This window comes from Salimicrobium album (assembly GCF_900107115.1).
GTDB lineage: Bacteria > Bacillota > Bacilli > Bacillales > Halobacillaceae > Salimicrobium > Salimicrobium album.
Genome location: NZ_FNOS01000007.1, coordinates 1 through 55,417, shown reverse-complemented (window position 1 = coordinate 55,417; position 55,417 = coordinate 1). Strand labels below are relative to the sequence as shown.

General features: G+C 47.6%; 71 protein-coding genes and 2 other annotated features (1 of these 73 cut by a window edge). Of the genes, 2 read left to right on the top strand and 69 right to left on the bottom strand.

Going from position 1 to position 55,417, the window contains the following annotated elements:
* A protein-coding gene (locus BLU03_RS12330; protein ID WP_008592758.1) for a fumarylacetoacetate hydrolase family protein crosses the window boundary here: on the bottom strand, positions 1-83 show its 5' portion. It extends 751 nt beyond the left edge of the window; only the first 83 of its 834 coding nucleotides appear in the window; the start codon lies at positions 81-83; its stop codon lies off the left edge, out of view.
* Between the two features lie 215 nt (positions 84-298).
* Between BLU03_RS12330 and BLU03_RS12325 the strand changes: the two genes are divergently transcribed.
* Together BLU03_RS12325 and BLU03_RS12320 are read left to right on the top strand one after the other, a co-directional pair.
* A complete protein-coding gene (locus BLU03_RS12325) occupies positions 299-1,903 on the top strand; it encodes an S-layer homology domain-containing protein (RefSeq protein WP_093108026.1) in 1,605 nt (534 codons plus the stop codon).
* A gap of 11 nt (positions 1,904-1,914) precedes the next feature.
* A complete protein-coding gene (locus tag BLU03_RS12320; protein ID WP_093108024.1) occupies positions 1,915-2,160 on the top strand; it encodes a DUF3006 domain-containing protein in 246 nt (81 codons plus the stop codon).
* 161 nt (positions 2,161-2,321) lie between these two features.
* Here BLU03_RS12320 and BLU03_RS12315 read toward each other — a convergent pair whose 3' ends face one another.
* The 68 genes from BLU03_RS12315 to BLU03_RS11980 all read right to left on the bottom strand — a co-directional run bounded on the left by BLU03_RS12315 (position 2,322) and on the right by BLU03_RS11980 (position 55,236).
* Positions 2,322-3,347: an alpha/beta hydrolase gene (locus tag BLU03_RS12315; protein ID WP_076572485.1), complete on the bottom strand. Its 1,026-nt coding sequence runs from the start codon at positions 3,345-3,347 to the stop codon at positions 2,322-2,324.
* Between the two features lie 332 nt (positions 3,348-3,679).
* Entirely contained in the window at positions 3,680-4,072 is a 393-nt protein-coding gene (gene rpsI / locus BLU03_RS12310; protein ID WP_008592590.1) for a 30S ribosomal protein S9, read from the bottom strand.
* Between the two features lie 31 nt (positions 4,073-4,103).
* Entirely contained in the window at positions 4,104-4,541 is a 438-nt protein-coding gene (rplM, locus tag BLU03_RS12305; RefSeq protein WP_008592588.1) for a 50S ribosomal protein L13, read from the bottom strand.
* Between the two features lie 181 nt (positions 4,542-4,722).
* The gene (truA, locus tag BLU03_RS12300) at positions 4,723-5,463 is read right to left on the bottom strand and encodes a tRNA pseudouridine(38-40) synthase TruA (RefSeq protein ID WP_008592586.1); all 741 of its coding nucleotides are present in this window, start codon (positions 5,461-5,463) and stop codon (positions 4,723-4,725) included.
* Positions 5,464-5,469: 6 nt separating this feature from the next.
* Complete coding sequence (locus tag BLU03_RS12295; RefSeq protein ID WP_093108022.1) at positions 5,470-6,267, bottom strand: energy-coupling factor transporter transmembrane component T family protein; 798 nt, start codon at positions 6,265-6,267, stop codon at positions 5,470-5,472.
* On the bottom strand, positions 6,260-7,132 hold the full coding sequence (locus BLU03_RS12290; protein WP_093108020.1) for an energy-coupling factor ABC transporter ATP-binding protein: 873 nt from the start codon (positions 7,130-7,132) through the stop codon (positions 6,260-6,262). Before BLU03_RS12290 ends, BLU03_RS12295 begins: the two co-directional genes overlap by 8 nt.
* A complete protein-coding gene (locus BLU03_RS12285; protein ID WP_008592580.1) occupies positions 7,108-7,944 on the bottom strand; it encodes an energy-coupling factor ABC transporter ATP-binding protein in 837 nt (278 codons plus the stop codon). Before BLU03_RS12285 ends, BLU03_RS12290 begins: the two co-directional genes overlap by 25 nt.
* Positions 7,945-8,071: 127 nt before the next feature.
* On the bottom strand, positions 8,072-8,428 hold the full coding sequence (gene rplQ / locus BLU03_RS12280; RefSeq protein ID WP_008592578.1) for a 50S ribosomal protein L17: 357 nt from the start codon (positions 8,426-8,428) through the stop codon (positions 8,072-8,074).
* A gap of 36 nt (positions 8,429-8,464) precedes the next feature.
* A complete protein-coding gene (locus BLU03_RS12275; protein WP_008592576.1) occupies positions 8,465-9,409 on the bottom strand; it encodes a DNA-directed RNA polymerase subunit alpha in 945 nt (314 codons plus the stop codon).
* A gap of 172 nt (positions 9,410-9,581) precedes the next feature.
* On the bottom strand, positions 9,582-9,977 hold the full coding sequence (gene rpsK, locus BLU03_RS12270) for a 30S ribosomal protein S11 (RefSeq protein WP_008592574.1): 396 nt from the start codon (positions 9,975-9,977) through the stop codon (positions 9,582-9,584).
* 24 nt (positions 9,978-10,001) lie between these two features.
* Entirely contained in the window at positions 10,002-10,367 is a 366-nt protein-coding gene (rpsM, locus tag BLU03_RS12265; RefSeq protein ID WP_008592572.1) for a 30S ribosomal protein S13, read from the bottom strand.
* A gap of 24 nt (positions 10,368-10,391) precedes the next feature.
* Entirely contained in the window at positions 10,392-10,505 is a 114-nt protein-coding gene (gene rpmJ / locus BLU03_RS12260; RefSeq protein ID WP_008592571.1) for a 50S ribosomal protein L36, read from the bottom strand.
* Positions 10,506-10,538: 33 nt separating this feature from the next.
* Positions 10,539-10,757 (bottom strand): translation initiation factor IF-1, encoded by a 219-nt coding sequence (infA, locus tag BLU03_RS12255; protein WP_008592569.1) that lies wholly within the window; start codon positions 10,755-10,757, stop codon positions 10,539-10,541.
* On the bottom strand, positions 10,735-11,070 hold the full coding sequence (locus BLU03_RS12250) for a KOW domain-containing RNA-binding protein (RefSeq protein WP_076572491.1): 336 nt from the start codon (positions 11,068-11,070) through the stop codon (positions 10,735-10,737). Before BLU03_RS12250 ends, infA begins: the two co-directional genes overlap by 23 nt.
* Positions 11,071-11,282: 212 nt before the next feature.
* Positions 11,283-11,933, bottom strand: a complete 651-nt coding sequence (locus tag BLU03_RS12245; protein WP_008592564.1) for an adenylate kinase — start codon at positions 11,931-11,933, stop codon at positions 11,283-11,285.
* Between the two features lie 37 nt (positions 11,934-11,970).
* Positions 11,971-13,263, bottom strand: coding sequence for a preprotein translocase subunit SecY (secY, locus tag BLU03_RS12240; RefSeq protein ID WP_093108018.1), 1,293 nt, complete (start codon positions 13,261-13,263; stop codon positions 11,971-11,973).
* Positions 13,263-13,703, bottom strand: a complete 441-nt coding sequence (gene rplO, locus BLU03_RS12235; protein ID WP_008592559.1) for a 50S ribosomal protein L15 — start codon at positions 13,701-13,703, stop codon at positions 13,263-13,265. Before rplO ends, secY begins: the two co-directional genes overlap by 1 nt.
* A gap of 27 nt (positions 13,704-13,730) precedes the next feature.
* Entirely contained in the window at positions 13,731-13,913 is a 183-nt protein-coding gene (rpmD, locus tag BLU03_RS12230) for a 50S ribosomal protein L30 (protein ID WP_008592558.1), read from the bottom strand.
* Positions 13,914-13,930: 17 nt separating this feature from the next.
* A complete protein-coding gene (gene rpsE / locus BLU03_RS12225) occupies positions 13,931-14,428 on the bottom strand; it encodes a 30S ribosomal protein S5 (protein ID WP_008592556.1) in 498 nt (165 codons plus the stop codon).
* Between the two features lie 20 nt (positions 14,429-14,448).
* Positions 14,449-14,811 carry a 50S ribosomal protein L18 gene (rplR, locus tag BLU03_RS12220; RefSeq protein WP_008592554.1) on the bottom strand — a complete coding sequence of 121 codons (363 nt, stop codon included), beginning with the start codon at positions 14,809-14,811 and terminating at the stop codon, positions 14,449-14,451.
* A 29-nt stretch (positions 14,812-14,840) separates the two neighbouring features.
* On the bottom strand, positions 14,841-15,377 hold the full coding sequence (rplF, locus tag BLU03_RS12215) for a 50S ribosomal protein L6 (protein WP_076572496.1): 537 nt from the start codon (positions 15,375-15,377) through the stop codon (positions 14,841-14,843).
* A gap of 30 nt (positions 15,378-15,407) precedes the next feature.
* Positions 15,408-15,806, bottom strand: coding sequence for a 30S ribosomal protein S8 (rpsH, locus tag BLU03_RS12210; protein ID WP_008592551.1), 399 nt, complete (start codon positions 15,804-15,806; stop codon positions 15,408-15,410).
* Positions 15,807-15,835: 29 nt separating this feature from the next.
* Entirely contained in the window at positions 15,836-16,021 is a 186-nt protein-coding gene (locus tag BLU03_RS12205) for a type Z 30S ribosomal protein S14 (protein ID WP_008592548.1), read from the bottom strand.
* Between the two features lie 25 nt (positions 16,022-16,046).
* On the bottom strand, positions 16,047-16,586 hold the full coding sequence (gene rplE, locus BLU03_RS12200) for a 50S ribosomal protein L5 (protein ID WP_076572498.1): 540 nt from the start codon (positions 16,584-16,586) through the stop codon (positions 16,047-16,049).
* Between the two features lie 27 nt (positions 16,587-16,613).
* Positions 16,614-16,925, bottom strand: a complete 312-nt coding sequence (rplX, locus tag BLU03_RS12195; RefSeq protein ID WP_008592543.1) for a 50S ribosomal protein L24 — start codon at positions 16,923-16,925, stop codon at positions 16,614-16,616.
* A gap of 37 nt (positions 16,926-16,962) precedes the next feature.
* Complete coding sequence (rplN, locus tag BLU03_RS12190; RefSeq protein ID WP_076572500.1) at positions 16,963-17,331, bottom strand: 50S ribosomal protein L14; 369 nt, start codon at positions 17,329-17,331, stop codon at positions 16,963-16,965.
* Positions 17,332-17,372: 41 nt separating this feature from the next.
* Positions 17,373-17,636 carry a 30S ribosomal protein S17 gene (gene rpsQ, locus BLU03_RS12185; RefSeq protein WP_008592540.1) on the bottom strand — a complete coding sequence of 88 codons (264 nt, stop codon included), beginning with the start codon at positions 17,634-17,636 and terminating at the stop codon, positions 17,373-17,375.
* A gap of 24 nt (positions 17,637-17,660) precedes the next feature.
* Positions 17,661-17,861 carry a 50S ribosomal protein L29 gene (rpmC, locus tag BLU03_RS12180; protein WP_008592538.1) on the bottom strand — a complete coding sequence of 67 codons (201 nt, stop codon included), beginning with the start codon at positions 17,859-17,861 and terminating at the stop codon, positions 17,661-17,663.
* Positions 17,851-18,285 carry a 50S ribosomal protein L16 gene (rplP, locus tag BLU03_RS12175; protein ID WP_008592536.1) on the bottom strand — a complete coding sequence of 145 codons (435 nt, stop codon included), beginning with the start codon at positions 18,283-18,285 and terminating at the stop codon, positions 17,851-17,853. Before rplP ends, rpmC begins: the two co-directional genes overlap by 11 nt.
* Before the next feature lie 18 nt (positions 18,286-18,303).
* Positions 18,304-18,945 carry a 30S ribosomal protein S3 gene (gene rpsC / locus BLU03_RS12170; protein WP_076572504.1) on the bottom strand — a complete coding sequence of 214 codons (642 nt, stop codon included), beginning with the start codon at positions 18,943-18,945 and terminating at the stop codon, positions 18,304-18,306.
* A gap of 3 nt (positions 18,946-18,948) precedes the next feature.
* A complete protein-coding gene (rplV, locus tag BLU03_RS12165; protein WP_076572506.1) occupies positions 18,949-19,290 on the bottom strand; it encodes a 50S ribosomal protein L22 in 342 nt (113 codons plus the stop codon).
* Between the two features lie 20 nt (positions 19,291-19,310).
* Entirely contained in the window at positions 19,311-19,589 is a 279-nt protein-coding gene (rpsS, locus tag BLU03_RS12160) for a 30S ribosomal protein S19 (RefSeq protein WP_008592531.1), read from the bottom strand.
* A 58-nt stretch (positions 19,590-19,647) separates the two neighbouring features.
* A complete protein-coding gene (rplB, locus tag BLU03_RS12155; RefSeq protein WP_076572508.1) occupies positions 19,648-20,481 on the bottom strand; it encodes a 50S ribosomal protein L2 in 834 nt (277 codons plus the stop codon).
* A gap of 25 nt (positions 20,482-20,506) precedes the next feature.
* Positions 20,507-20,794 carry a 50S ribosomal protein L23 gene (rplW, locus tag BLU03_RS12150; RefSeq protein ID WP_076572510.1) on the bottom strand — a complete coding sequence of 96 codons (288 nt, stop codon included), beginning with the start codon at positions 20,792-20,794 and terminating at the stop codon, positions 20,507-20,509.
* A complete protein-coding gene (gene rplD / locus BLU03_RS12145; RefSeq protein ID WP_093108016.1) occupies positions 20,794-21,417 on the bottom strand; it encodes a 50S ribosomal protein L4 in 624 nt (207 codons plus the stop codon). Before rplD ends, rplW begins: the two co-directional genes overlap by 1 nt.
* 24 nt (positions 21,418-21,441) lie before the next feature.
* Positions 21,442-22,071 (bottom strand): 50S ribosomal protein L3, encoded by a 630-nt coding sequence (gene rplC / locus BLU03_RS12140; RefSeq protein WP_076572514.1) that lies wholly within the window; start codon positions 22,069-22,071, stop codon positions 21,442-21,444.
* 29 nt (positions 22,072-22,100) lie between these two features.
* Positions 22,101-22,409 carry a 30S ribosomal protein S10 gene (gene rpsJ, locus BLU03_RS12135; protein ID WP_008592522.1) on the bottom strand — a complete coding sequence of 103 codons (309 nt, stop codon included), beginning with the start codon at positions 22,407-22,409 and terminating at the stop codon, positions 22,101-22,103.
* A 324-nt stretch (positions 22,410-22,733) separates the two neighbouring features.
* Positions 22,734-23,924 carry an elongation factor Tu gene (tuf, locus tag BLU03_RS12130; RefSeq protein WP_093108014.1) on the bottom strand — a complete coding sequence of 397 codons (1,191 nt, stop codon included), beginning with the start codon at positions 23,922-23,924 and terminating at the stop codon, positions 22,734-22,736.
* Between the two features lie 123 nt (positions 23,925-24,047).
* Entirely contained in the window at positions 24,048-26,126 is a 2,079-nt protein-coding gene (gene fusA, locus BLU03_RS12125) for an elongation factor G (protein WP_093108012.1), read from the bottom strand.
* A 42-nt stretch (positions 26,127-26,168) separates the two neighbouring features.
* On the bottom strand, positions 26,169-26,639 hold the full coding sequence (gene rpsG, locus BLU03_RS12120) for a 30S ribosomal protein S7 (protein ID WP_093108010.1): 471 nt from the start codon (positions 26,637-26,639) through the stop codon (positions 26,169-26,171).
* 38 nt (positions 26,640-26,677) lie between these two features.
* Positions 26,678-27,091 carry a 30S ribosomal protein S12 gene (gene rpsL / locus BLU03_RS12115; protein WP_008592513.1) on the bottom strand — a complete coding sequence of 138 codons (414 nt, stop codon included), beginning with the start codon at positions 27,089-27,091 and terminating at the stop codon, positions 26,678-26,680.
* Between the two features lie 95 nt (positions 27,092-27,186).
* Entirely contained in the window at positions 27,187-27,435 is a 249-nt protein-coding gene (locus tag BLU03_RS12110) for a ribosomal L7Ae/L30e/S12e/Gadd45 family protein (protein WP_008592510.1), read from the bottom strand.
* A gap of 123 nt (positions 27,436-27,558) precedes the next feature.
* Positions 27,559-31,167, bottom strand: a complete 3,609-nt coding sequence (rpoC, locus tag BLU03_RS12105; protein ID WP_093108008.1) for a DNA-directed RNA polymerase subunit beta' — start codon at positions 31,165-31,167, stop codon at positions 27,559-27,561.
* Positions 31,168-31,226: 59 nt separating this feature from the next.
* Entirely contained in the window at positions 31,227-34,754 is a 3,528-nt protein-coding gene (rpoB, locus tag BLU03_RS12100) for a DNA-directed RNA polymerase subunit beta (RefSeq protein WP_093108006.1), read from the bottom strand.
* 372 nt (positions 34,755-35,126) lie between these two features.
* Positions 35,127-35,729 carry a class I SAM-dependent methyltransferase gene (locus BLU03_RS12095; protein WP_093108032.1) on the bottom strand — a complete coding sequence of 201 codons (603 nt, stop codon included), beginning with the start codon at positions 35,727-35,729 and terminating at the stop codon, positions 35,127-35,129.
* 81 nt (positions 35,730-35,810) lie between these two features.
* On the bottom strand, positions 35,811-36,176 hold the full coding sequence (gene rplL, locus BLU03_RS12090) for a 50S ribosomal protein L7/L12 (protein ID WP_008592503.1): 366 nt from the start codon (positions 36,174-36,176) through the stop codon (positions 35,811-35,813).
* 33 nt (positions 36,177-36,209) lie between these two features.
* A complete protein-coding gene (rplJ, locus tag BLU03_RS12085) occupies positions 36,210-36,710 on the bottom strand; it encodes a 50S ribosomal protein L10 (RefSeq protein WP_076572524.1) in 501 nt (166 codons plus the stop codon).
* 35 nt (positions 36,711-36,745) lie between these two features.
* Positions 36,746-36,890, bottom strand: a sequence feature (ribosomal protein L10 leader region).
* Positions 36,891-36,938: 48 nt separating this feature from the next.
* Positions 36,939-37,634 carry a 50S ribosomal protein L1 gene (gene rplA, locus BLU03_RS12080; protein WP_008592498.1) on the bottom strand — a complete coding sequence of 232 codons (696 nt, stop codon included), beginning with the start codon at positions 37,632-37,634 and terminating at the stop codon, positions 36,939-36,941.
* A 189-nt stretch (positions 37,635-37,823) separates the two neighbouring features.
* Positions 37,824-38,249, bottom strand: coding sequence for a 50S ribosomal protein L11 (rplK, locus tag BLU03_RS12075; protein WP_143023837.1), 426 nt, complete (start codon positions 38,247-38,249; stop codon positions 37,824-37,826).
* Positions 38,250-38,390: 141 nt separating this feature from the next.
* Positions 38,391-38,933, bottom strand: coding sequence for a transcription termination/antitermination protein NusG (gene nusG, locus BLU03_RS12070; RefSeq protein ID WP_076572528.1), 543 nt, complete (start codon positions 38,931-38,933; stop codon positions 38,391-38,393).
* Between the two features lie 97 nt (positions 38,934-39,030).
* On the bottom strand, positions 39,031-39,204 hold the full coding sequence (secE, locus tag BLU03_RS12065) for a preprotein translocase subunit SecE (RefSeq protein ID WP_093108004.1): 174 nt from the start codon (positions 39,202-39,204) through the stop codon (positions 39,031-39,033).
* A gap of 24 nt (positions 39,205-39,228) precedes the next feature.
* A complete protein-coding gene (gene rpmG, locus BLU03_RS12060; RefSeq protein WP_008592489.1) occupies positions 39,229-39,378 on the bottom strand; it encodes a 50S ribosomal protein L33 in 150 nt (49 codons plus the stop codon).
* Positions 39,379-39,448: 70 nt separating this feature from the next.
* On the bottom strand, positions 39,449-40,084 hold the full coding sequence (sigH, locus tag BLU03_RS12055) for an RNA polymerase sporulation sigma factor SigH (protein ID WP_076572531.1): 636 nt from the start codon (positions 40,082-40,084) through the stop codon (positions 39,449-39,451).
* A 102-nt stretch (positions 40,085-40,186) separates the two neighbouring features.
* Complete coding sequence (locus BLU03_RS12050) at positions 40,187-40,696, bottom strand: NYN domain-containing protein (RefSeq protein WP_008592485.1); 510 nt, start codon at positions 40,694-40,696, stop codon at positions 40,187-40,189.
* A gap of 2 nt (positions 40,697-40,698) precedes the next feature.
* On the bottom strand, positions 40,699-41,442 hold the full coding sequence (gene rlmB, locus BLU03_RS12045; RefSeq protein WP_008592484.1) for a 23S rRNA (guanosine(2251)-2'-O)-methyltransferase RlmB: 744 nt from the start codon (positions 41,440-41,442) through the stop codon (positions 40,699-40,701).
* Complete coding sequence (locus tag BLU03_RS12040; RefSeq protein WP_008592482.1) at positions 41,443-41,850, bottom strand: Mini-ribonuclease 3; 408 nt, start codon at positions 41,848-41,850, stop codon at positions 41,443-41,445.
* Positions 41,847-43,247: a cysteine--tRNA ligase gene (gene cysS / locus BLU03_RS12035; RefSeq protein ID WP_093108002.1), complete on the bottom strand. Its 1,401-nt coding sequence runs from the start codon at positions 43,245-43,247 to the stop codon at positions 41,847-41,849. The genes BLU03_RS12040 and cysS overlap by 4 nt, the downstream gene beginning before the upstream one ends.
* Complete coding sequence (gene cysE / locus BLU03_RS12030) at positions 43,228-43,908, bottom strand: serine O-acetyltransferase (protein ID WP_008592478.1); 681 nt, start codon at positions 43,906-43,908, stop codon at positions 43,228-43,230. The genes cysS and cysE overlap by 20 nt, the downstream gene beginning before the upstream one ends.
* A 78-nt stretch (positions 43,909-43,986) precedes the next feature.
* Positions 43,987-44,204, bottom strand: a binding site (T-box leader).
* Position 44,205: 1 nt separating this feature from the next.
* Positions 44,206-45,672 (bottom strand): glutamate--tRNA ligase, encoded by a 1,467-nt coding sequence (gene gltX, locus BLU03_RS12025; protein WP_008592476.1) that lies wholly within the window; start codon positions 45,670-45,672, stop codon positions 44,206-44,208.
* A gap of 53 nt (positions 45,673-45,725) precedes the next feature.
* On the bottom strand, positions 45,726-46,211 hold the full coding sequence (ispF, locus tag BLU03_RS12020; RefSeq protein ID WP_008592474.1) for a 2-C-methyl-D-erythritol 2,4-cyclodiphosphate synthase: 486 nt from the start codon (positions 46,209-46,211) through the stop codon (positions 45,726-45,728).
* A 17-nt stretch (positions 46,212-46,228) separates the two neighbouring features.
* Complete coding sequence (ispD, locus tag BLU03_RS12015; protein WP_076572537.1) at positions 46,229-46,906, bottom strand: 2-C-methyl-D-erythritol 4-phosphate cytidylyltransferase; 678 nt, start codon at positions 46,904-46,906, stop codon at positions 46,229-46,231.
* An 85-nt stretch (positions 46,907-46,991) separates the two neighbouring features.
* A complete protein-coding gene (locus BLU03_RS12010; protein ID WP_076572539.1) occupies positions 46,992-48,098 on the bottom strand; it encodes a PIN/TRAM domain-containing protein in 1,107 nt (368 codons plus the stop codon).
* Positions 48,099-48,180: 82 nt separating this feature from the next.
* Positions 48,181-49,551, bottom strand: a complete 1,371-nt coding sequence (gene radA, locus BLU03_RS12005; RefSeq protein ID WP_093108000.1) for a DNA repair protein RadA — start codon at positions 49,549-49,551, stop codon at positions 48,181-48,183.
* Positions 49,552-49,767: 216 nt separating this feature from the next.
* On the bottom strand, positions 49,768-52,233 hold the full coding sequence (gene clpC, locus BLU03_RS12000) for an ATP-dependent protease ATP-binding subunit ClpC (protein WP_076572541.1): 2,466 nt from the start codon (positions 52,231-52,233) through the stop codon (positions 49,768-49,770).
* An 18-nt stretch (positions 52,234-52,251) separates the two neighbouring features.
* The gene (locus tag BLU03_RS11995; protein WP_076572543.1) at positions 52,252-53,322 is read right to left on the bottom strand and encodes a protein arginine kinase; all 1,071 of its coding nucleotides are present in this window, start codon (positions 53,320-53,322) and stop codon (positions 52,252-52,254) included.
* Positions 53,322-53,873 carry a UvrB/UvrC motif-containing protein gene (locus tag BLU03_RS11990; protein ID WP_093107998.1) on the bottom strand — a complete coding sequence of 184 codons (552 nt, stop codon included), beginning with the start codon at positions 53,871-53,873 and terminating at the stop codon, positions 53,322-53,324. The genes BLU03_RS11995 and BLU03_RS11990 overlap by 1 nt, the downstream gene beginning before the upstream one ends.
* Before the next feature lie 18 nt (positions 53,874-53,891).
* The gene (locus BLU03_RS11985; RefSeq protein WP_008592457.1) at positions 53,892-54,353 is read right to left on the bottom strand and encodes a CtsR family transcriptional regulator; all 462 of its coding nucleotides are present in this window, start codon (positions 54,351-54,353) and stop codon (positions 53,892-53,894) included.
* Positions 54,354-54,534: 181 nt separating this feature from the next.
* On the bottom strand, positions 54,535-55,236 hold the full coding sequence (locus BLU03_RS11980; RefSeq protein WP_008592455.1) for an MgtC/SapB family protein: 702 nt from the start codon (positions 55,234-55,236) through the stop codon (positions 54,535-54,537).
* Between the last annotated feature and the right edge of the window lie 181 nt (positions 55,237-55,417).

The window sequence follows — 55,417 nt, the reverse complement described above, 5'->3', positions numbered from 1 at the left end:
TTATCCGAGAAGTCACGTACTCCTTCATCGGTGTACACTCCCGGTGACCATGTATCTCTGTTCCAGAAAGTTACGATTTTCAACGGTTGCCCCTCCTTTTGCATTCTCCACCCTATCTTACCATAAAAGAGAAACATGGGCGGAACAGGACGCTCCCCGCTTTGCAAGTAGAAATTGATTTTTGACGTGTCATATACATCAGAAATTAAAAAATACGCAGTGAATTATATCTATTTCTAACAAATTTCTCCTATTTTATCTTATAATCGAGATAATCAAAAAGGAGGGTATTAAGCAAATGAAAAAAATCTCACCTGTGCTTTTTTTACTTGCTCTACTATTTTCACTTAACGCCCCCGCCGCAAGTGCCGGTTCGTTCAGTGACATCGAAGAGGTCAGCTGGGCCAAAAAAGAAATCCAGTACCTTTCTGGGGAAGGGGTCATCAACGGCTATCCCGGAAACGTATTTAAACCGGGGGAAAAGATAACGAGAGCCGACGTCGCCGTCATGCTTGTACGCGAGCTTTATCCGGAGGCGACTCCCGAGTCCGATCCTCCCTTCACAGATTTAAACAACCATAGATACTATTACGATGAAGTGGCGATAGCTTACGAAAAGAACATTTTAGAAGGGTACAATAACAAAGTTCGCCCTGAGGACAACATAAGCAGGGCGGAAGCCTCCGTCATGGTCGATCGCGCTTACAGCATCGACAGGAATGGGAAAAGAGGCGGCATAAGCGACGCCAAAGAAGTCTCCTGGGCCACGGAGAGCATACTGGACTTGTACACCCAAAATATTATAAACGGGTTTCCGGACGGTACTTTTAAACCCCGTAGCGATATTACTCGGGCACAATTCGCGAAAGTTCTTTCCGCTACCATAAATCCTGACTTCCGTGCCCTTGATGATTTCCAAGCACATTTCATCGACGTGGGGCAGGGAGACAGTATCCTGCTGGAATCCCCCTCCGGGAAAAACATCTTAATTGACGGCGGGAGAAAATCAGCCGGCGAAGAAGTGGTGGATTACTTAGCTAAAAAAGACGTCGGCACCATAGACTTGCTTGTCGCTACACATCCGGACGCCGATCATATTGGCGGTCTGATCGACGTTCTGAAACAGGTGAACGTGAAGAAAGTTCTGGACAGCGGGAAGACCCACACGACAGATACGTACATGGAATACCTGAATGTTATCGACCGGAAAGACATACCGTTTCAGGAAGCGAAAGAAGGCGAAATACTGAATTTCGATGACATACTCGATATTCAGGTACTGAATGCCAAAGACGGGTCTGGCGACAATAACGAATCTTCTATAGTCCTGAAAGTGTCCCACGGGAGTATCGATTATATGCTCACCGGGGATGCTTCCACGGAGATAGAACAGGAAATGATCGATCAATACGACGTAGAAGCAGAGATTTTAAAGCTCGGCCACCACGGGGCATCCACTTCCACGTCCCGGGCGTGGGCTCAGCAGGTTGATGCAGAGGTCGGCATTCTGTCATACGGCCCGAACCACTACGGCCATCCGGATGAAACCGTCGTGAATCGTATGCGTAATTTCGGAGCTGAACTTTACTCCACATGTGATACCGGAACGATTACAGTGACGACGGACGGTCAGAGTTTCGATGTGAACGGCTCCCCTTTCGACGGGACGGACAATTGTAGAACGGACGGAAACCAGAACGACGGTAGCACGGACACGGTCAACGTTAATACCGCCGATGCTGAAACACTTCAGTCGATTGACGGAGTCGGCCCTTCCATTGCCGGATATATCATCGACTACCGCAACGCCAACGGTCCTTTTCAAAGTATTGAGGAACTGGACAACGTAAAATATATAGGAGCGGCCACGCTTAATAAAATGAAGCCTTACATCACTTTATAGGAGCTGACATAATGAACAAGTACACCATCGACCGCTTCGAAGGAAACATAGCCGTCCTGTTGAAGAAAGGTGAGGAAACGGTGGAAAAAGATGTGCCCGTAAGTTCCTTCACCGAAGAAGTAAATGAGGGGGACATCGTTGAGGAAATTACCTCAGGAAACAAAAACACCTACCGGCCTTTAAGGGAAGAAACAAAAAGTCGCCGGCAGGAAGCAGAAGATTTATTGACCAGGATTAAAAATAAGAATGATCAATGAATAAAGGGGAAGCCCCTCTTTTCAAATCATTTTATATTCCGGATACACAATACCCCTTTTCCGACACTCTTCGGAAAAGGGGTATTGTTTGTTATACATCCTGGTTCTATTTGACATGAATCTCAGCCGGAGTTGTGTCTGTTCATTTAAAAAATCGTGAGTCAGGGACCATCATATTGTTCAAGCCACCCGGCAATCGTTTTGTGTGCAGCATTTCTTGTCACAACACCAAAATGGGAAGTGTCCTCCAAGAGGCTCACCTTTGTTTCCGGTGAATACTCGTTGAATAACGGTTTGAATGCCTCCGGTTTAGACACATGATCATCGGTTCCAATCATGACAAAGGATGGTTTCTCCAAACTTGCAATATCTTTTCCGTAATCATTGCGGGCGTGCATAGAAATTTGCAAAGCATAGTTATAGCGTAACGTTTCCGTGCCATCCCTGACGGCCTCCGGCATATTGAATGAAATCACATCTTTGTGATTTAACACCGTAATTCCAAACGTGTTTAAGATGCTCAAGCCGATCATACGCGGCATATTAACGTTGCTCCACTCACTGTCGGAGCGATAGGTCGGTGCTGTGTGATGAATGAAAGGGGATAACATCAGATAGCCATCGACCGGCTCATTCTCACCTCCGGCATACCGGATGACTGTTCCTCCACCGCTTGAATGCCCACCTAATAGAAGCGGACCTTCCTGCTGGCTCCGGATATACTTTACGAAATCATTGATATCGTCTTCAAGCTGACCGATATAGTCTGCCTCCCCCCTGTTTTCCGTCTGTGGCCCGTGCCCACGGAAGTCGGGAGTATAGACGTTTGCAACATCGTTTTCGGATAAGTGACTGGCCAGTGGTTGAAGATAGCTGCTGTGGTAGGCGGATCCGTGCAAGAGAATCAATGTTTTATCGGCTTCTCCCTCATAATAACGGTAGGACAATTTTTCCCCGTCTCGTGCGGTGTGTTGATGCAGTGGTGGCAGTTTGCTCTCCTCCGTTTGAAGCGTATCAAAACTTAAACCACCGTCGTTTCCCTCCGGAGCTTCCGTCTCGCTGAACAGCACCATACTAAATACCACACCAAGGAAAACGACTGCCGAAATGCCGAAGGAAAAACCGATTCGTCTGAAAATTTTTTTGCGTTGGGACTTGGAGCCTTTCGATACAGGTTGCGAAGTCATTAGTATTCTCCTAATGTTCATTTTATCGTTCTTCGCTGACAACCTTGTCCAAAATATCGTTCCACAATCCGACACAATCGTTGACTAATGCCATTTACCTACAGTATACCAACCATAGCGTAAAATTGTTAGTGGCTCTCAGTTGGATCCCCGATCAAATGCCGATAACTATCTACATCGGCTTGATGTATGAAGCGAAGAGGAAAAACAGATGAAATGTCTCAGGAGCAGATAAATTTTCAGCGAAAGGTAACGTGTTATATATTTAAACGCAAAAAAGCCCTCCCAGCTCAATAAGAGCAAGAAGGGCAATTTTTGGTGTACAAAACTTATTAACGCTTGGAGAACTGTGGAGCACGACGTGCTTTCTTAAGACCGTATTTCTTACGCTCTTTCATACGTGCATCACGAGTAAGGAATCCAGCGCGTTTCAGTGGAGTACGGTATTCAGGGTCCGCTTCGAGAAGCGCACGTGCTACACCGTGACGGATCGCACCTGCCTGACCTGTGAATCCACCACCGTCAACGTTTGCGTAAACGTCGTAGTTTCCTTGTGTTTCTGTAACGACAAGAGGCTGGTTCAAAATCTTACGAAGAGTTTCCAATGGGAAATAGTCCTGTGCATCAGTTTTATTTACGATTACCTGGCCGGTACCTGGGACTAGACGTACGCGTGCTGTAGACTTCTTACGACGTCCCGTGCCGGAGTATTGTACTTGTGCCACTCTTAATTACCTCCTTTGTTATTAGCTCTGATTAGCCGCGAAGTTCGTAAACTTCTGGTTGTTGTGCTTCGTGCTTATGATTTTCACCTGCGTAGACATGAAGTTTTTTGCTCATCTTACGTCCGAGACTTCCTTTTGGAAGCATGCCTTTGATGGATTTCTCCAGCATACGCTCAGGGAATTTCTCGCGCATTTCGTTAGCGGAACGGACTTTCAAACCACCTGGGTGATTGGAGTGACGATAATACTTCTTATCCTGCCACTTATTTCCTGAAAGTTCGATTTTCTCTGCATTAATAATGATTACGTGATCGCCAGTGTCAACGTGTGGAGTGTATGTCGCTTTGTGCTTTCCGCGAAGGATGGAAGCAACTTCAGTAGATAGACGACCAAGTGTCTGTCCAGCTGCATCCACAACATACCATTTGCGTTCCACGTTTGCTTCATTAGCCATGAATGTTGTACGCATGTCGGGTTCCCTCCTGATTTTTCATTAGATTTTTACTCTGATTCGATTTATATTTCAATACGATTAGTTTCCGGGGCTAATCGTGGTATAGAAATTAAATGCCACAAGATATCATATAACATTTTCATACCAAATGTCAATAGGCACACCAGGATTCGTTGCTTTTTTCCCGGAAAGAATATCAGTAACTCACTTCCCACAAAAACAGGCCGTGACCGGGGGTCGTGAAACCTGCGAGCCTGCGGTTGTGTTCCGCAAGAGCCCGGGGTATCGTGTCGATTTCTTTTTTCCCCTCCCCGATCTCAAGCAGGGTACCCATCATAATCCGGACCATATTGTACAAAAAGCCGTTTCCTCTTACGATGAACTCCAGTTCTTCCCCTGTTACGTTCAATTCTGCCCGGGATACCGTACGGATTTTGTTTCCTTTCAGCGTAGTCTTCGCCGAACAGAATGCAGTAAAATCGTGAGTGCCGAGAAACTGTTTTACGGCTTCCTGCATTTTTTCTATGTCAAGATTCCGGGGATGATGATAGACCGTTCTCCTACGGAACACGTCCCGGGAACGGACCGGTCTTACATAATAACGATACTCTTTCTCTTTGACGTCGAACTGGGCGTGGAAACTTTCTTCCACGTATTCTGCCTGTTTGACATAAATATCAGAAGGAAGCAGGGTCTCAAGCGCCCTCACCCAGCGATTTTCAGGCACTGCAAGAGAAGTGTCGAAATGGAAGACCTGACCTTTGGCATGGACGCCGGCATCCGTACGCCCGGAAGCGATGATGCGTACGTGTTCTCCTTTATGCATAGTTCGGAGCGCCTTCTCCAGCTCTTCCTGCACCGTTTTTCCGTTAGGCTGGATCTGAAATCCCGAATAGCCGGTGCCGTCGTATTCCACTGTACATTTTACCCGTTTCATTATATTTCACACCCTCGTTCCTATCGTGGCCGCCATAATGAGACAGAACAAGAAAAACACGATGTAATCTTTTTTCCGGAAAAGCAGGGCCCGGATCTTCGTCCGGCCCTCCCCGCCCTGGTACCCTCTTGCTTCCATCGCCATCGCGAGCTCTTCGGCACGCTTGAATGCACTGACAAACAGAGGGATAAGGAGCGGGATGACGGCGCTCACCCTGTCTTTCAGACTCCCGGTACGGAAATCCACGCCCCGGGAAGCCTGGGCTTTTGATATCTTCTCCGCTTCCTGCATAAGCGTCGGAATAAAACGCAGGGAGATTGACATCATCAGTGCCAGTTCGTGGACAGGGAAGCGCAGTTTTTTCAACGGATGAAGCAGATACTCGATAGCATCCGTAATTTCTATCGGAGACGTCGTCAACGTCAGTAACGACGTGAACAGAATAAGCAGGAAGAAACGCAAGGACAGCGTCCCGCCCTGGATCAGTGACTCTTCATAAAACGGAAAGCCGAGCACCGAGAATAGTATATCCCCCTGCCTTGAAACGAACAGGTGCAGGAGGAAAGTGAAAACGATCAGAAACCATACGGGTTTCAGGCCTTTCACAATAAACGACAGCGGGACTCTCGTGGCAAGGGCAGTCCCTATGGCGAAGGCGGTGAGAATACTGTAGCTCCACACGGAATTAGCAAAGAATACGATAATGACGAAAAAGAAAATAACGAGAATTTTCGTCCTCGGATCCAATCGATGAATGAGAGAAGTACCCGGGACATACTGCCCGATGATCATCGAATTATTCATAATCGTCTCTCCTTCCCAGCCGGGATGTGAGTTCCTTTGCTAATTCAGCAAGGGGCTGTTTGTTGTATTCGATCGAAACACCGAACTCTTTCTCAATCTTCTCCAGGAACTCGAGCACTTCCGGTATATCGAGCTGCACCTGACGCAGTTCTTCTTTTCTTTTGAACACATCGAGCGGTGCTCCCTGCATATATTTCCTGCCCTCATTCAAAATGACGACCTCGTCGGCATACGTCAGGGCATCCTCCATACTGTGAGTCACAAGTACGGTGGTAAGTTCCTCACTCTCATGGAGGGAATAGAACATATCCATCATTTCTTTTTGACCCCTCGGATCAAGACCCGCCGTAGGCTCGTCCAGAACGAGCACTTTCGGCTTCATGGCGAGCACGCCCGCGATGGCCACTCTTCTCATCTGTCCGCCGCTTAAATCAAACGGCGACTTCTCTTTCATATCTTCCGGAAGCTGCACGGCTTCAAGAGCTTTGTTTACCCGCTCCCTGATTTCTTCCTCATCCACACCGAAATTTTTCGGCCCGAAAGCGATGTCTTTCTCCACCGTCTCCTCAAATAATTGGTGTTCCGGGTACTGAAAAACGATGCCGGTTTTTTCACGCAGACTGCGTAAATTTTTATTTTTCCTTCCGGCTTCGATGACGAAATCTCCGACCTTCACACTTCCGGAAGTCGGCTGCAACAGCGCATTAATGTGCTGGATAAGCGTGGATTTCCCCGATCCGGTATGCCCGATGATTGCAGTATACGATCCCGAAGGCACATGAAGGGAGAGATTTTCGAGCGCTCTGAATTCAAACGGCGTCCCCGGGCTGTATGTATATGTTACTTCGTTGAATGTAAGTTCCATAGCTCCTCCACCATCTCCTCATGATTTAGCGGTTCCTTCCGAAAAGAAACGCCGTACTGTTTCATCTCCTCCGTCAGCTTTGCTACAAACGGCACATCAAGGCCGATGAAGGAAAGGGAGTCTTTATGGGCAAACACTTCCCGCGGGGTGCCTTCGAACCACACTTCCCCTTTGTTCATTACGATCACCCTGTCCGCTGCCACAATCTCCCGCAAGTCATGGGTAATGGTCACGAGAGACATATTCGACTTTTCCTGAACGTCCCGGACCGTTTTCAGTATTTCCTGACGACCTTTCGGATCGAGCATAGCTGTAGCCTCGTCGAGCAGCATATAATCAGGCGCAATCGCCAGTACTCCAGCAATGGCCACACGCTGCTTCTGGCCTCCGGAGAGCCGGTGAGGTTCGTGGTTCTCGTAGGTTTCCATCTGTACATCCCTCAGACTTCCGGCTACTTTCTCCACCATTTCTTCCCTTGGCACTCCCTGGTTTTCCATACCGAATGCAATGTCATCCCGGACAGTCGTGCCGACAAACTGGTTGTCGGGGTTCTGAAAAACCATCCCCACTTTTTTTCTGATTTCCCACACAGACTCCGGGTTCACACTCATACCGTCCACACTGACTTTCCCGTTTTCGGCAAAGAGGAGCCCATTCATCAATTTGGCAATCGTCGACTTGCCGGACCCGTTGTGACCGATAATCGCCACCCACTCGCCTTTCTCGATGAAAAAATCGACATCTTTCAACACGGGCGGGGCGTCTTCCTGGTAGCGGAACGTCACACCTTCAAATTCTATCCTGTCCTTCATTTCCTGGCCTCCTCTTTGCTATTTCCCGGGAAATAGGGTGGAAATCAACTAACTTCCTGCACAAAAAAAGGGCTGGAGTTAACCTCACGAATGAGATACCGTCCTGCCCTTTCGCTATTATCAGACTTTATACAAGTTCGATAATCGCCATTTTTGCGCCGTCACCTTTACGCGCATCAAGTTTCAATACACGAGTGTAACCGCCCTGACGGTCTGCATAACGCGGACCAACGTCAGAGAACAGCTTCTGAAGAGCAGTTTCGGCTCCTTCTTCGTCTGCATCCTGCTTGTAAAGGAACGACTCTGCCTGGCGGCGTGCATGCAAGTCGCCACGCTTACCAAGTGTAATCATTTTTTCTACAGAGGAACGAAGTTCTTTCGCTTTCGCTTCCGTTGTTTCCAGACGTTCATGGATAATCAGATCCGTGGTGAGATTGCGCATCATTGCCACACGGTGTTCTGTTTTACGACCTAGTTTTCTCATCGATAACCCTCCTTTTCAGATGTTTCCTCTTTATCGTCAGTCTTCTTTACGAAGGCCAAGGTTAAGTTCATTCAGTTTGTGCTTAACTTCTTCCAACGATTTTCTGCCGAGGTTACGGACTTTCATCATATCGTCTTCACTCTTATTAGCCAGCTCCTGAACCGTGTTGATACCAGCACGTTTCAGGCAGTTGTAAGAACGAACCGAGAGATCCAGTTCTTCGATCGTCATCTCAAGAACTTTTTCTTTCTGATCTTCTTCTTTTTCTACCATAATTTCGGCATTTTTCGCTTCATCCGTCAATCCGACGAAGATGTTCAAATGCTCCATATATACTTTAGCCCCTAAAGAGATCGCCTCTTCCGGACGGATGCTGCCATCCGTCGATACATCCAGTGTAAGTTTATCGTAGTTGGAGATGTGCCCGATACGGGTGTTCTCCACCTGATACGTTACACGGGAGACAGGGGTGAAGATAGAGTCAACCGGAATTACTCCTATTGGTAAATCTTCGTGGTTGTTCCCTTCAGCCGGGCGATATCCTCGACCGCTTTCAGCTGTAATACGCATACGCAGATTCGTATTACTATCAAGGGTAGCGATGTGAAGTTCCGGATTCAGTACTTCAACGTCACTATCATGAGTAATATCAGCAGCGGTGACTTTTCCTTCACCCTGGACATCGATTTCCAAAGTCTTCTCGTCATCAGAATAAATCTTCAGAGCAAGTTTCTTCAGATTCAAAACGACAGTGGTTACGTCTTCCATGACACCTTCGATCGTCGAAAATTCGTGAAGGACCCCGTCAATTTGTACAGATGTCACAGCGGCACCGGGAAGGGAGGATAATAGGATACGACGCAAGGAGTTACCTAGTGTTGTACCATACCCACGCTCAAGCGGCTCGACGACGAATTTACCAAAAGTAGAATCATCGCTGATCTCCACCGTTTCAATGTTTGGTTTCTCAATTTCGATCATTTACACAAAAACCTCCTTCAAAACGTCGAAACCCCGGTCAGACAGAAGTCCAACCGAAATTCCTCAGGCAGGCAGCCCCTCTACCAGTAAACTGCATCTCTAAGGTTAAACGCATGGCTGTTATTGGTGGTTATAACCCTTAAAGAGGGCGATAAAACAATTCAGACTATAATTACACGCGACGACGTTTCGGTGGACGGCAACCGTTGTGTGGAACCGGCGTTACATCTCTGATAGCTGTGATTTCGATACCTACTGCCTGGATGGAGCGGATAGCCGCTTCACGGCCGGCGCCAGGCCCTTTAACAGCTACTTCAAGATCTTTCATGCCGTTATCCATAGCTTCTTTTGCAGAAGTTTCTGCAGCCATTTGTGCTGCAAATGGAGTAGATTTACGGGAGCCTTTGAAACCGAGAGTTCCGGCACTGCTCCAGCTGATCACATTACCTTGCACATCTGTAATCGTGATAATCGTGTTGTTGAAAGTAGAGCGGATATGAGCAATACCACTCTCCACATTCTTTTTCACGCGACGTTTCCGGGTACGGGTGTTCTTACGTGCTACCATAACTATACCTCCTTTATCAATTGATTATTTACGTTTGTTTGCTACTGTACGACGAGGACCTTTACGGGTACGGGAGTTGTTTTTCGTCTTCTGGCCGCGACTTGGAAGACCACGACGGTGACGAAGCCCACGGTAAGAGCCGATTTCAATCAGACGCTTAACGTTAAGGGAGTTCTCACGACGAAGGTCACCTTCGACGTTGTAGTTGTTCAGTTCAGTACGAATTTTCGTAAGTTCATCTTCCGTAAGATCACGGACACGGGTAGATTCATCTACTCCGGCATCCTGTACAATTTGACTTGCCAGGGATTTACCGATTCCGTAAACATAAGTCAATGAGATAGAAATTCGCTTATCACGAGGGATATCAACACCTGCTATACGTGCCATAGGGAACGTGCACCTCCTTTTTTATTAACCTTGTTTCTGTTTGTGTTTCGGGTTATCACAGATTACCATTACTTTGCCATTACGACGAACGACTTTACATTTATCACAAATCTTCTTAACAGAAGCCCTTACCTTCATCATTCATACCTCCTTGTTATATCGGAGCTTATTCTATTTGTAACGGTACGTTATCCGTCCTTTAGTAAGATCATACGGGGACAGTTCCACTGTCACTTTATCACCTGGAAGAATACGGATGAAGTTCATGCGTATTTTACCGGAGACGTGAGCAAGTACCGTATGCTGATTCTCAAGTTCGACTTTGAACTGAGCGTTCGGCAATGTCTCCACTACGGTTCCTTCAATTTCAATTACATCTTCTTTCGCCATCGAGTTGCTCTCCCTTCTCTAAATCAGTCACCAGTTCATTGATATATTTACTAACAGCAAATCGAAGCTTGCCGTTTGTGACACGACCTGTTTCCAGAAGGCTGCTTTGGACTTCCGGAGAGATGAAGCTCGTGCAGGACACATGCTGCATGTTCTTCTTCTTCGGCCTGTCGTATTTCCTCTTCTCTCCGTCAGCAAGCATTACAGCGCCATCTTCAAGTTTATCAATGACTACCGCATATTGACCTGCTTCCCGTCCACGCTCAATACGAACAATTTGACCTATTCGCGGACTCGATTCCGATTCACTCACAGTACGATCACCTTCATTTAAAGTAATAAACACAGTAATCGCGTCGGAGAGGAACTACAAGCTCCTGCCGTTTCGCATTACCACTTTCGGACACTAACTTTGAACATAACAAGGAACACTTTCAATTTCAAGAAAAAAGTTTCGCTATTACGTGAAAGGTTACCGTGCCCATCCATGGCAACCCTCATTTACTCCGGGTTCTCTGTTTCACCTTAAGAAAGATGCTGAAGGCGTTCATCAATATCGTTGAATACTTCCTCGATATTTCTGTTGCCCTCTACCGTAACGAGATAGCCCTTCTCTTCGTAAAAGTCCAGAAGAGGCTGAGCCTGTTCCACGTTCACTTCGAGTCGGTTTTTCACTGTTTCCGGCTGATCGTCTTCCCTCTGGATAAGAACAGCACCGTCGTTATCGCATTTGCCTGGTGTTTTCGGAGGATTGAATTGAACGTGGTACGTAGCTCCACATTCAGGGCAGACTCTCCTGCCGGTCAACCGGTCCACAAGTATTGTTTGTGGAACATCTATGTGAAGCACATAGTCGAGAGATGTCTCCAGCTCTCCAAGCAGATTCTCAAGAGCTTCTGCCTGTTCAAGCGTGCGCGGGAAACCGTCAAGGAGGAATCCTTTCTGGCAGTCCGGCTTGCTGAGACGTTCACGGACGATTCCGATCGTGACCTCATCCGGAACCAGCGCCCCTTCATCCATATATGATTTAGCTTCTTTGCCTAGTTCTGTGCCTTCTTTGATAGCTGAGCGGAACATATCTCCGGTAGAGATATGAGGAATGTTATATTTTTCGACTATTTTCTCTGCCTGGGTGCCTTTTCCGGCTCCAGGGAGACCCATCAAAATTAAATTCAACTTTTTCCCTCTCTCCCGTATCTTAGTTTTACACTATTTATTTAATGAAGCCTTTATAATGTCGCTTCACCAGCTGACCTTCCAGTTGCTTCATCGTATTCAGTGCAACACCTACCACGATCAAGAGACCAGTTCCTCCGATCTGTATGCTTGGCGGAAGCCCTGCAAGGGAGCCAAGAATAATCGGAAGGACAGATACAGCCGCCAAAAAGAGTGATCCTACGAAAGTTAAACGGTACATAACCCGTGTCAAATACTTCTCCGTATTCGCACCGGGACGTATTCCCGGGATATACCCGCCTTGCTTCTTAAGGTTTTCAGCCATTTGTTCAGGGTTCACCTGTACAAACGTATAGAAGTATGTGAACGCTATGATAAGCGCTACATAAATAATCATACCCGGCCAATTCTCATAATTGAAAATGTACTCGATCGTTGAAGCGATCTCGCTATTTTCAAAGAATCCGGCTATCGTTCTTGGAGCGATAATGAAAGAAATCGCGAATATGACTGGAATAACTCCAGCAGCGTTCACCTTGATCGGCAAGTGGGTGGAATGTCCACCGACTGGAGATCTGTTTACCTGACGTTTTGCATATTGAATAGGGATTTTACGCAGCGCCTGCTGAATGAACACAACTCCCACAATCACTGCAACAATCACAAGAGCAATGAGAGCCACGATGACGAGGTTGAGGAAGAGTTCCTCTCCTGCGCCAGTTATATACTGATCATACAACTGGTTCACACCATTCGGAATTGCAGCAACAATACCTGCGAAAATTAAAATTGAAATCCCATTTCCTACGCCATGGGAAGTGATTTGCTCACCAAGCCACATAAGGAATGCAGTCCCGCCTGTCAGTACGAGCGCAATAGCTGCGAACTGGGGAATACCAGGGTTAGAGATCAGCTGACCTCCTGCCATGGCATTGAAACCAATGGACATACCAATGGCCTGTATGAAGGCAAGGACAATAGTTCCATAGCGGGTAAACTGAGCTAATTTCCGGCGTCCCACTTCACCCTGCTTTTTCCACTCTGCAAATTTAGGAACGACGTCCATCTGCAGAAGCTGCATGATAATAGAAGCAGTGATGTAAGGCATAATCCCCATCGCAAAGATGGAGAAGTTCTGTAATGCCCCACCTCCGAATGTATTCAGAAAGCCGAAAGCGTTCTGTTCATCCATGAAGTTGATTGCTTCATTATTTGTAAACGGCACGGGGATAAATGCCCCCAGCCGGAATACGATAAGCATAAGCAGGGTGAAAATGATTTTTCGCCGGAGATCACCCACGCGCATAAAATTGGAGATTGTCCGGAACATTAAATCACCTCAGTTTGACCGCCCGCCGCTTCGATTGCTTCTTTGGCAGAAGCCGAGAACTTATGAGCTTTTACTGTGAGTTTCCTATCAATGTTACCTTTTCCTAGGATCTTAACACCAGCTTTTACTTTGCTGACAGTACCTGTTTCAAGCAGAAGCTCCGGAGTTACTTCCGTGCCTTCTTCGAAACGATTCAAAGTCTCTAAGTTCACAACTGTATATTCCGTACGGTGAATGTTCGTGAAACCACGCTTAGGCACGCGTTGGAATAAAGGCATTTGGCCACCTTCGAAACCTGGACGGATTTTGCTCCCGGAGCGCTGACCCTGTCCTTTGTGTCCACGACCGGATGTTTTTCCGTTACCGGAAGCCATCCCACGTCCTACGCGGTTACGTTTTTGACGGGACCCTACTTTGGAATGTAGTTCATGAAGTTTCATGTGAGCACCTCCTTATTTATAAATTGATTATACTTCTTTTACATCAGCCAGGTGTGAAATCTTATTGACCATTCCACGCATAGCCGGATTGTCTTCTACGACTACTGACTGGCGAATTTTATTAAGTCCTAGCGCTTTAACGGTGTCCTTCTGGTCCTGCGGACGGCCGATTACACTGCGCGTGAGGGTAACTTCTAACTTTTGAGCCATTGTATTTCCCTCCTATCCTACAGTTCTTCCACGGATTTCCCACGAAGTCTTGCCACATCTTCGGCACGCTTCAATTCAGTAAGACCCTTGATAGTAGCACGGATCATGTTGATTGGCGTGTTCGAGCCAAGAGACTTCGAAAGGATGTCCTGCACACCTGCAAGTTCGAGTACGGCACGGACAGGTCCGCCTGCGATAACACCGGTACCTTCTGCGGCCGGTTTCAACAGCACGTTACCGGCGCCGAAGCGACCGTGAATTTCGTGAGGAATCGTTGTATTTTTAATTGGTACAGTTACCAGGTTCTTTTTCGCATCATCAATTGCTTTTTTGATGGCGTCCGGAACTTCCTGCGCTTTGGCAGTACCGAAACCGACATGACCGTCTTTGTCGCCCACTACTACAAGTGCGGCAAAACGGAAACGACGTCCACCTTTTACCACTTTCGCAACGCGGTTGATCGTAACAACGCGCTCTTCAAGATCTAGTTTGTTAGGGTCAATCTTTGTACTCATACATGTCCCTCCTTTTACGATTAAAATTGTAGTCCAGCTTCACGAGCTGCATCGGCCAAAGCTTGTACACGGCCGTGATAAAGATAACCACCGCGGTCGAATACTACTGTTTCATAGCCTTTTTCTTTCGCACGTTCTGCAACGAGCTGACCAATGCGTTTAGCAGCTTCAACGTTGCCGCCACGATCAAGGTCGAACCCTTTGTCCATTGTCGATGCACTGGCTACTGTCGTTTCGCTCACATCATCGATCAATTGTGCGTAAATATGGTTGTTGGAACGATAAACGTTCAGACGTGGACGCTCCGCAGTACCGGAGATGTTCTTACGGACACGTGCATGACGTTTCTTACGCATAGTGTTTTTATCGGTCTTTGAGATCATTTAAGTCACTCCTTTCTTACCCTGACACCTTATTTAGCTGTCTTACCTTCTTTAGTACGGACAGTTTCGTTCTCGTAACGGATCCCTTTACCTTTGTAAGGCTCAGGAGGACGAATCGCACGGATGTTAGCGGCCACTGCTCCGACGAGCTCTTTATCAATGCCTTTGATGACGATTCTAGTGTTCGTAGGAACTTCGATATCGATACCTTCGCGGTTTTCGATTTCTACCGGGTGGGAGTAGCCGGCGTTTACGGTTACTTTTTCACCCTGTTTTTGAGCACGATATCCGACACCGCGGATTTCAAGTGCTTTTTCAAAACCCTGGGACACTCCTACAACCATGTTATTGATCAGGCTGCGTGTTGTACCGTGGAGAGCTTTATGCTCCTGCTTATCACTCGGACGCTCTACAGTAAGAACGTTGTCTTCCTGTTTCACGGTCATTTCGTCGGAGATAGTGGTAGCCAGTTCCCCTTTTGGTCCTTTTACTGCAACTCTGCTATTTTCCTGGGTGACTTCTACACCTTCAGGCAGTTCAATTGGTAATACACCAATACGTGACATTCATTACACCTCCTGTTCGTATCTGTTTTCTTACCAGATGTAAGCAAGCACTTCGCCACCGATAGCTTGTGCACGTGCTTCTTTATCTGTCAAAACACCTTTTGATGTGGAAACGACTGCAATACCAAGGCCGTTAAGAACTCTCGGCACTTCGTCAGCTTGTGCATACACACGAAGACCCGGTTTCGAAATCTTCTTGATGCCTGAAATTACTTTCTGCTCTGTCTGGCTGTACTTCATGAAAATACGAAGTATGCCCTGCTTACCATCCTCTACCTGTTCATAGTCACGAATGAAACCCTCACGTTTAAGGATATCAGCGATCTCTCTTTTCAGGTTAGAAGCCGGTAGCTCCAACTTCTCGTGACGTACCATATTCGCGTTACGAATACGAGTCAGCATATCTGCAATTGGATCTGTCATTGTCATAACTTTTACCTCCTTCCCAGTCCTCGGGTTTACCAGCTGGCTTTTTTGACGCCAGGAATTTGTCCTTTATATGCTAGTTCGCGGAAACATATACGGCACAACTTGAATTTACGAAGTACGGAATGCGGACGTCCGCAACGTTCACAACGAGTGTATTCGCGTACCTGGAATTTCTGTTTGCGCTGTTGTTTCGCAACCATTGATTTTTTAGCCACTATTTTCCCTCCTTATAGTCAGTTCTTAGTTTTTAAACGGCATACCGAACTGAGCTAATAGTTCACGAGACTCTTCGTCTGATTCAGCACTGGTAACGATAACAATATCCATACCACGTACTTTGTTAACTTTGTCATAGTCGACTTCCGGGAAAATCAATTGTTCTTTCACACCTAGAGTGTAGTTACCGCGGCCGTCGAATGCTTTCTTGGAGATACCACGGAAGTCACGGACACGTGGCAATGACACGGCGATCAACTTCTGAAAGAATTCGTACATGCGCTCTCCGCGCAGAGTAACTTTAGCTCCGATTGGCATTCCTTCACGAAGACGGAATCCAGCGATAGATTTCTTCGCTTTCGTTACCATCGGTTTTTGACCGGAGATAAGCTCCAGTTCCTCTACCGCGTTATCAAGTGCTTTAGCGTTCTGCACAGCATCGCCTACACCCATGTTGATAACGATCTTTTCAATTTTCGGAGTTTCCATTACGGAATCGTAGTTGAACTTTTCCATAAGGGATGGAACAATTTCTTTTTGATATTTCTGTTGAAGTTCGTTCATCGGTAAGCCCTCCTTTCGCCAGTTGGATTATTTATCTAGTGCTTCACCGGATTTTTTCGCGATACGAACCTTTTTACCATTCTCTGTCTTATGACCGATTCTTGTCGGTTCACCGGACTTAGGATCGATCGGTAGAACGTTGGATACATGGATAGCTGCTTCCTGAGTAAGGATACCGCCCTGAGGATTATCCTGAGAAGGCTGAGCGTGCTTTTTCACTTCGTTGACACCTTCAACGAGGACACGTTCTTTCTTAGGGTAAGCTTCAAGTACCGTACCTTGCTTTCCTTTATCTTTTCCAGAGATAACCATGACTTTGTCACCTTTTTTTACGTGCATACTTCGCGCACCTCCTTACCACGGCTTTCTTGATTTTTTATAGAACTTCCGGAGCTAGTGAAACGATCTTCATGAATTTGTGTTCACGAAGTTCACGGGCTACTGGTCCGAAAATACGGGTTCCTCTCGGTCCTTTATCTTCACGGACGATAACCGCAGCGTTTTCGTCGAAACGAATGTAAGAGCCGTCTTTACGACGTGCACCACTTTTCGTACGTACGATGACAGCCTGAACAACTTCACCTTTTTTAACAACGCCCCCTGGTGTTGCTTGTTTAACCGTAGCAGTGATGACATCACCGATGTTCGCAGTCTTACGACCGGAACCGCCCAGCACTTTAATGGTTTGGATCTCGCGTGCACCAGAGTTGTCTGCAACTTTTAGACGTGATTCCTGTTGGATCATTTACGTGTAACCTCCCTTCGGAATATCTCCGAATCATCTTTTTAGATAGTAACTGCTTCTTCGATTACTTCTACGAGACGGAAACGTTTTGTAGCGGATAGAGGGCGGGTTTCCATGATGCGTACCACGTCTCCCTGTTTCGCCTGGTTGTTTTCGTCATGCGTTTTAAATTTCTTGGAATATTTAACACGCTTGCCGTAAAGCTTGTGGAATTTATACGTTTCAACAAGTACAGTGATCGTTTTGTCCATTTTGTCGGACACAACGCGACCAGTATATACTTTACGATTATTACGTTCAGCCATGTGAGGGTGTCCTCCTCTCCATTATTAATTGTTCGTGCTTAGTTCACGTTCGCGTGCAACTGTCTTCATACGGGCGATGGACTTGCGAACCTGACGAATGCGAGCAGTGTTCTCAAGTTGGCCTGTAGCCAGTTGGAAACGCAGATTAAAAAGTTCTTCTTTAAGAGACTTTACCTTCTGTTCAATTTCGGCAGTGGTTAGTTCGCGGATTTCATTAGCCTTCATTGATTTCACCACCAATTTCTTCACGTTTTACAAATTTAGTACGAATCGGGAGCTTATGAGAAGCCAGACGCAACGCTTCGCGCGCTACCTCTTCCGATACCCCTGCGATTTCGAACATGATTTTTCCTGGTTTAACAACTGCGATAAAACCTTCCGGAGCACCTTTACCGGAACCCATACGAACTTCGAGGGGCTTCGATGTATATGGCTTGTCAGGGAAGATTTTGATCCATACTTTACCGCTACGCTTCATGTAACGGGTCATGGCAATACGGGAAGCTTCGATCTGACGGGCGGTGATCCATGCCGGATCTACAGCCTGAAGTCCATATTCACCAAACGCTACAGAAGTTCCGCCTTTTGCGCGGCCTTTCAGACTTGGACGATGTTGACGACGATATTTAACACGTTTTGGCATTAACATAATGCGGTTCCCCCTTTCTTATTGATTGCCTTTAGTTGGAAGAACTTCGCCACGATAAATCCACACTTTAACACCCAGTTTACCGTACATGGTGTTAGCTTCTGCAGTACCATAGTCGATATCTGCACGCAATGTGTGTAGTGGTACAGTTCCTTCACTGTAGTATTCAGCACGGGCGATGTCAGCTCCGCCGAGACGACCGGAAACTTGAGTACGGATACCTTTGGCACCTGCACGCATGGAGCGTTGAATGCTCTGCTTTTGTGCACGACGGAAAGATACGCGGTTTTCCAGCTGCTTGGCGATACTATCAGATACGAGAGTAGCATCAAGATCAGGCTTTTTAACCTCGATAATGTTGATGTGAACTCGTTTGCCTGTGCGGTTGTTCAATTCTTTACGTAGAGCTTCCACTTCGGAACCACCTTTACCGATAACCATTCCAGGTTTTGCGGTATGGATCGTTACGTTTACGCGGTTCGCAGCACGTTCGATCTCGATAGTAGATACAGAAGCTTCGCTTAGACGTTTCTCGATATATTCACGGATTTCAATATCTTCGTGGAGAAGGTTTGCATATTCGTTGTCTGCGTACCATTTCGACTCCCAGTCGCGAATGACACCGACACGGAAACCTATCGGATTAACTTTTTGGCCCACTGATTATCCCTCCTTCTTTTCTGATACAACCACTGTGATGTGGCTGGTTCTTTTGTTGATCTGACTCGCGCGTCCCATAGCACGTGGACGGAAACGTTTGAGTGTTGTGCCTTCGTCTACGAATGCTTCGGAAACGACCAGGTTGTCAGGATCCAGCTCATTGTTGTGTTCAGCGTTAGCGATAGCTGAATTCAATACTTTTTCAATAATCGGCGAAGCTCCGCGATTTGTGTTGCGTAGTGTCGCAATAGCATCACCGGTGTCCATTCCTCGAATCAAGTCGATAACTAAACGCGCTTTACGAGGAGCGATACGGACTGTTTTAGCAACTGCTTTAGCTTGCATGGAAGTGCCTCCTCTCTACCTTAGCGTTTTGTTTTTCTGTCGTCACCAGAGTGCCCTTTGAACGTACGGGTCGGTGCGAATTCACCCAGTTTGTGTCCTACCATGTCTTCTGTAACATAAACTGGTACATGTTTACGTCCGTCATATACAGCAATTGTCTGACCGACGAAGTTTGGGAAAATTGTGGAACGGCGTGACCACGTTTTGATCACGTGACTGTTGTTACCTTCGTTGTTGCTTTCGACTTTTTTCATCAAATGGTCATCTACAAAAGGTCCCTTTTTCAGGCTGCGGCCCATTGATAAACCTCCCTTCGCGATTGAGAGACGGGGTTGTTATCCCGCCCTTTCAATCCCGTTATTTTTTACCTTTTCTGCGTACAATATATTTATCAGTAGATTTATTACGTTTACGCGTCTTGTAACCAAGAGTCGGCTGACCCCATGGTGTAACTGGAGATGGCATACCGATAGGGGCACGGCCTTCACCACCACCGTGTGGGTGATCACTAGGGTTCATAACAGAACCACGTACACCCGGGCGCTTACCTTGCCAGCGGGAACGTCCAGCTTTACCGATGCTGATAAGTTCATGTTCAACGTTTCCTACCTGGCCGATAGTTGCACGGCACGTGCTGAGGATGAGGCGAACCTCTCCGGAAGCGAGACGTACAAGTGTGTACTTGCCTTCACGACCGAGAATCTGACCGGAAGCACCTGCGGAGCGTACAAGCTGACCGCCGCGTCCTGGTTTCAGTTCAACGTTGTGTACTGTCGTACCTACAGGCAGGTCGATCAGTTTTTTTGCGTTACCCGGTTTGATGTCTGCATCTTTCCCGGAAGAAATTTCTTTGCCTACTTTAAGACCTTTCGGTGCAAGGATGTAGCGCTTCTCCCCATCTGCATAGTTGATCAATGCAATGTTAGCGGAACGGTTCGGATCGTATTCGATCGTAGCAACGCGTCCTGGTATTCCGTCTTTATCGCGTTTGAAGTCGATAACACGGTACTGACGCTTGTGTCCGCCGCCTTGATGACGAACCGTGATACGACCGTGCGTGTTACGTCCACCGCGTTTGTGCAGCGGAGTAAGCAGGGAGCGTTCCGGTTTGTCCGTAGTAATTTCTGCGAAGTCTGACATAGACATATGCCGACGACCATTAGTTATTGGACGGAATTTTTTAATCGCCATCTTTTTTCCCTCCTTCAGTTTTTATTTATACTTCGAAAAATTCGATTTCTTCACTGTTTTCAGTAAGTGTAACAATCGCACGTTTCTTATCGGAACGGTATCCACCGTACCTGCCCATGCGCTTGAATTTACCTTTGCGGTTGATAGTGTTGACGCCGGCTACTTCTACTCCGAAAATCTCTTCGACTGCTTTTCTGATCTCCGTTTTATTAGCTTTTGTTTCCACTTCAAACGTGTATTTCTTTTCTCCCATAAGATCGGCAGAATTCTCAGTGATTACGGGGCGCTTAATAATATCGCGTGGTTCTTTCATTATGAGAGCACCTCCCCTACTTTTTCAGCCGCATCTTTCGTTACAATAACTTTGTCATGCGTAAGCAAATCAAGAACGCTTACTTGGTCAAACGTTACCGTTTCGACTTTTGGCAGGTTATTGGAAGAAAGAACGACATTTTCTTCTTTCTGTGCTGTAATGATAAGTGCACTTTCGTTTGCGTCCAGTGCTTTAAGGAAGTTGACTACTTCTTTCGTTTTCGGAGCGTCCATGGACAACTCTTCTACGGCAAAAAGGTTTTCTTCCTGAACTTTTGAAGAGTAAGCAGAACGAAGTGCAAGACGACGTACTTTTTTAGGCAATTTGTAACTGTAGCTGCGTGGTGTAGGGCCGAATACTGTTCCGCCGCCTACCCATTGCGGGGCACGGATAGTACCTTGACGGGCACGACCTGTACCTTTCTGGCGCCATGGTTTACGTCCACCGCCACTCACTTCGCCGCGTGACTTCACTTTATGCGTCCCCTGACGCTTGGAAGCCTGTTGCATAAGAACAGTCTCATGAAGCACGTGTGTGTTCGGTTCGATACCGAATACCGCATCGTTCAAATCCAAATCTCCAACTTTCGAACCGCTTTGGTTAAATAGTGCTACTTTAGGCATGACATATCCTCCTTTCGTTTATTATTAGTTAGCCTTGACCGCACTTTGAACTTGTACGTAAGATTTTTTCGCACCAGGTACGTTACCTTTAACGAGAAGCAGGTTGCGCTCAGCGTCAACTTTCACTACTTCAAGGTTTTGAATGGTTACCTGATTGCCACCCATCTGACCCGGAAGGTCTTTGCCTTTAAATACGTGCATGGAGTTGATATCCCCAAGCGTACCAGGGCGACGGTGATAGCGTGAACCGTGTGTTTCAGGTCCGCGGGAGTGGTTGAAACGTTTGATCGTTCCCTGGAACCCTTTCCCTTTGGATGTTCCTGTTACGTCGATTGCGTCACCTTCTGCGAATAAATCCACCTTAACTTCCTGACCAAGTTCATAGTCGTCAGTATTAACGTTACGGACTTCACGAACGTAGCGCTTAGGTGTTGTGTTAGCTTTTTTAGCATGTCCTGTTTCAGGCTTTTTCACACGATTCGCTTTTTGATCAGCGAAACCTAATTGAATGGAATCGTAACCGTCATTTTCCGTAGTTTTCTTTTGAAGAACTACGTTCGGCTCAGCCTGAATTACTGTTACAGGTACAAGTTCTCCGTTATCGGAGAAGATCTGAGTCATACCGACTTTACGTCCTAAGATACTTTTCGTCATCCGTTACACCTCCTATTATATCGTTTCATTTATAGTTTGATTTCAATATCTACACCAGACGGCAGGTCCAGACGCATCAATGCATCGACCGTTTGTGGTGTCGGGTTTACAATGTCGATAAGACGCTTGTGCGTGCGCATTTCAAACTGCTCACGAGCATCTTTGAATTTGTGGGTCGCACGTAGTACAGTGTACACCGATTTGTCTGTAGGAAGCGGGATCGGACCCGATACTTCAGCTCCAGAACGGTTAGCTGTATCTACAATCTTTTCAGCGGACTGATCCAGAACTCTGTGATCGAACGCCTTCAAACGAATACGAATTTTCTCTTTTGCCATTATTTTCCCTCCTTTATCGCCTATTTTCAAAACAGACTGGCTCCACGAAAATTCCTTGACTCACCTGCCATGGCAAAGGGGCCGGGTGTGTCAACAACCTTCCGTATCATCGTCTTTCATGACCAACATTAAATATTATAAAGAAAACCCCCCTTAAATGCAAGGGGTTTAGTAATTTTTTTATGTGATCATCCTTAAACATTCTACCTATTTTCCCCGCTGAATGCAACCCCGTTTTTTCGAGAACTGATTCAGCGAATGAAAATGTTCTGGTAACAAAAAAAGATCAGGGGGCAATCCCCTGATCTTTTCGGGCTTTTATTATTACTCGTCGATACGGGCAACAACGCCGGCGCCTACAGTACGTCCACCTTCACGGATGGAGAACTTCGTACCGTCTTCGATTGCGATTGGAGAGATAAGGTTAACTGTCATCTCTACGTTATCGCCAGGCATTACCATTTCTACTCCCTCAGGAAGTTCGATAACACCAGTTACGTCCGTAGTACGGAAGTAGAATTGCGGACGGTAGTTGTCGAAGAATGGAGTGTGACGTCCACCTTCATCTTTTGAAAGTACATATACTTCCGCGTGGAATTTCGTGTGCGGTGTGATAGTACCCGGCTTAGCAAGAACCTGACCGCGGTTGATATCTTCACGCGCTACACCACGTAGAAGTGCACCAATGTTGTCGCCAGCTTCTGCATAGTCGAGAAGCTTACGGAACATTTCAACACCAGTTACAGTAGTTTTCTTAGCTTCTGGAGCAAGACCGATGATTTCTACATCGTCACCGACTTTAACCTGTCCACGCTCAACACGGCCAGTCGCAACTGTACCACGGCCAGTGATGGAGAAAACGTCCTCAACAGGCATCATGAATGGCTTGTCTGTGTCACGGTCCGGTGTTGGGATGTGAGCATCAACTTCAGCCATAAGGTCAAGGATAGCCTGCTCGTGGTCAGCATCGCCTTCGATAGCTTTAAGAGCAGAACCTTTAACAACTGGAGACTCGTCTCCGTCAAAGTCATACTCGGATAGAAGATCGCGAACTTCCATTTCAACAAGTTCAAGAAGTTCTTCGTCGTCTACCATGTCAGTTTTGTTAAGGAAAACAACGATAGCCGGAACACCGACCTGACGGGATAGAAGGATGTGCTCACGAGTTTGTGGCATCGGACCGTCAGCTGCGGATACTACAAGGATAGCTCCGTCCATTTGAGCTGCACCAGTGATCATGTTTTTAACATAGTCAGCGTGACCTGGGCAGTCTACGTGTGCATAGTGGCGAGTTTCAGTTTCGTACTCAACGTGAGCTGTGGAGATAGTGATCCCACGCTCGCGCTCTTCAGGTGCTCCATCGATGGAGTCGTATGCGCGAGCTTCCCCGCTACCGGAAGTTTTGTGAAGTACAGTTGTGATTGCTGCAGTTAGAGTTGTTTTACCATGGTCAACGTGTCCGATAGTACCAATGTTAACGTGGGACTTTGACCGGTCGAATTTTTCTTTAGCCATTCTATAGTTCCTCCTTTAATATAATGAAAATGTATTTATAAAGGTATTGGATGGAGCAGGGAAGAAACCAAATTCTTCTCTGCTTACCATACAATTATTCCTTTTAAACGTCAATAAGATTAATTAACCACCGACGTTTTTCTTAATGATCTCTTCGGAAATGCTTTTCGGCACTTCTGCATAGTGATCAAAGTACATAGTGTAAGCTCCGCGACCCTGCGTGTTAGAACGAAGAGCAGTCGCGTAACCGAACATTTCGGAAAGCGGTACGTACGCGTTTACGACCTGAGCCGGTCCGCGAGCTTCCATACCGTCTACACGTCCACGACGTGAAGTGACATCACCCATGATGTCTCCCATGTACTCTTCAGGGATGACGATTTCTACTCTCATCATCGGCTCAAGAAGTACCGGCTGACATTTACTTTTCGCTTCTTTAAGCGCCATGGAACCAGCTACTTTAAATGCCATTTCGTTAGAGTCTACATCGTGGTAGCTTCCATCGAAAAGAGTAGCTTTAACGTCAACAAGCGGGTAACCGGCCAACACACCGTTTTCCATTGATTCTCTGAGTCCCTGTTCAACGGAAGGGATATATTCGCGTGGTACTACACCACCGACGATTTTGTTCACGAACTCAAAACCGGCACCTTCTTCGTTAGGTTCGATAGTGACCCATACGTGTCCATACTGACCACGTCCGCCGGACTGACGTACGAATTTACCTTCCACATTCGCAGAAGCGCGGAATGTTTCACGATAGGCAACCTGCGGAGCACCGATGTCGGCGTCCACTTTGAATTCACGTTTCAGACGGTCAACAATGATGTCCAGGTGAAGTTCACCCATACCGGAGATGATCGTCTGACCGGTTTCTTCATGTGTTTCCGTACGGAATGTAGGATCTTCTTCTGCCAGTTTACCAAGAGCGATGGACATTTTGTCCTGATCCGCTTTCGATTTCGGCTCGATCGCTACGTCGATTACCGGTTCAGGGAATTCCATGGTTTCAAGAATAACGAGATTCTTTTCATCACACAATGTGTCTCCTGTTCCAGTATCTTTAAGTCCGACGGCACCGGCGATGTCACCGGAGTACACTTGTGAAATCTCTTCACGGGAGTTTGCGTGCATCTGCAGGATACGACCTACACGCTCACGTTTATCCTTCGTGGAGTTTTTCACGTATGAACCGGATTTCAACGTACCTGAGTAAACCCTGAAGAAAGTAAGTTTACCGACGTAAGGATCCGTCGCCACTTTAAATGCAAGAGCGGAGAACGGCTCGTCATCGTCAGGTTTACGTACTACTTCTTCTTCCGTCTGTGGCACGTGGCCTTCAATGGCACGTACATCCAGCGGTGATGGAAGGTAGTCGATAACTCCGTCAACAAGTAGCTGAACACCTTTGTTTTTAAAGGCAGATCCGCAGTATACCGGGTAGAACTCAACGTCCAGGGTACCCTGACGAATAGCTTTCTTAAGCTCGTCGTTGTTGATTTCTTCTCCTTCGAGATATTTCATCATGAGCTCTTCGTCAAGTTCTGCAACGGACTCGATAAGTTTACCACGGTATTCTTCCGCCTGTTCTTTATACTCATCCGGGATTTCGCGGGCTTCCGCACGCGTTCCGAGATCATCAAGATAGTAGAAGGCTTGCATAGAGATCAGATCGATAATTCCTTCGAAGTGATCTTCGGCACCGATTGGAAGCTGTACAGCCGCAGCGTTAGCTCCGAGACGTTCCTGAAGGGTTCCGAGGGAGTAGATGAAATCTGCTCCTACTTTATCCATCTTGTTGACGAATACGATACGCGGAACGCCGTACGTCGTCGCCTGGCGCCATACTGTTTCTGTCTGAGGTTCTACACCGGACTGGGCGTCCAGTACAGCAATGGATCCGTCCAATACACGCAGGGAACGTTCCACTTCGACTGTGAAGTCTACGTGTCCCGGTGTATCGATGATGTTGATACGGTGACCTTTCCATTGTGCTGTCGTTGCTGCAGAAGTAATCGTGATTCCACGCTCCTGCTCCTGGGACATCCAGTCCATCTGAGAAGCACCTTCGTGTGTTTCTCCGATTTTGTGAATACGCCCCGTGTAGAAAAGGATACGTTCTGTTGCTGTCGTTTTACCGGCATCGATGTGAGCCATGATGCCAATGTTCCGAGTATTTTCCAAGGAGAACTCTCTAGGCATGAATCCTTCTCCTCCCTAATTAAGAATTTTTGTTTCTCGTACTTACCAGCGATAGTGAGCGAATGCTTTGTTCGCTTCGGCCATCTTGTGCATTTCTTCACGGCGTTTCACGGCAGCACCTGTATTGTTTGCTGCGTCAAGAATTTCATTCGCCAGACGTTCCTGCATTGTCTTCTCGCCGCGTAGACGCGCATAGTTTACAAGAAAACGGAGTCCGAGTGCCTGACGACGCTCCGGACGAACTTCAACCGGTACCTGATAGTTGGAACCACCGACGCGGCGGGCGCGTACTTCAAGTACTGGCATTACGTTCTTCATGGCTTCATCAAAAGCCTCCATGGCATCATTTCCGCTACGTTCCTGAACGAGTTCAAATGCTTTGTAAAGAATGGTCTGGGCTTTCCCGCGTTTACCGTCCACCATAATCTGGTTGATCAGACGCGTTACTAGCTTGGAATCATAAATAGGGTCGGCTAACACATCACGTTTAGCTACTGGACCTTTACGTGGCATATGTCCCCCTCCTTCCTTCGAGTGTTGATCGTTTTATTTTACTGCTTAGGTTTTTTTCTACCGTACTTGGAACGGCCTTGTCTGCGGCCTTCTACCGGTGCTGTGTCAAGCGCACCGCGAACAACGTGATAACGTACACCTGGCAAGTCTTTAACACGACCGCCACGGATAAGTACCACACTGTGCTCCTGAAGATTGTGCCCCATTCCTGGAATGTAGGCGTTCACTTCGAGCTGGTTAGTCAAACGCACACGTGCATATTTACGAAGAGCCGAGTTCGGTTTCTTCGGAGCCATTGTACCGACACGGGTACATACACCACGTTTTTGTGGAGACGGCTCGTCAGTCATGCGTTTTCTGTAACTGTTATACCCCTTGTTAAGAGCTGGTGAGTCAGTTTTTTTACTTTTACTCACACGGCCTTTACGTACGAGTTGGTTAATTGTTGGCATGATGTTGTCCTCCCTTCATTTCTTAATACCACACATCCAGGTGGTTCATAAAAAGGCAAAAAACAAAGCTTTCGCGCAACACGCGCCAAAACCTGTTATTTAATAGCCACTGTTGCAGCACCTACATCAATTCCGCAGGCGTTTCCGAGTTCTTTTGCTGATGGAACTTCATGGTAGTCAACGGAAAATTGACGGGCGACTTTGATCACCTTTCCTGTAACTTCCGGATCGGCATCTGCTGCCACTATCACTTCCGTTACTGTTCCGGCTTTAATCGCTTTGATGGTCTGCTTTGTTCCAATCACTAAATTCGATTTAGCCTGTGCTACTTTTTCATAAGACAATAGCATATCCTCCAAAGTAACAAGGTTGTGGAAGCACCTTGATTATAGTACCACCCTATCCTATGAGTGTCAACACTCCATAGAGTTTTTTTCTCAAGGTACTTCCTTCTGTCACCCTTGTATTTAAGCTTGCGTAGGTTCTTCCTGAACCTGCTCTTCCCGGTTCTTGTTCTCGTGTTCGGACTGGATCGTACGATAACGATTCATGCCGGTACCCGCAGGCACAAGTTTACCGATAATAACGTTCTCTTTAAGACCAAGTAGTTCATCGCGTTTTCCTTTGATCGCTGCATCGGTCAGGACACGAGTCGTTTCCTGGAAGGAAGCAGCCGAAAGGAAGCTGTCCGTTTCAAGGGAAGCCTTCGTAATACCAAGGATGACCGGTCTGCCGACTGCCGGCTGCCCGCCTTCCATGAGTACACGCTGGTTGGCTTCTTTGAACTGATGGATTTCCATGAGAGTCCCTGGAAGTACATCCGTATCACCGGAGTCCAGCACACGCACCTTACGAAGCATCTGGCGCACCATTACTTCTACGTGTTTATCGGAAATTTCCACCCCTTGCATACGGTACACTTTCTGAACTTCTTTAAGGAGGTAAGCTTCCACCCCTTCAAGACCTCTTACCTGAAGCAGTTCTTTCGGATCGATAGAACCTTCCGTAAGAGCGTCCCCGGATTTCACTTCATCTCCGACGTTCAGTTTCATTCTTGCCCCGTAAGGAGCTGTATAACTTCGGGATTCTACGGCTCCCTGTACAGTGATTTCAAGTTTCTCTTTAACTTCTTTCACATCATACACCGAACCGTCGATTTCTGAGATGACCGCCTGTCCTTTCGGATTACGTGCCTCCACGATCTCCTGGATACGCGGAAGACCCTGCGTGATGTCATCTCCGGCAACTCCGCCTGTGTGGAACGTACGCATAGTAAGCTGCGTACCAGGTTCACCGATAGACTGAGCAGCAATGATTCCTACTGCCTCTCCGACTTCCACTTCGTCACCTGTTGCCAGGTTACGACCGTAACACTTCTTACAAACGCCGTGTTTCGTATGACAAGTGAAGGCCGAGCGGATGGTTACCTCTTCCACTCCGGAATCTTCAATCGTTTTCGCTGCTTCTTCGGAGATGATTTCGTTACGCACAGCCAGCACCTCTCCGGTCTCCGGATGAGTCACTTTCTGGAATGACGTCCGTCCAACGAGACGATCCACGAGCGGTTCGATGACTTCGGAACCTTCTTTAAGAGCGGACACGTTCAGTCCTCTGTCCGTTCCGCAATCATCTTCACGTACAATTACATCCTGAGCCACGTCTACAAGACGACGGGTGAGATACCCGGAGTCGGCAGTCTTAAGTGCGGTATCCGCAAGACCTTTACGTGCCCCGTGTGTGGAAATAAAGTACTCAAGCACAGTAAGACCTTCCCGGAAACTGGACTTGATCGGTAGTTCGATGATCTGTCCGGACGGGTTAGCCATAAGACCACGCATACCGGCAAGCTGAGTGAAGTTGGATGCGTTACCACGCGCTCCGGAATCACTCATCATGTAAATCGGGTTGGTAGTATCGAGAGACGCCATCAGACGTTCCTGAATGGTGTCTTTCGCCTGCGACCAGATTTCAATGACGCGGTTGTAACGCTCTGTATCTGTAATCAGACCACGACGGAACTGCTTGGAGACTTGGTCCACTTTCTCCTGTCCTTCATCAAGAATTTCTTCTTTGTCACTCAGTACCACCACATCGGAAACCCCGACAGTAATACCGGCTTTCGTGGAATATTTGAAACCGAGATCCTTCATCTCATCCAGCATACGGGACGTTTCACTGATAGAGAAGCGTTTGAACACTTCGGCGATGATATCACCGAGTATACCTTTTTTGAAAGGTGGTACGATCTCCCGCTGTTTCAGATCTTCGTGGACGTCCGTACCTTTTTCGATGAAGTAATGATCAGGTGTTTTAATTTCCAGGTTGCTCTGAGTCGGCTCGTTCATGTAAGGGAACGAAGCCGGAAGCATGTCGTTGAAAATAAGCTTCCCGACAGTCGTAACCAGCATCTGGTTCTTCTGTTCTTCGGTGAAAGTTTCGTTTTTAAGTGAACTGGCCTGTACTGCTACACGTGTGTGCAAGTGTACATATCCGTTCTGATAAGCCATAAGAGCTTCGTTCAGATCTTTGAATCTCATACCTTCACCGATAGCGCCTTTCCTCTCAAGAGAAAGGTAATAGTTACCGAGTACCATGTCCTGGGACGGTGTAACGACCGGTTTTCCATCTTTCGGGTTCAGGATGTTCTGAGCGGCAAGCATCAGGATGCGTGCTTCTGCCTGAGCCTCGGAAGAAAGAGGAACGTGCACGGCCATCTGGTCCCCGTCGAAGTCTGCGTTATAAGCAGTACAAACGAGCGGGTGAAGGCGGATTGCCCGTCCTTCCACCAGTGTCGGTTCGAAAGCCTGGATACCCAGACGGTGAAGTGTAGGTGCGCGGTTCAACAGTACCGGATGTTCTTTGATAACGTCTTCCAGTACATCCCATACTTCGTCGTGAACCCGTTCAATCTTACGTTTCGCCGATTTGATGTTGTGAGCAAGACCTCTTGAGACAAGCTCTTTCATAACGAACGGTTTGAACAGTTCCAGCGCCATTTCTCTCGGGAGCCCACACTGGTACATTTTCAGACTCGGACCTACGATGATAACGGAACGACCGGAATAGTCGACACGTTTCCCGAGCAGGTTCTGACGGAAACGACCCTGTTTCCCTTTCAGCATGTGAGAAAGAGATTTCAAAGGACGGTTACCGGGACCGGTGACCGGACGACCGCGACGCCCGTTATCGATAAGCGCATCCACTGCTTCCTGAAGCATACGTTTTTCGTTTTGCACGATAATAGTCGGAGCTCCAAGATCAAGCAGACGCTTCAGACGGTTGTTACGGTTGATGACCCGGCGATACAGATCGTTCAGGTCGGACGTCGCAAAACGGCCTCCATCCAGCTGTACCATCGGACGAAGCTCCGGAGGGATGACCGGAAGAACATCAAGAATCATCCATGCAGGGTCATTCCCTGAGTTACGGAAGGACTCCAGCACCTCGAGACGCTTAATCGCTCTTGTGCGTCGCTGTCCCTGCGCTGTTTTCAATTCTTCTTTAAGTGTTCCCACTTCTTCATCAAGATCTATATCATATAGAAGGAGACGGATTGCTTCGGCTCCCATATCAGCATGAAAACCGGTTCTGTACTTCTCGCGATACGAACGGTATTCCTTCTCGGAAAGAAGCTGTTTCTTCTCAAGGCCCGTTTCTCCCGGATCCGTAACGATGTAAGAGGCAAAATAAATGACCTCTTCCAGCGCTCTCGGGGACATATCAAGTACAAGTCCCATCCGGCTCGGAATTCCTTTGAAGTACCAGATGTGAGAAATCGGGGCAGCGAGTTCCAGGTGCCCCATACGCTCACGGCGTACTTTCGATTTCGTCACTTCCACTCCACAACGGTCACAAACGATTCCTTTGTACCGGACACGTTTGTATTTTCCGCAGTGACACTCCCAGTCCTTTTGAGGACCGAAAATACGCTCACAGAAAAGACCGTCCTTCTCCGGTTTCAACGTCCTGTAGTTGATTGTTTCCGGCTTCTTCACTTCTCCGTATGACCAGGAACGAATCTTATCGGATGAAGCTAAACCTATCTTCATATATTCAAAATTATTTACATCTATCAAAGGGCTTACCTCCCTTAAAGTCTCCAGGTTTTCCCCAAGCCATTTTGTGCTTTCGTCTCTTAGCTTTCCATATTCAGCTTTTCAGTTTCGATAATCTGATCTTCTTCAAGATCTCGCATTTCTATTTCTGATTCGTCGGCAGCAAGAATTTTTACATCCATACCGAGACTCTGCAGTTCCTTGATCAGTACCTTGAAGGATTCAGGCACTCCGGGTTCAGGGACGTTATCCCCTTTTACGATCGCTTCATACGTCTTCACACGTCCAACGACGTCATCCGACTTCACTGTCAGAATTTCCTGAAGGGTATAAGCCGCACCGTATGCTTCCAGAGCCCATACTTCCATTTCACCGAAACGCTGACCGCCGAATTGCGCTTTACCGCCAAGCGGCTGCTGAGTTACGAGTGAATAAGGTCCTGTCGAACGGGCGTGAAGTTTATCGTCCACCATGTGGGACAGCTTGATCATATACATCACACCTACGGAGATACGGTTGTCGAACGGTTCTCCGGTACGTCCGTCATAGAGGAGCGTTTTCGCATCGCGCGGAAGTCCTGCTTCCTCGAGTGTTTCCCACACATCTTCTTCACGGGCCCCGTCGAAAACAGGGGATGCGACACGCTCACCCAACTGACGGGCAGCCATACCGAGATGCAGTTCCAGCACCTGTCCGATGTTCATACGGGACGGTACACCAAGCGGGTTGAGCATGACGTCCACCGGTGTTCCATCAGGCATGAAAGGCATGTCTTCTTCCGGAAGGATTTTTGAAATGACACCTTTGTTACCGTGACGTCCGGCCATTTTGTCCCCCTCAGAAATCTTACGTTTCTGAGCGATATATACGCGGATCAGCTGGTTTACACCAGGAGACAATTCATCACCGTCTTCACGGTTGAATATCTTCACGTCAAGGACGATACCACCGGCACCGTGCGGCACACGCAGGGAAGTGTCCCGTACTTCACGGGCTTTTTCTCCAAAAATAGCGTGGAGGAGACGTTCTTCTGCGGAAAGTTCGGTAACACCTTTAGGCGTCACTTTACCGACGAGAAGATCTCCGTCACTAACCTCTGCGCCTATGCGGATAATTCCGCGATCATCAAGATCACGAAGAGCTTCTTCCCCTACGTTCGGAATATCGCGGGTGATTTCTTCCGGTCCGAGTTTTGTATCACGGGCTTCCGATTCATATTCCTCGATATGGATGGAAGTATACACATCGTCTTTTACGAGACGTTCGCTCATGATTACGGCGTCCTCGTAGTTATAACCATCCCAGGTCATAAAGGCCACGAGCGGGTTCTGTCCGAGCGCCAGCTCTCCCATATCCATGGAAGGTCCATCGGCAAGGATTTCACCTTTGTTGACACGGTCTCCTTTGGATACGATCGGACGCTGGTTGTAACAGCTGCCCTGGTTGGAGCGGATGAATTTCTGGAGACGGTATTTGTCGAGATCGCCTTCCACTTCTTTTCCGTCCACTTCGGAGATACGGCGTACGTGTACTTCTTTCGCTTCCACCCGTTCTACGATACCAGGGTGACGGTTGATGACCGATGCACCGGAATCCTTACCGGACACATATTCCATCCCGGTACCTACAATAGGGGCATCCGGCTGGATAAGAGGTACTGCCTGACGCTGCATGTTGGCACCCATAAGAGAACGGTTGGAGTCATCGTTCTCAAGGAAAGGAATACAGGCAGTCGCAGCAGAAACGACCTGCTTCGGTGAAACGTCCATATAGTCGAGGCGATCGCGGCTCACGGCCGTGTTCTCACCACGGAAACGGGCGATAACTTCAGAGTCCGCAAAAGAACCGTCTTCATTCAGAATGGCGTTCGCCTGAGCGACTACATAGTTGTCTTCCTCGTCCGCCGTCAGGTAATCGATATATTCCGTGACTTTACCGGTTTCGTGATCCACACGGCGATACGGCGTCTCAATAAAGCCGAATTCATTCACTTTCGCATAGCTTGAAAGCGAGTTGATCAGTCCGATGTTCGGGCCTTCCGGCGTTTCGATCGGGCACATACGCCCGTAGTGGGAATAGTGAACGTCACGAACTTCAAAACCTGCACGCTCACGTGTCAGACCACCAGGTCCAAGCGCGGACAGACGACGCTTATGCGTAAGTTCGGCAAGCGGGTTCGTCTGGTCCATAAACTGGGACAGCTGGGAACTTCCGAAGAATTCCTTGATAGAAGCTATCACCGGTCTGATGTTAATGAGCTGCTGTGGTGTAATGGAAGAGGTGTCCTGGATGGACATACGTTCACGGATTACACGCTCCATACGGGAAAGACCGATACGGAACTGGTTCTGCAGCAACTCTCCGACACTGCGCAGACGACGGTTACCCAGATGGTCGATATCATCTGTATGACCGACTTTATGGAGGAGGTTAAAGAAATAACTGATGGATGATACGATATCGGCAGGAGTGATGTGTTTCACATCTTTATCCACGTTCGCATTACCGATAACATTGATCGATTTTTCACCTTCCGGATCTGTAGGGTCCACGACCTTCACAGATTGAACTTTAACATCTTCATCCAGAATTGCGTCTCCAGGCTGGAGATCTTCTTCAGCGAGCGAATTCTCTTCTTTATCGAAGTGAGGGATGAGTCTATTCAGAAGACGACGGTCGATTTTGTCGCCTTTTTCACCGAGAACTTCTCCCGTTTCTTCATCTACAAGCGTCTCCGCAAGCACCTGATTAAAAAGACGATCCTTAATATGAAGCTTCTTGTTCATCTTGTAACGACCGACACGCGCCGAGTCATATCGTTTCGGGTCGAAGAATCTGGAAATGAGAAGGTTTTTCGCATTTTCCACTGTCGGCGGCTCTCCAGGGCGAAGTCTCTCGTAAATTTCCAGAAGAGCTTTCTCACTGTTCTCCGTATTGTCTTTTTCAAGAGTATTTCTTAAATATTCGTTGTCTCCAAGCAGCTCGATGATTTCCTCATCGTTACTGAAACCGAGAGCACGAAGCAGTACAGTGATCGGCATCTTACGGGTACGGTCGATACGCACGTGGGCTACATCTTTCGCATCCGTTTCAAATTCAAGCCATGCACCGCGGTTCGGAATAACTGTGGCAGTGTGACCACGTTTCCCGTTCTTATCGACTTTGGCGTTGAAATAGACACTCGGGGAGCGGACCAGCTGCGAAACGATGACACGTTCCGCACCGTTTATAATGAAAGTACCTGTATCCGTCATAAGCGGGAAGTCTCCCATGAATACTTCCTGTTCTTTCACTTCCCCGGTTTCTTTATTGTGCAGACGAACCTTCACACGAAGAGGTGCGTTGTACGTCACGTCCCGGTCCTTCGATTCATCCACCGGATATTTCGGTTCTCCGAGACTGTAATCCACGAACTCAAGAGACAGATTCCCCGTAAAATCTTCTACAGGAGAGATGTCCTGGAACATCTCCTTCAAACCTTCCTTAAGGAACCAATCGTACGAAGCTGTTTGAATCTCGATAAGATTCGGCAATTCCAAAACTTCACTGATACGCGCGTAACTTCTACGCTGGCGGTGTCGTCCATATTGAACTAGTTGACCTGTCAACAGATTCACCCCTCAAACAAGCATATTATTAACAAATTTCAAGGCATATACATGCCGAAAAAACTTGCTTACTTAAATCTTGGCAAGTAAATATAGTAAACATCCACGAAGTGTGAATGGTTTATCTTCATTTCTCTCTAACGTTAGACAAAAAAGAAAAAAAGGTTTCCCTTATTAAGAAAAGGGACATACGCATAGTTCCTAAGAATTTCTACGTATTTTTACTACTAAGTAAATTGCCTCCTCTACTTCTTTCGAAAACCTCATACCTTACATACATTTTCAGTTGTAGTTTTCCGGAAAATAAAAAAACACTTGACACGTATCTTTTATACCGGCATTTTATTATACTATCACAAACCGAAATGCGGGTCAAACCTTTTTTGCTTTAAAAATGTAGTACCCTTTATTCTTCCGGATCAGATGGACTTCTTTGAAAAGCTCTTTCAATTTTGTTTCTGCGGAGGGCGCCCCCTGTTTCTTCTGGATTACGACCCATAATTCTCCGCCTTCCTTCAGCACATGTTCCGCCTCTTCAAAGATACGGTGAACCGTCTTTTTCCCGGCACGTATCGGCGGGTTGGTAACAGCGGCTGCAAACGTACGGTCTTCTACTGCTTCCGCACCATCACTCTCAATGATTTCAACATTGTTTATCCTGTTCTCTTCCGCATTGACCTTTGCAAGTTCCAGCGCCCGTGCGTTCACGTCCACCATCACTACCGAGCGGGCCGGGCTTTCAGATGCAAGCGCGAGGCCGATCGGGCCATAACCGCAGCCGATATCCAGGATATCCCCCTCCACCTCCGGGGGTTGGAATGTTTCCGCCAGTGTTCTGGAACCGAAGTCGACACCGTCTTTGGAAAATACAGCGTGGTCGGAAAAAAATGTGAATGACTTCCCTTGCAGTGTCACACTCCATTTTTTCCTTTCACTTTTTTTAGACGTATTTCTGGAATAGTAATGTTCTGTCATATAGTCACCCTCTCTCTGCAGGAATTCCGGAGATAAATAAAAGCCCGCCGGAAACAGCGGGCTTTCATCACAGGGCACTTATTACTTAACTTCGATTGTAGCTCCTGCTTCTTCAAGTGTAGCTTTAAGCTCGTCAGCGTCTTCTTTAGCAATACCTTCTTTGATAGGCTTAGGAGCGTTATCAACGAGGTCTTTCGCTTCTTTAAGACCAAGACCAGTTGCTTCGCGGACCGCTTTAACAACTTTGATTTTGGAACTTCCAGGGTTTTCAAGAACTACGTCGAATTCAGTCTGCTCTTCAGCAGCTTCTTCGCCACCTGCTGCGCCTGCTGCTGCTACTGGAGCTGCTGCAGATACACCAAATTCTTCTTCGATTGCTTTTACAAGGTCGTTTAGTTCAAGAACGGACATTTCTTTGATTGCTTCGATAATTTGTTCGTTACTCATGATATTTCCTCCTTAATAGATGTTGAGTAGTACTTACGCACTCTCTTCTTCTTTTTGATCAGCAATAGCCTGAGTGGCATATGCAAGGTTACGCACTGGCGCCTGCAGTACACTCAAGAACATAGCTACAAGTCCTTCGTAATCCGGAAGGGTTGCAAGTTCCTGAATCTGTTCAAGTGTCGCCACCTGACCTTCGACGACGCCGCCTTTGATTTCGAGGTTCGGGTGCTCTTTAGCGAAGTTGTTCAAAACTTTCGCAGGAGCTACAACGTCCTCTTCACTGAACGCAAGAGCAGTCGGACCTACAAGAACCTCATCAAGTTCTGTAAGATCTGCGTCTGCAGTTGCACGACGAACCATCGTGTTCTTGTAGACTTTGAAGTCAACGCCTGCTTCGCGCAAGTTAGCACGAAGTTCTGTTGCTGCCGCGACGTTCAAACCGCGGTAATCTACAAGTACTGCAGCTTTGCTATTGCGGAACTTATCAGCAATTTCAGAGACGACCTGCTGTTTCTGCTCAATTACTTTGCTCATTGTTCCACCTCCTAATAAACTGCCATCATACCGTCCGGTGCAAAGAAAAAGCCTCCATGCACCGAGACATGGAGGCTCCTCATAAAGCAGGAAAACCTGCCTGTTTATAAGCGAACACCTCGGCAGGAAATTAAGCGCCCGGGGCGCACCTGCTGTCTACGGTACAACGTATACATTTATATAACAACGATTATCATATCTGATCTGAACCGGAAAGTCAAGGAATAATTACTTGGAAGAGCCGGAAATGTCGACCTTGATTCCAGGACCCATAGTTGCAGATACAGCAGCGTTCTTCATGTAAATACCTTTCGTCGCCTGAGGCTTCACTTTAAGAAGTTCTTCTCTAAGGGCGTCGAAGTTCTCTTTGAGTTTCGACTCGTCGAAAGATGCTTTACCGATTGGAACGTGGATATTCGCAGATTTATCAACGCGGTATTCTACTTTACCGGCTTTGATTTCCTGAACAGCTTTTTCGATTTCGAAGGTAACTGTTCCGGTTTTAGGGTTAGGCATAAGTCCTTTTGGTCCAAGTACACGACCAAGTTTCCCTACTTCTGCCATCATGTCAGGAGTAGCGACCACTACATCAAAGTCGAACCATCCCTGGTTGATACTGTTGATAAGATCCTGCTCTCCTACAAAGTCGGCACCTGCCGCTTCCGCTTCTTTAGCTTTGTCGCCTTTAGCGAAAACGAGAACACGCTGTGTTTTACCGGTACCGTGCGGCAATACCATTGCCCCGCGGATTTGCTGGTCTGCTTTTTTAGGGTCTACACCCAGACGAAAAGCAGCTTCTACTGTTTCATCAAAGTTAGCTTTCGCAGTCTGTTTCACAAGACTGATAGCTTCACTTGTTTCATATGCGTTCGAAGTATCAACGAGCTTTTCAATTTCACGTTGTCTTTTTGATTTGTTAGCCATTTCTTTTCCTCCTCGTTGTGGTTTTAGCGGTTAGACCTCCCACGGTTAAACTTCTCTCCCTTCCTTCAGGAAGAAGGAGAAGCCCCCTGTACGTTCAGGTACAGGTTTTTCTTTTAACACGATAAAGGTTGCGAAAGAAGAGACTCTTCCACTCGCAACCTGTGTTTATCAGTTCTTACCCGACCGGGATCAGTCTTCGACAGAAAGTCCCATACTGCGCGCGGTACCTTCGACCATACGCATTGCAGAATCAACGTCAGAAGCGTTAAGATCAGGCATTTTCGTTTCTGCGATTTCACGAATTTGATCGCGTTTCACAGAACCTACTTTGTTACGGTTCGGCTCCCCGGAACCGGAGTCGATTCCTGCTGCTTTCTTAAGAAGAACGGCAGCTGGCGGAGTTTTCGTTACGAATGTAAATGAACGGTCTTCAAATACCGTAATTTCTACCGGAATGATCATACCCGCTTCATCTTGTGTACGAGCGTTGAATTCCTTACAGAATCCCATGATGTTGATACCAGCCTGACCTAGTGCAGGACCTACTGGCGGTGCTGGGTTCGCTTTACCTGCAGGAATTTGAAGTTTTACTACATCTATTGCTTTTTTAGCCACGAGACACACCTCCTTAAAGTCCGTGATGTGGTTACGGGGTTTCCCCTCCCACTCTTTATCCATGAACCCCCGTTAGCTTAGGGCATGTGAATAACATAGAAATTTTATCATTCTTCCTGTTTTTTTGCAAGAAGAATTTTATTAATCCGTCAGCTTCTCAATCTGAGAGAATTCGAGTTCGACCGGGGTTTCCCGTCCGAACATGTTTACGTGGACTTTAACTTTTTGTTTGTCCACGTCCAGATTTTCAATCGTACCGGTGAAATTGGCGAACGGTCCATCGTTGACTTTCACGTGCTCGTTCACTTCAAAATCCACTTCCACATTGGACGGTTCTTTCATCCCCATACGCTTCAGTTCACGTTCCGCCTCTTCCGGCAGGAGAGGGATGGGTTTCGATCCAGAGCCGGTCGACCCGACGAACCCTGTTACACCGGGGGTGTTACGAACAACGTACCAGGAATCATCCGTCATAACCATTTCTGCGAGCACGTATCCCGGGAAGACCTTTTTCTTCGTAACTTTCCGTTTTCCGTTCTTGATTTCCGTTTCGTCTTCTTCAGGAACAATGACACGGAAGATCTTATCTTCCATACCCATTGACTCGACACGTTTTTCTAAATTAGTCCGAACCTTATTCTCATATCCTGAGTAAGTGTGGACAACATACCATCTTTTTTCCATGTGGTGGGGACAAGCGCTTTGTCCTTCCCTCCCTTATCTTCTTAATTTAACTGGAAAAAACCCGCGAACGGGTTTTCCATGCATAGTTTATTTTCCTTTATCCTGTGATCAGTTCCAGACCCTGGGAAATACCAAAATCTACGATACCGAAGAACACAGCTATGAAAGCTACGGTCACAAGAACCGTAACCGTGTAGCGCATCAGTTCATTACCGGTGGGCCAGCTGACTTTTTTCATTTCGCGCGATACGTTTTTCAAAAATGTAAACATGCGGTGACACCCCCAAACTCCATCTTACTTCGTCTCCCGGTGCAGCGTATGTTCGTTGCAGTTGCTGCAGAACTTGCGCGCTGTCAACCGTTCCTCACTACTGCCGGACTTCTTTTCGGTTGAATAGTTTCGGCTGGAGCATTCCTTACAAGCCAGAACAATTTTTCTTCTCACTATAAACGTCCCCTTATAAAGAGGTTTTAGTCACTCTCACTAATGTAGCACGGTTAAAATAGAGTGTCAATTATCCCTGAAGAGCTAACTCTTCGGCTTCTGTGTATTTCTCCATTTTCTTCTTCACACGCTGAAGAGCATTATCGATCGATTTTACGTGACGGTTGATTTTCGCGGATATTTCCTGATAGGAATCCCCATCCAGATACAGAGCGAGCACTTCCTTCTCAAGTTTGCTGAGCACTTCTTCGATTCTTTTCTCTATATCCGTAAATCGTTCCCTATGTATCATCATCTCTTCGGGATCAATTGCGTGCGATCCCATAAGTACATCGAGAAGCGTCCGGTCCGATTCTTCATCGAACACCGGTTTATCAAGGGATACGTATGAATTGAGCGGGATGTGTTTCTGACGGGTAGCGGCTTTGATGGCCGTGATGATCTGCCTCGTGATACAAAGCTCCGCAAACGCCCGGAAAGAAGAAAGTTTATCCCCCTGGTAATCACGGATAGCTTTATAAAGACCAATCATCCCCTCCTGGATGATATCCTCCCGGTCAGCACCGATGAGGAAGTATGTCCTCGCTTTTGCACGGACAAATCCTTTGTATTTCTGGATCAGATAGTTTAAAGCTTCACTATTACCCTGGGTGATGTGAGCAAGAAGCTGCTCATCATTCAGATCCTGCAATTGAAGTGTTTTCATGCCCGTCCCTCTGCCTCCTAGATTGAATCAGGATTTTCAAACCGCACTTCCTAAATATAGGAATATTATATAGGAAGCGCTTACTTCCCGTCAACACGCGTTTCAGTGGTTTCCCCGTCTCCATTTTTCGAAAGCGTCGCGCACCTCTTCCTTCAGCTGGATTTTGGAAGCTTTTGTTTTTTTTGTTCGTTCGGATACATCTTCCTCGATTGCCTTACGGGCATTTCCGATATCGATGTACAGTTCCCGGGCGGAAATCCGGTAGGCCCCCTGGGCGAAAATGACCCGTTGCTGGGCGTAATCGGAAGTAGCGACGTACACTTTCGTCCGTACGTCGTTCAGTTCTCCGGACAGTTTCTCGATCCGCTCATCCGCCGTTTCGTTCTCTTTCGTATAAATGACTTCGATTTTGGCGCTCTGCTGCTTACGTTCCATTCCTCTGACGTGGTACGCATCAAAAACCACGATGACCCTTTCCCCTCTGTAGGACTGATACTCCGCAAGCATTCCGATGAGCAGGTCCCGGGCACCGGAGAGATCGTGATCCCGCAGTTCCTTCAACTCCGGCCAGGCACCAATCATGTTGTAACCGTCAACCAGCAGGATATTCATATTTATTTCCCCGCCGGGTAACGATTCCGGTACACTTCATACATCAGAAGAGATGCGGAGACAGAAGCGTTCAGTGACTCGACGTGCCCGGTCATCGGCAGACGGACGAGCCAGTCGCATTTTTCTTTGGTGAGACGACTTATCCCCTTTCCTTCGTTCCCGATAACAAGTGCCAGTGGGAGCGTACCATCCAGTTCGCGGTAATCCTCAGCGCCGTCCGCGGCAGTGCCCACAACCCAGACGAATCTTTCTTTCAGTTCATCGATGGTTCTGGCCAGATTTGTCACTCTTACGACCGGCACATGTTCGACCGCTCCGGCGGAAGTTTTGGCCACGACAGCCGTCAGCCCGACAGAACGACGTTTCGGAATGATTACTCCGTGAGCCCCGGAAGCATCTGCCGTGCGGATGATCGACCCTAAGTTATGCGGGTCTTCCAGCTCGTCGAGAATAAGAAAGAACGGCTCCTCTCCTCTTTCGGCAGCCAGGGAGAAAAGGTCTTCCATATCGCTGTACTCATAGGCCGCTACGGAAGCAGCCACCCCCTGGTGATTCCCGTCCACCAGCTGATCGATTTTTTGTTTAGGCACCCGCTGGACCAGTATGTTGTTATTTTTCGCAGCTGCTTCGAATTTTTTCGCCGCCTGCTGCTGTAACTGATCGGAAATGAAAATTTTATTAATAGGTCGTTCCGCTTTCAAAGCTTCCAGAACGGCATTCTTGCCTGTAATCCATTCTCCGCTCATCTAAATCCCCTCCTTTTCTTCGATAGTGGTAATCGCACCGGAGACGAGTTCAAAAAGCCGATCTTCGTCACCGTCCAGATAAAGATAGCCGAGGACAGCTTCAAAAGCTGTCGCGAGACGATACGTGCGGACGTCCGTGTTTTTCGGGATGGAGCCGGACTTGGCATTCCTGCCCCGGCGGAAGACGTCCGCTTCCTGCTCGTCAAGCGCTTCGTCCTCCATCCATTCTTTCGCAACGTGAGCCTGTGCACCTGCCGATACGAATCGCACAGCCGTCTGATGCAGCTCCTGCGGACGTATGGTCCCTTTTTGAAGCAGGTGCTCCCGCACGTACAGGTCATGGACAGTGTCCCCCATGTAGGCGAGAGCCAGACTTTTCATCTGATGAGCATTAGTGATACGGCTCATCCCCTTTTCCACCTCGGCCCCTGCGGTGTATCCTCAAGCGCGATCCCTCTTTCTTTCAGCTCGTCACGAAGCTGGTCGGCTCTGGCGAAATTGCGGTCTTTTCTCGCCTGTTCCCGCTCCTGTATCTTTGCATCCACTTCCTCATCCTGAAGCTCATCGGCAGCATCAATTTCAAGGCCGAGCACTCCGGTAAGGTCTTCGAGAAGCGTGGCGTAAGCTTCCAGCACTTCTTCATCCGTCTGTTCTTTCTGCTGGTACAGGTTCGCGGATTTCGCTATATCAAACAGCACGGAAATGGCATTCGCGGTATTGAAGTCGTCGTCCATTTCTTTGATAAAAGACTGTCTCAGACGCTCCGTTTCCTCCATCCACTCGTCTTTGTCATTCGTAAGACTCATGCTGGTCTTCTTCCTGTGTTTCACATTTTCATAAGCGTTCCGGATGCGTTCGAACCCGCTTTTTGCGCTTTCAAGAAGTTCCGCGCTGAAATTGATCGGATGGCGGTATTGTACACTAAGCATGAAAAAGCGGATCATCTGAGGATCGTGCTTTTTAACCAGATCATGTGCGAGGACGAAATTCCCTAGCGACTTGGACATTTTTTCATTCTCAATATTGATATAACCGTTATGCATCCAGTAACGGGCGAAATCCGTCTCATTATGTGCTTCCGACTGGGCAATTTCGTTTTCGTGGTGAGGGAAAGTTAGATCCTGTCCTCCGGCATGGATATCGATCGTATCTCCAAGATATTTTTTCGCCATCGTGGAGCATTCGATATGCCAGCCCGGACGTCCTGTCCCCCACGGGCTTTCCCAGCTGATTTCCCCATCCTTCGCTTCTTTCCAGAGAGCGAAGTCGAGCGGGTCCTCTTTCTTCTCACCGACTTCGATCCGTGACCCGGACTGCAGTTCGTCGATCGGCTGCTGGGAAAGTTTTCCGTATTCATCAAACTTACGCGTCCGGAAGTAAACGTCGCCCTCTGTTTCATAGGCGTACCCTTTGCTGATCAGACTATCGATAAACGTTATAATTTCGTCCATATTTTCGGTGACGCGCGGGTGGTGAACCGCTTCTTTCACACCTAATGCACCCACGTCTTCCTTGTAAGCCTCAATAAAGCGGTCCGCAATCGCCGGCACTTCTTCTCCGAGCTCATTGGCGGCTTTGATCAGTTTGTCATCCACGTCCGTAAAGTTCAGAACATAGATCACTTCATAGCCCCGGTATTCAAAATAACGGCGGACAGTATCGAAAACGATCGCAGGGCGCGCGTTTCCGATATGAATGTAGTTGTATACGGTCGGGCCGCAGACGTACATCTTCACCTTGCCTTCTTCGAGCGGTTCAAACGTTTCCTTCTGTCTTGTGAGCGTATTATAAATCTTTATACTCATGGTCCTCACTCCTTTTTCTCTCGATATTCAATTCTTCGCACATCTCCTTGATTTCCTGCTCTATTTCATTCAGGCGATCGTAGACGGGGTCCGGCAGTTTGTGGTGATCCAGGTCTTTCCTTTTCCCTTCCACTTTTTCCCCGTTCCGGATAACGACCCGTCCCGGTATTCCGACTACTGTGGAATTCTCGGGCACTTCATGAAGCACGACGGATCCGGCTCCGACTTTTGAATTTTTGCCGATCGTAATGGAGCCGAGCACTTTGGCTCCTGTAGCGACAAGCACGTTATCTTCAAGAGTGGGGTGACGCTTGCCTTTCTCCTTACCTGTACCGCCGAGTGTGACTCCCTGGAAGATCGAGACGTTATTCCCGATTTCACAAGTCTCTCCGACCACCACTCCCATACCGTGGTCGATGAAAAACCGTCTCCCTATCGTCGCTCCGGGATGAATTTCAATTCCGGTGAAAAAACGGCTGATCTGCGAGATGACTCTCGCCAGAAAGAAGAATTTCTTTTTGTAGAGGCCGTGTGCGATTCTATGAGACCAGATGGCGTGCAGACCTGCATAAGTAAGAATCACTTCCCAGTAAGAACGGGCAGCAGGGTCCTGGTCAAAAACCACTTCGACATCTTCTTTGAACATTTTTAATTTCCCCATCATTTCCCTCCTTCGCACTATTCTATGAATCCGTGTCATAATTCTTCTGTCGAAAAAAAGCGTCCCTGTGCCTTTAAGCACAGAGACGCTTCCGCGTGGTTCCACTCTGTTTGGAAGAACAGTCTGACTGTTCCTCCCTCTCACTTCTATAACGGGAAGGTGCCGCTTCGTCTACTGCAGGTTCGACGGAAGACTCAGGGGTGCATTTCGGGACATTCTCTTAAAACCGTTCTCAGCTGTACCGGTTCTCTCTGGGTAAGAGATATGTCCCTACTTCTCCCCGTCAGGGTTTTTTCTTTATTTCAATTCGTCCAGTGCTTTTTCAAGTCTTGCTGTCACTGTATCATACCCGAGGAGATGAATCGCGTTCGGAAGCTCGGGACCGTGGGTCTGCCCGGTAGTGGCTACCCGGATCGGCATGAACAGTTTCTTGCCTTTGTGACCTGTTTCCTTCTGAACTGCTTTCATCTGCGGCTTAATATTTTCCGGAGTGAATTCCTCGAGCTGTTCGAGGTTACGTTTGAACGCCTCCAGCACTTCCGGAACCTGCTCGCCGCGGAGAACTTCCATCGCTTCTTCATCATAATCGATCGTTTCCCGGAAAAACAGTTCGGTCAGCTCGGTGATTTCCGCTCCGTAATTCAACTGAGGCTGATACAGACTGATCAGTTCCTCCGTCCATTTCTGATCCTCCGCAGACCGGTCCGTCGAAACCTTCCCGTCTTTTTCAAGATGAGGGATCGTAAGCTCCAGTATTTCTTCAAACGAGAGGTTCTTAATGTACTGGTTGTTCATCCACTTGAGTTTCGCCGGGTCGAATACTGCCGGAGAAGTGGAGAGACGGTCTTCATCAAAGATCTCGATCAGTTTTTCAGGAGAGAATATTTCCTCTTCTCCTACCGGGGACCAGCCGAGAAGTGTAATAAAGTTGAACAGGGCGTCCGGCAGATAGCCGCGTTCGTAGTACTGGCTGATGAACTGAAGAATATGCTGATCACGCTTACTGAGCTTTTTCCTTTCTTCGTTCAGAATCAGGGTCATGTGACCGAACTGAGGCGGGGTCCAGCCGAAAGCCTCATATACCATCATCTGTTTCGGTGTGTTGGAAATGTGCTCTTCTCCGCGCAGCACGTGAGAGATTTTCATCAGGTAGTCGTCGATGGCTACGGCAAAGTTGTACGTAGGTGTGCCATTTTTCTTAACGATTACCCAGTCACCGAAATCGCTGGAATCAAAAGAAATGTCGCCACGCACAATATCAGTGAACGTATACGTTTTATCTTTCGGAACGCGTAGACGGATACTCGGCTCCCTGCCCTCGGCTTCGAACTGTTCCCGTTCTTCCTGAGTAAGGTTGCTGTGAGCTCCCGAATATTTAGGGACTTCGCCCCGGGCTCTCTGCGCTTCCCTTTCTTCCTCGAGTTCTTCCGCGGTAACGTAACACTTGTAGGCGAGATCTTTCTCCAGAAGTTCATCCACGTACTGCTGATAGATGTGAAGACGCTGCATCTGGTGGTACGGCCCATACTCTCCACCGTGACCGGCACCTTCATCCCACTCGATTCCGAGCCATTTCAGGAAATCGAGCTGACTCTGTTCTCCACCTTCCACGTTTCTTTTTGCATCGGTATCTTCGATTCTTATAACGAAAGTCCCGTCGTTATGTTTGGCATACAAATAGTTGAATAGAGCAGTCCGCGCGTTCCCGATGTGCAGGTATCCGGTCGGGCTCGGTGCGTACCTTACTCTCACCTCTTTAGTCATACTGCTTTTCCCTCCTGTTTCTCCGTTCGTCTTTTTATCATTTTATCATTTTTTTACGTAGATTGCTGACTATTTTGCAACAGTACGGCTGCCTGCGAGGCGATTCCTTCCTTCCGGCCCGGAAAGCCCAGCTTTTCGGTTGTTGTCGCTTTTACATTGACCTGGGAGATCTCCACTTTCAAAAGACCGGCAATCGTCTTTCTTATGTCATCGATGTAAGGGGCCATCTTCGGTGCCTGGGCGATAATCGTCGCATCCAGATTACCGAGAGTGTAGCCTTCTTTTTCCGCTATTTTCCATACATTCTGCAGCAATACCCGCGAGTCGGCATCTTTGAACGCCGGGTCCGTGTCCGGAAAATGTTTCCCGATGTCGCCCTTGCCGAGCGCTCCGAGGATGGCATCTGATACAGCATGAAGCAGTACGTCGGCATCCGAATGACCGATAAGTCCCTGTTCGTGCGGAATTTCCACCCCGCCGATAATACATTTTCTTCCCTCGGCCAGCTGATGTACATCGAATCCTTGACCAATTCTCATTTGATAAATTGCCTCCTTCATCCCTTTTCTACATACGACGTCGCTTTTTGCAGATCTTCGGGAGTCGTTATTTTAATGTTATCGTAACTTCCCCGTACGATGGAGACGTCATAGTCGAAGCTTTCTGCGAGCGCCGCATCATCAGTGGCATAAAATCCTCTGGCCCGGGCCTTTTCGTGAGCTTCCTTAATCAATTCGTACGGAAAACCCTGAGGTGTCTGCGCTGCCCATAAGTCATCCCGGTTCAGCGTCTGCAATTTTCCGTCTTTCCATTGTTTAACCGTATCCGTTACCGGAACAGCCAGTAGAGCTGCCCCGTCTTTTTCAATCTTCTCCACGAGATGACGGATGCTGCTTTCCTTAACAAAAGGCCTGGCACCGTCGTGAATGAGGACCGGTAATTCCCGGTCGGAGACGGCTTTCAAACCTTCATAAACGCTATCCTGCCGTTCCTCTCCGCCGTGGATGAGGCTAATCTTCGGAAACTGATACGTCTCTATCAACTCCTGCATATCCGCTTCATCCGCCTCGTTCGTCACCAGAACTATTTCCCTGCACGTTACGTCCTGGGTGAAGACTTTCAGCGTGTGTACGATTAACGGGTCGTCCCCGATCATGAGAAACTGTTTGTTCTTTCCCGCTCTCATCCGTTTTCCCTGTCCTGCTGCAACGATTACTGCTGTATAATGTGTCATGTCCATCCTCCGGGTGTCGATTCCAAAATAAAAGCGATAACCCGATGTTATCACTTTTATAATCTCTTATTCGTTTATACCTTTTTTACAGCGCTTTTTCAAGGGATTTAGGTTTTGCGAAAATCATCCGGCCGGCTGAAGTCTGAAGGACGCTCGTAACGATTACATCAATCGTATCGCCGATAAAACTTTTCCCTTCCTCGACGACGATCATCGTTCCGTCATCCAGATACGCAACTCCCTGATTCTGCTCTTTACCGTCTTTGATGACGTGCACCTTCATTTCTTCTCCCGGAAGCACTACCGGTTTCACAGCATTCGCCAGGTCATTGATGTTGAGTACCTGCACACCCTGGAATTCGCATACTTTATTCAGGTTAAAATCATTGGTGACGACGATACCGTCTATGACTTTAGCCAGTTTGACCAGTTTACTGTCGACTTCCTGAATTTCCTCGAAGTCTCCTTCATACATTTCAACGTTCACAGGAACGTCCCGCTGCAGACGATTCAGGATATCGAGACCCCGTCGCCCTCTGTTCCGTTTTAGTCCGTCGGAAGAATCTGCAATATGCTGAAGTTCTTCCAGGACGAAGTGGGGAATGACCAGCGTCCCCTCCAGAAAATTGGATTCACAAATATCGGCTATTCTCCCGTCGATAATCACACTCGTATCGAGGATTTTTTTCCGGGGCACCTGTTCGTTTTTCTCCGTAGATGCCGCTTCTTCTTTCTTCCTGCTTTCCGACGTATTTTCTTTTCTCGCAATCGTCAAAAGGTTGAGAAATTCGTCCTTCCTCTTGTACCCGATCTGAAACCCGTAGTATCCGAGAAGAAGAGTTATGAAAATCGGAAGCAGCTGGCTGATGATCTTTATTTCAATATCAATAAGCATCGTATTGATTAAATACGCTACGAATAACCCGAAAATGAGCCCCAGACTTCCGAATAACAACTCGCCCACCGGTGCCCTGACCAGCGCATCCTCTGTCCATTTAAGAAATTTTACAATCGGGGAAACTAACCAGAACGTTAATAAGAATAGAATTAATGCACCTGCTACTGCACCTAATATCTGCTGAAGCCAAGGTTCAATTTCCCACCCGAAAGCTGTAAATGCTTCCGGCAAATACAAATACCCGATAGTACCTCCCGTAAGAATAAGGGATAACTGTACAACACGTTTTAACATTCTCTTCACCTCCTTTTAAAAAAAGTTCTTCCAAAATACTGCATCTCTCTCGTGTTACGATGTTTCACGTGGAACACAACCCCTACTCCAGGGTTGCGTCCATCGCTTCTTTGATCGTTTCCACACCAATCACTTCTATATTATCCGGTACAGTCCAGCCTTCCAGGTTTCTTGAAGGGATGACTGCCCGGGAAAACCCGAGTTTGGCCGCTTCCTGTACTCTTTGTTCAATACGGGATACGCGCCTGATCTCACCGGTAAGTCCTACTTCCCCGATAAGGATATCCGTTGCTTTCGGCACCTGATCACGAAAACTCGAAGCAATACTCACTGCGACTCCGAGGTCAATCGCCGGCTCATCCAGCTTCACGCCTCCGGCCACTTTCACGTACGCGTCGTAGTTCTGGAGGAGCAGACCTGCTCGTTTTTCCAGTACGGCCATAAGAAGAGGAACTCTGCTGTGATCGAGCCCGGTAGCCATTCTTCTCGGGTTCCCGAAAGCCGTGGGGGAAATGAGAGCCTGAATCTCCACGAGCACAGGTCTTGTTCCCTCCATCGATGCAACTACCGTTGACCCGGCCGTACCTTTGGATCGTTCTTCGAGAAATATCTCCGAAGGGTTTAATACTTCTTCGAGACCCGATTCCTTCATTTCGAAGATCCCCATTTCATGCGTGCCGCCGAAGCGGTTCTTCACGCTTCTGACGATCCGGAAAGTGTTGTGCTGCTCCCCCTCAAAATAAAGGACGGCATCAACCATATGTTCGAGCAGACGGGGGCCGGCGATGGATCCTTCTTTTGTTACGTGCCCGACGATGAACACGGGGATACCTTTTGTTTTGGCGATTCTCATCAGTTCACTCGTACATTCACGAACCTGGGACACGCTTCCCGGCGCGGAAGTGACCTCTTCCTTATATACCGTCTGAATAGAGTCGACCACCAGAAATTTCGGCTGCACCGTCTCTATATGAGCGACGATATGCTCGAGGTTCGTTTCTGCGAGAATGTACAACTGATCCGATGTAACGTTTAAACGGTCTGCACGAAGCTTCGTCTGCTTCGTCGATTCTTCACCGGAAATGTACAGGACGGGAAGGTTCTTGTCCGCTAACTGAGAGGAGACCTGAAGTAAGAGGGTCGATTTTCCAATACCCGGATCACCGCCTATTAAAACCATCGAACCTCCTACAATACCCCCGCCGAGCACCCGGTTAAACTCCGGCATCGCCGTCTCTATCCTCGATTCTTCTTTCAATGCGATAGACGTGATGCGCTCCGGTTTCGATCTGCTATCCTTGTCGACCTGAAACGTGTGGCGATCATTCTTCCCTGTAATCGCTGTTTCCTCCACGAAAGTATTCCAGCGTCCGCACGCCGGACACTTCCCCATCCATTTAGGAGATTCGTTTCCACACTCCTGACAGACAAATATCGTCTTCTTCTTCGCCACCTTACATCTCTCCTTACTGTATATTATATACGGGATTTCTTATATATAAGTTTCATCCCCGTTTCAATTTCATTAAAAATCACCCCGGCCTTTAAAAAAGAGCCTGCAGAATATAAGTTCGGGGCGCACGGGAGAGAAACATGCAGCCTCTTCCTCTTTGTATAATTATGAGGGAATAAACAAAAAATCGGAAGGCATACGCCTTCCGATTCATACTTAAGCTTCTGAAGTTGCTGTGGATACTACGAATTCATTGTTTTCATCAAGATCGATGACCACTTTCTGTCCTTTGTGGATCGACTCTTTCAACAGTTCCTCGGACAGCAGATCTTCCACGTTCTTCTGCAGTGAACGACGAAGCGGTCTCGCACCATATTCCGGATCGAATCCTTCTTCGGCAATATGGGAGATGGCTTTATCCGAAAGTGTAAAGTCGATTTCCTGCTCCAGCAGACGCGTTCTGAGCTGGTCTGCCATGAGAGTCACAATGTCTTTCATGTGTTTTCTCTCCAGAGCATGGAAAACGATGGTTTCATCGATACGGTTAAGGAACTCAGGACGGAAAGCTTTTTTAAGCTCTTCGGTCACTTTCGATTTCATATCTTTGTGGTCCTGAGTCTGGTCTCCCATGGAAAACCCGACGTATTTATTTTCTTTCAATTCCTGTGCGCCGACGTTCGAAGTCATAATGAGCACAGTGTTACGGAAATCTACGACGCGACCTTTACCATCCGTCAGACGACCGTCTTCAAGCACCTGAAGCAGTACGTTGAATACATCCGGGTGCGCTTTTTCCACTTCATCCAGCAGCACGACGGAGTATGGTTTCTGACGGACTTTTTCTGTTAACTGTCCGCCTTCTTCATAGCCGACATACCCCGGAGGAGAACCTACGAGACGGGACGTGCTGTGTTTTTCCATATATTCGGACATATCAACACGGATCATCGCGTCCTCTTCACCGAACATGCTTTCAGCGAGAGCGCGGGCCAGTTCTGTTTTACCTACACCTGTCGGACCCAGGAAAATAAAGGAACCGATCGGACGTTTAGGGTCCTTCAATCCCGCACGAGCCCGGCGGATCGCCTTAGCCACGGAATCGACAGCTTCCTCCTGACCGATGACGCGGTTGTGAAGCGTATCTTCGAGGTGAAGAAGCTGTTCGCTTTCTTCTGTAGTCATTTTCTTAACAGGCACCCCGGTCCAGACCGAGACGATGGAAGCTATATCTTCGACAGTCACTTCGGAATCTTCCTGTCCCTGTTTTTCTTTCCATTTTTTCTGCGTTTCTTCCAGTTCTTCGCGTAACTTCTGTTCGTCGTCGCGAAGAGAAGCAGCTTTTTCAAATTCCTGACTCTGTACAGCCGCATCTTTTTCTTTACGGACTTCTTCGAGTTTCTGCTCCAGTTCTTTCAGGTTAGGTGGAGCCGTATATGAACGGAGGCGTACTTTGGAAGCTGCTTCATCTATGAGATCGATAGCTTTGTCCGGAAGGAAACGGTCTGTGATATAACGATCGGAGAACCGGACTGCTGATTCGATTGCTTCATCTGTAATCGTTACTCTGTGGTGTGCTTCATAACGGTCCCGCAGACCCTGAAGGATCTGTGTGGATTCTTCCGTCGTAGGTTCATCCACCTGGATAGGCTGGAAACGACGTTCCAGAGCAGCATCTTTTTCGATATACTTCCGGTACTCATCCAGCGTAGTGGCGCCGATACACTGAAGATCCCCACGGGCAAGAGAAGGTTTCAGAATGTTGGAAGCGTCAATCGCCCCTTCTGCACCGCCGGCTCCGATCAGTGTGTGCAATTCGTCAATGAAAAGAATGATATTCCCTGCCTGACGAATCTCTTCCATCACTTTTTTCAAACGGTCTTCAAACTCTCCGCGGTATTTAGTACCGGCGACGACCGTACCCATATCGAGGGTCATGACGCGTTTATCCCTCAGAATCTCAGGTACTTCGTTTTCCACGATCTGCTGGGCGAGTCCTTCTGCAACTGCAGTTTTACCGACACCCGGCTCCCCGACGAGTACAGGGTTGTTTTTCGTACGACGACTCAATACCTGTATGACACGCTGAATTTCTTCACTACGACCGATGACCGGGTCGACGTTTCCTTCTTTGGCAACGGACGTCAAGTCCTGGGCAAGGGAGTCGAGTGTAGGGGTGGTTTGACCGCTGCCCTGAGCAGCTCCACCGCCCTGGTTGCCGCCGCGACGACCCTGGCCGCCGGTCGATTCATTGTTCCCCAGCAGCTGAAGTACCTGTTGGCGGGCTTTATTCAGACTGACACCGAGATTGTTAAGCACTCGTGCAGCCACTCCTTCTCCTTCGCGGATCAGACCGAGAAGAATATGTTCCGTGCCTACGTAAGAGTGCCCCAATTTGCGGGCTTCGTCCATGGAAAGCTCAATCACCTTCTTGGCGCGCGGAGTATAGTGGATCGTCTGGGATTTCTGTTCTCCTGCACCAATCAGGTTCTCCACTTCCGTCTGGATGGTCTCAGCTTCCAGTCCAAGCGCAGTCAGCGCTTTCGCTGCAATACCCTCACCTTCTTTAACGAGACCTAACAGCACGTGTTCCGTACCGATATTACTGTGACCTAGACGCACGGCTTCTTCCTGGGACAATGCAAGTACTTTTTGTGCTCTTTCTGTAAATCTGCCAAACATCATAATTTGTTACCTCCTTCATTAGTTATCATCTTCAAGATTTATTCTTTCCCTGATCAGAGTCGCCCGTTTGATATCCCGGTCTTCGGGGTCCAGGGATTCTCCTGCGTACTGCTGGAGAAATCCGGGCTGGGTCAGTACCATCAGTTCATTTAAGATGGTGCGCGGTATGTCTTTCAGAAAATCCAGATCAATACCGAGACGAAGATCCGACAGACAGCCTGCTGCTTCTTTTGAAGTGATGACCCGGCTGTGTCTGAGCGTACCATAAGAACGATAAATACGATCTTCCAGCTGCACAGGTGAACGATTCATCAGTGTCTGTCTTGCCTTGCGTTCCTGCTCAATGAGCTGCTGCACAACGCTGTGCAGATCTTCCACGATGTCTTCTTCTGATTTACCCAGAGTAATCTGGTTTGAAATCTGAAAAAGATTTCCCACCGCTTCACTGCCTTCACCATATATTCCCCGCACGACGAGACCCAGCTGGTTGATTGCAGGAGTCATACGATTAATCTGTTTAGTGAGGGCGAGCGCGGGCAGGTGCATCATGACAGAGGCCCTCATTCCTGTTCCCACATTTGTCGGGCATGCAGTCAAATATCCGCGCTCTTCGTCAAAGGCGTAATCTATTTTCTCTTCAAGCCAGTCATCCAGCTGAGAGGCCTGTTCCAGAGCTTTATCAAGCTGAAAACCCGGGAAATACAGCTGAATGCGAAGATGATCTTCTTCATTGACCATAATCGACACCTGTTCATTTTCACTGATAATGGTAGCTGCATTTTCTCTGTCTTCAATCAGATGGGGGCTGACCAGATGCTTCTCTACGAGCACCCTTTTTTCTATCGGCTGAAGATCATCCATCTTCACGAGCTGCAGCCCTTCATATTCACGGAAAGAACTATCGGTAAAATGTTCATCCATGAAGGAAAGGACCTCCTCCAGCGGTTCACCTCTTGCTACCGTGGGGAATGGCTGGGAAGAGAAGTTTCTTGCAAGCCGGATACGACTGCTCAGTACAATATCACTGTCCGGTCCGTCGTGCCGCATCCACGGACTGATAGCCTCATTCATAAATTTCTCAAGAGACATCAGGAATCACCGCCTTTATCCTGGTTCAATTCTTCTTCAAGTGTTCTGATTTCATCCCTTACCTTGGCAGCTTCCTCGAATTCTTCCTGGTTGATAAGCTGATGAAGCTTTTCCCGGTGTTTCTCAATATCTCTGCGAAGATTCAGATCCCCGCCGGCTCGTTTTGGAACTTTGCCGTGGTGAGTCGTATTTCCGCTGTGCACCCGTTTCAGAATCGGATCCAGCCTTTCATTGAACGTCTCATAGCACGTGGCACAGCCGAATTTCCCAGCCTTCGTGAATTCCTGATAGGTCAGACCGCATCCGGAACATTGAAGACTTTCCTTCTGCTGCTGCTTATTCCCCTGAAATAACTTTCCGGCACTTCCGCTGCCTTCCATATGAAAAAGTCCGGACAACAAATCATTCAGAGAGAACTTCTCTTCTTCCTGATTCATGTACCCCTGTTCCTTGGCACAGGAGTCGCACAAATGAACTTCATTTTTTTCACCGTTGATCACTTGGGTCAGATGAACAGTAGCCGGATACTTCTCACAGCGCTGACATTGCATACAAGCACACTCCTTTCTCTACTTATATTTAAGCTTCGATAACATAGCCGTCATTACTCTCGATCGTATTTCATCACGGAACGGTAATGGGAAAGCTAACGTATTTCTATCAATAACGCTCAAAATAAGTTCGGACTCTCTCGTCGTAATCACTTTATTTTCAAGCAGCCGTTCCACGATATCCAGAGCTCTAGACTGGGATACCTGCGGCTGAATGAGCAGTAATACTTCGTCGATGAGATCGGCTTCATCCAGATGCTGAATACGGCGGATGCGAATATATCCGCCACCGCCTCTTTTACTTTCCACTATATACCCTTTTTCCACAGTAAAACGGGTCTTAATCACATAATTGATTTGAGAGGGCACACACTGAAATTTTTCAGCCAGATCACTACGTTTTATTTCGATGACCTGATGCGGGTTATCCTGGATTATATGTTTCAGATATTCTTCGATGACATCGGATATGTTCCGCATGGCCCTCCTCCTTCCTTTGACTTTGACTATCTTTGACTATAATTTTATTATACTCAAAATCATGAAGCATTCAACTATTTTGTTTGCAATAAAACCTTTCCCTGAACACCCTCCCATTAAAAGCATTTTGTCGGCAAATCACCATATCCTATCTTTACAAAAAAAGCCCGGCAGCAGGCTTTTAGAATCTGTGGATTACTGAAATTTCCCCGTCGAGTTTTCCCAACTCTTCCATCAAGGTTTGATCATCCAGTGTATTTGTTTTTGATAATTTCAAAATCATATAGATATGATCTTCTTTTTTGATTTCCACCTTTTCGATTTCAACTTCAAGATGTTCCAGCAGTGCAAAAATCTCCTTTACACCTTTCTGGTCTGCCACTGTAAGATGATAAGCACCCTTTGCTACGTGCCTGAGATATTTTTCTTCCAGGTTATTCAACAGGATGAGGCTGAGAAGGACAAGAAAAGTGGCCAGCACCGCAATGTCGTACATTCCTGCTCCGACAATCAGTCCAATCCCCGCAACTGTCCATATAGAAGCGGCTGTCGTCAGGCCACGGATGGTGCTTCCGTTTACGATAATCGTACCTGCTCCAAGAAAGCCGATTCCGCTGATAACATAAGAAGGAATGCGGGCAGGATCAAAGCGGATATTGTCATATTTCTGGATATATTCTTCAAATCCGTATAGGGATAAAAGCATCATAATACACGCTCCGACACCAACAAGTATGTGGGTACGGAATCCGGCAGAGTGCCGTTTCAGTTCTCTTTCAAAACCTATCAGTCCTGAAAGAAACAGTGCAATCACCAGTCTGATCGTAAAAATATCAAAGTCTTCGTCAATAAATCCCGAAAAAAATTCTTTGAATTCTTCCATCCTGCTCCCCGCCTTTCCAGTTTCGACTTCTCTAAATATCCTACCCCTGCATAATAAGACTGAATCATAGAAGGGGTCGAGAAAGATCTTACCTATACAAAAGAAGCCCAGAGGGGGTGGCCTCTGGGCTTCTGACAATGTGGCAGCGCCCTACTCTTGCGGGGGGTAACCCCGACTACCA

Bases quoted from the DNA above. Each gene is read 5' to 3' on its own strand.
- rplC (WP_076572514.1), bottom strand. From the start codon at position 22,071: ATGACGAAAAGTATCTTAGGACGTAAAGTCGGTATGACTCAGATCTTC.
- BLU03_RS12320 (WP_093108024.1), top strand. From the start codon at position 1,915: ATGAACAAGTACACCATCGACCGCTTCGAAGGAAACATAGCCGTCCTG.
- secE (WP_093108004.1), bottom strand. From the start codon at position 39,204: ATGTTTACATTTTTGAAAAACGTATCGCGCGAAATGAAAAAAGTCAGC.
- clpC (WP_076572541.1), bottom strand. From the start codon at position 52,233: ATGATGTTTGGCAGATTTACAGAAAGAGCACAAAAAGTACTTGCATTG.
- BLU03_RS12050 (WP_008592485.1), bottom strand. From the start codon at position 40,696: ATGAATATCCTGCTGGTTGACGGTTACAACATGATTGGTGCCTGGCCG.
- infA (WP_008592569.1), bottom strand. From the start codon at position 10,757: ATGGCGAAAGAAGATGTAATTGAAATTGAAGGAACCGTAGTGGAGACA.
- rpsJ (WP_008592522.1), bottom strand. From the start codon at position 22,409: ATGGCAAAAGAGAAAATTCGTATTCGTTTGAAGGCGTTCGATCACAGA.
- rpsE (WP_008592556.1), bottom strand. From the start codon at position 14,428: ATGAGTACAAAGATTGACCCTAACAAACTAGATCTTGAAGAGCGCGTT.
- rplP (WP_008592536.1), bottom strand. From the start codon at position 18,285: ATGTTAATGCCAAAACGTGTTAAATATCGTCGTCAACATCGTCCAAGT.
- rplA (WP_008592498.1), bottom strand. From the start codon at position 37,634: ATGGCTAACAAATCAAAAAGACAACGTGAAATTGAAAAGCTCGTTGAT.
- BLU03_RS11995 (WP_076572543.1), bottom strand. From the start codon at position 53,322: ATGTCTCTTGAGAAATTTATGAATGAGGCTATCAGTCCGTGGATGCGG.
- BLU03_RS12040 (WP_008592482.1), bottom strand. From the start codon at position 41,850: ATGAGCCGTATCACTAATGCTCATCAGATGAAAAGTCTGGCTCTCGCC.
- rplM (WP_008592588.1), bottom strand. From the start codon at position 4,541: ATGCGTACAACATTCATGGCTAATGAAGCAAACGTGGAACGCAAATGG.
- rlmB (WP_008592484.1), bottom strand. From the start codon at position 41,442: ATGAGCGGAGAATGGATTACAGGCAAGAATGCCGTTCTGGAAGCTTTG.
- sigH (WP_076572531.1), bottom strand. From the start codon at position 40,084: ATGAAAACACTTCAATTGCAGGATCTGAATGATGAGCAGCTTCTTGCT.
- BLU03_RS12010 (WP_076572539.1), bottom strand. From the start codon at position 48,098: ATGTTAAAACGTGTTGTACAGTTATCCCTTATTCTTACGGGAGGTACT.
- BLU03_RS12325 (WP_093108026.1), top strand. From the start codon at position 299: ATGAAAAAAATCTCACCTGTGCTTTTTTTACTTGCTCTACTATTTTCA.
- rplR (WP_008592554.1), bottom strand. From the start codon at position 14,811: ATGATCTCAAAGACCGATAAAAACACTATGCGTAAGAAACGTCATGCA.
- nusG (WP_076572528.1), bottom strand. From the start codon at position 38,933: ATGGAAAAAAGATGGTATGTTGTCCACACTTACTCAGGATATGAGAAT.
- BLU03_RS12290 (WP_093108020.1), bottom strand. From the start codon at position 7,132: ATGGAACTTACATTCAACGAAGTAACATATACATACAGCCCGGGGACG.
- cysE (WP_008592478.1), bottom strand. From the start codon at position 43,908: ATGGGGAAATTAAAAATGTTCAAAGAAGATGTCGAAGTGGTTTTTGAC.
- BLU03_RS12295 (WP_093108022.1), bottom strand. From the start codon at position 6,267: ATGAATAATTCGATGATCATCGGGCAGTATGTCCCGGGTACTTCTCTC.
- BLU03_RS12285 (WP_008592580.1), bottom strand. From the start codon at position 7,944: ATGAAGGACAGGATAGAATTTGAAGGTGTGACGTTCCGCTACCAGGAA.
- rpsQ (WP_008592540.1), bottom strand. From the start codon at position 17,636: ATGGCTGAACGTAATAATCGTAAAGTATATACTGGTCGCGTTGTGTCC.
- truA (WP_008592586.1), bottom strand. From the start codon at position 5,463: ATGAAACGGGTAAAATGTACAGTGGAATACGACGGCACCGGCTATTCG.
- fusA (WP_093108012.1), bottom strand. From the start codon at position 26,126: ATGCCTAGAGAGTTCTCCTTGGAAAATACTCGGAACATTGGCATCATG.
- rpsG (WP_093108010.1), bottom strand. From the start codon at position 26,639: ATGCCACGTAAAGGTCCAGTAGCTAAACGTGATGTGTTAGCCGACCCT.
- rplD (WP_093108016.1), bottom strand. From the start codon at position 21,417: ATGCCTAAAGTAGCACTATTTAACCAAAGCGGTTCGAAAGTTGGAGAT.
- secY (WP_093108018.1), bottom strand. From the start codon at position 13,263: ATGTTCCGGACAATCTCCAATTTTATGCGCGTGGGTGATCTCCGGCGA.
- rpsH (WP_008592551.1), bottom strand. From the start codon at position 15,806: ATGACAATGACAGATCCAATTGCAGATATGCTGACTCGTATTCGTAAC.
- rplL (WP_008592503.1), bottom strand. From the start codon at position 36,176: ATGAGTAACGAACAAATTATCGAAGCAATCAAAGAAATGTCCGTTCTT.
- rpsK (WP_008592574.1), bottom strand. From the start codon at position 9,977: ATGGTAGCACGTAAGAACACCCGTACCCGGAAACGTCGCGTGAAAAAG.
- rplQ (WP_008592578.1), bottom strand. From the start codon at position 8,428: ATGAGAAAACTAGGTCGTAAAACAGAACACCGTGTGGCAATGATGCGC.
- BLU03_RS11990 (WP_093107998.1), bottom strand. From the start codon at position 53,873: ATGCAATGTCAGCGCTGTGAGAAGTATCCGGCTACTGTTCATCTGACC.
- rplE (WP_076572498.1), bottom strand. From the start codon at position 16,586: ATGAACGAACTTCAACAGAAATATCAAAAAGAAATTGTTCCATCCCTT.
- rpmC (WP_008592538.1), bottom strand. From the start codon at position 17,861: ATGAAGGCTAATGAAATCCGCGAACTAACCACTGCCGAAATTGAACAG.
- rpsS (WP_008592531.1), bottom strand. From the start codon at position 19,589: ATGGGCCGCAGCCTGAAAAAGGGACCTTTTGTAGATGACCATTTGATG.
- BLU03_RS12275 (WP_008592576.1), bottom strand. From the start codon at position 9,409: ATGATCGAAATTGAGAAACCAAACATTGAAACGGTGGAGATCAGCGAT.
- BLU03_RS12095 (WP_093108032.1), bottom strand. From the start codon at position 35,729: ATGACAGAACATTACTATTCCAGAAATACGTCTAAAAAAAGTGAAAGG.
- rplX (WP_008592543.1), bottom strand. From the start codon at position 16,925: ATGCACGTAAAAAAAGGTGACAAAGTCATGGTTATCTCTGGAAAAGAT.
- BLU03_RS12315 (WP_076572485.1), bottom strand. From the start codon at position 3,347: ATGACTTCGCAACCTGTATCGAAAGGCTCCAAGTCCCAACGCAAAAAA.
- rpsL (WP_008592513.1), bottom strand. From the start codon at position 27,091: ATGCCAACAATTAACCAACTCGTACGTAAAGGCCGTGTGAGTAAAAGT.
- ispD (WP_076572537.1), bottom strand. From the start codon at position 46,906: ATGACACATTATACAGCAGTAATCGTTGCAGCAGGACAGGGAAAACGG.
- BLU03_RS11980 (WP_008592455.1), bottom strand. From the start codon at position 55,236: ATGGAAGAATTCAAAGAATTTTTTTCGGGATTTATTGACGAAGACTTT.
- rplO (WP_008592559.1), bottom strand. From the start codon at position 13,703: ATGAAACTTCATGAACTACATTCCAAAGTAGGGTCCCGTCAAAAACGT.
- cysS (WP_093108002.1), bottom strand. From the start codon at position 43,247: ATGAGTATAAAGATTTATAATACGCTCACAAGACAGAAGGAAACGTTT.
- rpmJ (WP_008592571.1), bottom strand. From the start codon at position 10,505: ATGAAGGTAAGGGCTTCTGTTAAGAAGATTTGTGATAAATGTAAAGTC.
- gltX (WP_008592476.1), bottom strand. From the start codon at position 45,672: ATGACTAAAGAGGTGAGAGTAAGGTACGCACCGAGCCCGACCGGATAC.
- rpmD (WP_008592558.1), bottom strand. From the start codon at position 13,913: ATGGCTCAAAAGTTAGAAGTTACCCTCACGCGCAGTGTAATCGGCCGT.
- BLU03_RS11985 (WP_008592457.1), bottom strand. From the start codon at position 54,353: ATGCGGAACATATCCGATGTCATCGAAGAATATCTGAAACATATAATC.
- rpsM (WP_008592572.1), bottom strand. From the start codon at position 10,367: ATGGCACGTATAGCAGGTGTTGATATCCCTCGTGATAAGCGAATTTCT.
- tuf (WP_093108014.1), bottom strand. From the start codon at position 23,924: ATGGCTAAAGAAAAATTCGACCGGTCAAAGTCCCACGTTAACATTGGT.
- ispF (WP_008592474.1), bottom strand. From the start codon at position 46,211: ATGAGAATTGGTCAAGGATTCGATGTACATCAGCTGGCCGAGGGAAGA.
- rplN (WP_076572500.1), bottom strand. From the start codon at position 17,331: ATGATCCAACAGGAATCACGTCTAAAAGTTGCAGACAACTCTGGTGCA.
- rplB (WP_076572508.1), bottom strand. From the start codon at position 20,481: ATGGCGATTAAAAAATTCCGTCCAATAACTAATGGTCGTCGGCATATG.
- rplF (WP_076572496.1), bottom strand. From the start codon at position 15,377: ATGTCACGTATTGGTGTATTACCAATTGAACTGCCTGAAGGTGTAGAA.
- rplJ (WP_076572524.1), bottom strand. From the start codon at position 36,710: ATGAGCAAAGTAATTGAGCAGAAACAGCAGGTCGTCTCTGAAATTGCT.
- rplW (WP_076572510.1), bottom strand. From the start codon at position 20,794: ATGAAAGAACCACGCGATATTATTAAGCGCCCCGTAATCACTGAGAAT.
- rplV (WP_076572506.1), bottom strand. From the start codon at position 19,290: ATGCAAGCTAAAGCAGTTGCTAAAACAGTCCGTATCGCTCCTCGTAAA.